Origin of the sequence: Methylobacter sp. (genome assembly GCF_036845245.1) — a bacterium.
Classification (GTDB): Bacteria; Pseudomonadota; Gammaproteobacteria; order Methylococcales; family Methylomonadaceae; genus Methylobacter_A.
This window is the reverse complement of sequence record NZ_DAIUEH010000028.1, coordinates 1-57,671: the sequence shown is the minus strand read 5'-3', so window position 1 is coordinate 57,671 and position 57,671 is coordinate 1. Positions and strand designations below refer to the sequence as shown.

Annotated in this window: 55 protein-coding genes and 1 pseudogene (1 of these 56 running past the window's edge); 36 read left to right on the top strand and 20 right to left on the bottom strand. The window is 47.8% G+C overall.

Going from position 1 to position 57,671, the window contains the following annotated elements; genetic code table 11:
- The 15 genes from V7051_RS13650 to V7051_RS13580 all read left to right on the top strand — a co-directional run.
- Nucleotides 1-2,938 carry the 3' portion of an AAA family ATPase gene (locus V7051_RS13650; protein ID WP_333875667.1) on the top strand. 791 nt of this gene lie to the left of the window's left edge, so the window shows 2,938 of its 3,729 coding nt (coding positions 792-3,729); the start codon falls outside the window, past its left edge; its stop codon occupies nt 2,936-2,938.
- A 45-nt stretch (nt 2,939-2,983) separates the two neighbouring features.
- A complete protein-coding gene (locus V7051_RS13645) occupies nt 2,984-3,325 on the top strand; it encodes a hypothetical protein (RefSeq protein ID WP_333875665.1) in 342 nt (113 codons plus the stop codon).
- Nucleotides 3,322-3,564 carry a type II toxin-antitoxin system HicA family toxin gene (locus V7051_RS13640; RefSeq protein ID WP_331307853.1) on the top strand — a complete coding sequence of 81 codons (243 nt, stop codon included), beginning with the start codon at nt 3,322-3,324 and terminating at the stop codon, nt 3,562-3,564. Before V7051_RS13645 ends, V7051_RS13640 begins: the two co-directional genes overlap by 4 nt.
- 364 nt (nt 3,565-3,928) lie before the next feature.
- Nucleotides 3,929-5,149, top strand: a complete 1,221-nt coding sequence (locus tag V7051_RS13635; RefSeq protein WP_333875663.1) for an SIR2 family protein — start codon at nt 3,929-3,931, stop codon at nt 5,147-5,149.
- A gap of 1 nt (nt 5,150) precedes the next feature.
- Nucleotides 5,151-7,088, top strand: coding sequence for an ATP-binding protein (locus tag V7051_RS13630; protein WP_333875662.1), 1,938 nt, complete (start codon nt 5,151-5,153; stop codon nt 7,086-7,088).
- Entirely contained in the window at nt 7,069-7,287 is a 219-nt protein-coding gene (locus tag V7051_RS13625; protein WP_333875660.1) for a KTSC domain-containing protein, read from the top strand. Before V7051_RS13630 ends, V7051_RS13625 begins: the two co-directional genes overlap by 20 nt.
- 129 nt (nt 7,288-7,416) lie before the next feature.
- Entirely contained in the window at nt 7,417-7,911 is a 495-nt protein-coding gene (locus V7051_RS13620) for a HugZ family pyridoxamine 5'-phosphate oxidase (RefSeq protein ID WP_333875659.1), read from the top strand.
- Between the two features lie 161 nt (nt 7,912-8,072).
- Nucleotides 8,073-8,318 carry a type II toxin-antitoxin system ParD family antitoxin gene (locus V7051_RS13615; RefSeq protein ID WP_027148991.1) on the top strand — a complete coding sequence of 82 codons (246 nt, stop codon included), beginning with the start codon at nt 8,073-8,075 and terminating at the stop codon, nt 8,316-8,318.
- Nucleotides 8,318-8,614, top strand: a complete 297-nt coding sequence (locus V7051_RS13610) for a type II toxin-antitoxin system RelE/ParE family toxin (protein ID WP_333875656.1) — start codon at nt 8,318-8,320, stop codon at nt 8,612-8,614. The genes V7051_RS13615 and V7051_RS13610 overlap by 1 nt, the downstream gene beginning before the upstream one ends.
- Nucleotides 8,615-8,788: 174 nt before the next feature.
- On the top strand, nt 8,789-9,598 hold the full coding sequence (locus V7051_RS13605) for an NAD(+)--dinitrogen-reductase ADP-D-ribosyltransferase (protein ID WP_333875655.1): 810 nt from the start codon (nt 8,789-8,791) through the stop codon (nt 9,596-9,598).
- 9 nt (nt 9,599-9,607) lie between these two features.
- Complete coding sequence (gene draG, locus V7051_RS13600) at nt 9,608-10,492, top strand: ADP-ribosyl-[dinitrogen reductase] hydrolase (RefSeq protein WP_333875654.1); 885 nt, start codon at nt 9,608-9,610, stop codon at nt 10,490-10,492.
- 144 nt (nt 10,493-10,636) lie between these two features.
- A complete protein-coding gene (locus V7051_RS13595; protein ID WP_333875653.1) occupies nt 10,637-11,968 on the top strand; it encodes a magnesium and cobalt transport protein CorA in 1,332 nt (443 codons plus the stop codon).
- A 165-nt stretch (nt 11,969-12,133) separates the two neighbouring features.
- Complete coding sequence (locus V7051_RS13590; protein WP_333875651.1) at nt 12,134-12,856, top strand: TSUP family transporter; 723 nt, start codon at nt 12,134-12,136, stop codon at nt 12,854-12,856.
- 15 nt (nt 12,857-12,871) lie between these two features.
- Nucleotides 12,872-13,462, top strand: a complete 591-nt coding sequence (locus V7051_RS13585) for a DUF502 domain-containing protein (RefSeq protein ID WP_333875649.1) — start codon at nt 12,872-12,874, stop codon at nt 13,460-13,462.
- A gap of 221 nt (nt 13,463-13,683) precedes the next feature.
- A complete protein-coding gene (locus V7051_RS13580) occupies nt 13,684-14,481 on the top strand; it encodes a hypothetical protein (RefSeq protein ID WP_333875647.1) in 798 nt (265 codons plus the stop codon).
- 105 nt (nt 14,482-14,586) lie between these two features.
- Here V7051_RS13580 and V7051_RS13575 read toward each other — a convergent pair whose 3' ends face one another.
- The 3 genes from V7051_RS13575 to V7051_RS13565 all read right to left on the bottom strand — a co-directional run bounded on the left by V7051_RS13575 (nt 14,587) and on the right by V7051_RS13565 (nt 17,906).
- Nucleotides 14,587-15,714 carry a sodium ion-translocating decarboxylase subunit beta gene (locus V7051_RS13575; RefSeq protein ID WP_333875645.1) on the bottom strand — a complete coding sequence of 376 codons (1,128 nt, stop codon included), beginning with the start codon at nt 15,712-15,714 and terminating at the stop codon, nt 14,587-14,589.
- A gap of 97 nt (nt 15,715-15,811) precedes the next feature.
- A complete protein-coding gene (gene oadA / locus V7051_RS13570) occupies nt 15,812-17,617 on the bottom strand; it encodes a sodium-extruding oxaloacetate decarboxylase subunit alpha (RefSeq protein ID WP_333875643.1) in 1,806 nt (601 codons plus the stop codon).
- Nucleotides 17,618-17,672: 55 nt separating this feature from the next.
- Complete coding sequence (locus V7051_RS13565; protein ID WP_333875641.1) at nt 17,673-17,906, bottom strand: OadG family protein; 234 nt, start codon at nt 17,904-17,906, stop codon at nt 17,673-17,675.
- A gap of 166 nt (nt 17,907-18,072) precedes the next feature.
- Between V7051_RS13565 and msrB the strand changes: the two genes are divergently transcribed.
- The 5 genes from msrB (at nt 18,073) to V7051_RS13540 (ending at nt 24,973) form a co-directional block, all read left to right on the top strand.
- Nucleotides 18,073-18,471 carry a peptide-methionine (R)-S-oxide reductase MsrB gene (gene msrB / locus V7051_RS13560; RefSeq protein WP_333875640.1) on the top strand — a complete coding sequence of 133 codons (399 nt, stop codon included), beginning with the start codon at nt 18,073-18,075 and terminating at the stop codon, nt 18,469-18,471.
- Complete coding sequence (locus V7051_RS13555) at nt 18,468-19,823, top strand: M18 family aminopeptidase (RefSeq protein ID WP_333875639.1); 1,356 nt, start codon at nt 18,468-18,470, stop codon at nt 19,821-19,823. Before msrB ends, V7051_RS13555 begins: the two co-directional genes overlap by 4 nt.
- A 96-nt stretch (nt 19,824-19,919) precedes the next feature.
- Entirely contained in the window at nt 19,920-20,456 is a 537-nt protein-coding gene (locus V7051_RS13550) for a YfiR family protein (protein ID WP_333875637.1), read from the top strand.
- Nucleotides 20,449-22,857, top strand: coding sequence for an EAL domain-containing protein (locus tag V7051_RS13545; RefSeq protein ID WP_333875635.1), 2,409 nt, complete (start codon nt 20,449-20,451; stop codon nt 22,855-22,857). Before V7051_RS13550 ends, V7051_RS13545 begins: the two co-directional genes overlap by 8 nt.
- Nucleotides 22,847-24,973, top strand: a complete 2,127-nt coding sequence (locus V7051_RS13540; RefSeq protein WP_333875633.1) for a TonB-dependent receptor plug domain-containing protein — start codon at nt 22,847-22,849, stop codon at nt 24,971-24,973. Before V7051_RS13545 ends, V7051_RS13540 begins: the two co-directional genes overlap by 11 nt.
- 23 nt (nt 24,974-24,996) lie before the next feature.
- Here the strand turns inward: V7051_RS13540 and V7051_RS13535 are convergent, their stop codons facing one another.
- Nucleotides 24,997-25,779: a PEP-CTERM/exosortase system-associated acyltransferase gene (locus V7051_RS13535; protein ID WP_333875631.1), complete on the bottom strand. Its 783-nt coding sequence runs from the start codon at nt 25,777-25,779 to the stop codon at nt 24,997-24,999.
- 465 nt (nt 25,780-26,244) lie between these two features.
- Here V7051_RS13535 and V7051_RS13530 point away from each other — a divergent pair, with 465 nt between their 5' ends.
- A complete protein-coding gene (locus V7051_RS13530; RefSeq protein WP_333875629.1) occupies nt 26,245-26,877 on the top strand; it encodes an alpha-ketoglutarate-dependent dioxygenase AlkB family protein in 633 nt (210 codons plus the stop codon).
- Between the two features lie 387 nt (nt 26,878-27,264).
- Nucleotides 27,265-29,421, top strand: a complete 2,157-nt coding sequence (locus V7051_RS13525; RefSeq protein ID WP_333875628.1) for a TonB-dependent receptor plug domain-containing protein — start codon at nt 27,265-27,267, stop codon at nt 29,419-29,421.
- A gap of 214 nt (nt 29,422-29,635) precedes the next feature.
- Here the strand turns inward: V7051_RS13525 and purD are convergent, their stop codons facing one another.
- The 10 genes from purD to aroQ form a co-directional block, all read right to left on the bottom strand.
- Entirely contained in the window at nt 29,636-30,913 is a 1,278-nt protein-coding gene (purD, locus tag V7051_RS13520) for a phosphoribosylamine--glycine ligase (protein WP_333875627.1), read from the bottom strand.
- Between the two features lie 186 nt (nt 30,914-31,099).
- Complete coding sequence (gene purH / locus V7051_RS13515; protein WP_333875625.1) at nt 31,100-32,659, bottom strand: bifunctional phosphoribosylaminoimidazolecarboxamide formyltransferase/IMP cyclohydrolase; 1,560 nt, start codon at nt 32,657-32,659, stop codon at nt 31,100-31,102.
- A 46-nt stretch (nt 32,660-32,705) separates the two neighbouring features.
- Entirely contained in the window at nt 32,706-32,990 is a 285-nt protein-coding gene (locus tag V7051_RS13510) for a helix-turn-helix domain-containing protein (RefSeq protein WP_333875623.1), read from the bottom strand.
- A 1-nt stretch (nt 32,991) separates the two neighbouring features.
- A complete protein-coding gene (gene dusB, locus V7051_RS13505; protein ID WP_333875691.1) occupies nt 32,992-33,975 on the bottom strand; it encodes a tRNA dihydrouridine synthase DusB in 984 nt (327 codons plus the stop codon).
- 70 nt (nt 33,976-34,045) lie between these two features.
- Entirely contained in the window at nt 34,046-34,573 is a 528-nt protein-coding gene (locus V7051_RS13500; protein WP_333875622.1) for a hypothetical protein, read from the bottom strand.
- A gap of 218 nt (nt 34,574-34,791) precedes the next feature.
- The gene (locus tag V7051_RS13495) at nt 34,792-35,988 is read right to left on the bottom strand and encodes a class I SAM-dependent rRNA methyltransferase (protein ID WP_333875620.1); all 1,197 of its coding nucleotides are present in this window, start codon (nt 35,986-35,988) and stop codon (nt 34,792-34,794) included.
- Nucleotides 35,989-36,238: 250 nt separating this feature from the next.
- Entirely contained in the window at nt 36,239-37,120 is an 882-nt protein-coding gene (gene prmA / locus V7051_RS13490; RefSeq protein ID WP_333875618.1) for a 50S ribosomal protein L11 methyltransferase, read from the bottom strand.
- Between the two features lie 99 nt (nt 37,121-37,219).
- On the bottom strand, nt 37,220-38,563 hold the full coding sequence (accC, locus tag V7051_RS13485; protein WP_333875617.1) for an acetyl-CoA carboxylase biotin carboxylase subunit: 1,344 nt from the start codon (nt 38,561-38,563) through the stop codon (nt 37,220-37,222).
- 19 nt (nt 38,564-38,582) lie between these two features.
- Nucleotides 38,583-39,023 (bottom strand): acetyl-CoA carboxylase biotin carboxyl carrier protein, encoded by a 441-nt coding sequence (gene accB, locus V7051_RS13480; RefSeq protein WP_333875615.1) that lies wholly within the window; start codon nt 39,021-39,023, stop codon nt 38,583-38,585.
- A gap of 3 nt (nt 39,024-39,026) precedes the next feature.
- A complete protein-coding gene (gene aroQ, locus V7051_RS13475) occupies nt 39,027-39,473 on the bottom strand; it encodes a type II 3-dehydroquinate dehydratase (RefSeq protein WP_333875613.1) in 447 nt (148 codons plus the stop codon).
- A gap of 301 nt (nt 39,474-39,774) precedes the next feature.
- On the opposite strand from aroQ, the gene V7051_RS13470 reads away from it, so the two are divergent.
- The gene (locus V7051_RS13470; RefSeq protein WP_333875611.1) at nt 39,775-40,122 is read left to right on the top strand and encodes a hypothetical protein; all 348 of its coding nucleotides are present in this window, start codon (nt 39,775-39,777) and stop codon (nt 40,120-40,122) included.
- A 17-nt stretch (nt 40,123-40,139) separates the two neighbouring features.
- Here V7051_RS13470 and V7051_RS13465 read toward each other — a convergent pair whose 3' ends face one another.
- Genes V7051_RS13465 through cutA form a run of 3 tightly spaced genes read right to left on the bottom strand, consistent with a single transcriptional unit; the run spans nt 40,140 to nt 43,158 of the window.
- Nucleotides 40,140-40,655, bottom strand: a complete 516-nt coding sequence (locus V7051_RS13465) for a TlpA family protein disulfide reductase (protein ID WP_333875609.1) — start codon at nt 40,653-40,655, stop codon at nt 40,140-40,142.
- Entirely contained in the window at nt 40,652-42,850 is a 2,199-nt protein-coding gene (locus tag V7051_RS13460) for a protein-disulfide reductase DsbD (protein WP_333875606.1), read from the bottom strand. The genes V7051_RS13465 and V7051_RS13460 overlap by 4 nt, the downstream gene beginning before the upstream one ends.
- A complete protein-coding gene (gene cutA / locus V7051_RS13455; protein WP_333875605.1) occupies nt 42,832-43,158 on the bottom strand; it encodes a divalent-cation tolerance protein CutA in 327 nt (108 codons plus the stop codon). Before cutA ends, V7051_RS13460 begins: the two co-directional genes overlap by 19 nt.
- Before the next feature lie 100 nt (nt 43,159-43,258).
- Here cutA and V7051_RS13450 point away from each other — a divergent pair, with 100 nt between their 5' ends.
- The gene (locus tag V7051_RS13450) at nt 43,259-43,696 is read left to right on the top strand and encodes an FxsA family protein (protein ID WP_333875603.1); all 438 of its coding nucleotides are present in this window, start codon (nt 43,259-43,261) and stop codon (nt 43,694-43,696) included.
- Between the two features lie 55 nt (nt 43,697-43,751).
- On the opposite strand, the gene V7051_RS13445 is transcribed toward V7051_RS13450, so the two are convergent.
- Entirely contained in the window at nt 43,752-44,024 is a 273-nt protein-coding gene (locus V7051_RS13445; RefSeq protein ID WP_333875601.1) for a YgaP family membrane protein, read from the bottom strand.
- 138 nt (nt 44,025-44,162) lie between these two features.
- Here V7051_RS13445 and uvrD point away from each other — a divergent pair, with 138 nt between their 5' ends.
- The 7 genes from uvrD (at nt 44,163) to V7051_RS13410 (ending at nt 51,252) form a co-directional block, all read left to right on the top strand.
- Nucleotides 44,163-46,340 (top strand): DNA helicase II, encoded by a 2,178-nt coding sequence (uvrD, locus tag V7051_RS13440; protein WP_333875599.1) that lies wholly within the window; start codon nt 44,163-44,165, stop codon nt 46,338-46,340.
- Nucleotides 46,341-46,529: 189 nt separating this feature from the next.
- Nucleotides 46,530-47,609, top strand: a complete 1,080-nt coding sequence (gene fbaA, locus V7051_RS13435) for a class II fructose-bisphosphate aldolase (protein WP_333875597.1) — start codon at nt 46,530-46,532, stop codon at nt 47,607-47,609.
- A gap of 218 nt (nt 47,610-47,827) precedes the next feature.
- Nucleotides 47,828-48,535 carry a bifunctional 2-polyprenyl-6-hydroxyphenol methylase/3-demethylubiquinol 3-O-methyltransferase UbiG gene (gene ubiG / locus V7051_RS13430; RefSeq protein WP_333875595.1) on the top strand — a complete coding sequence of 236 codons (708 nt, stop codon included), beginning with the start codon at nt 47,828-47,830 and terminating at the stop codon, nt 48,533-48,535.
- A gap of 2 nt (nt 48,536-48,537) precedes the next feature.
- A complete protein-coding gene (locus V7051_RS13425) occupies nt 48,538-49,215 on the top strand; it encodes an HAD family hydrolase (RefSeq protein ID WP_333875593.1) in 678 nt (225 codons plus the stop codon).
- Nucleotides 49,206-49,934 carry an SDR family NAD(P)-dependent oxidoreductase gene (locus V7051_RS13420; protein ID WP_333875591.1) on the top strand — a complete coding sequence of 243 codons (729 nt, stop codon included), beginning with the start codon at nt 49,206-49,208 and terminating at the stop codon, nt 49,932-49,934. Before V7051_RS13425 ends, V7051_RS13420 begins: the two co-directional genes overlap by 10 nt.
- A gap of 10 nt (nt 49,935-49,944) precedes the next feature.
- Nucleotides 49,945-50,493 carry a putative Fe-S cluster assembly protein SufT gene (sufT, locus tag V7051_RS13415; protein WP_333875589.1) on the top strand — a complete coding sequence of 183 codons (549 nt, stop codon included), beginning with the start codon at nt 49,945-49,947 and terminating at the stop codon, nt 50,491-50,493.
- Nucleotides 50,494-50,610: 117 nt separating this feature from the next.
- Nucleotides 50,611-51,252, top strand: coding sequence for a flagellar brake protein (locus tag V7051_RS13410; protein WP_333875588.1), 642 nt, complete (start codon nt 50,611-50,613; stop codon nt 51,250-51,252).
- Nucleotides 51,253-51,476: 224 nt separating this feature from the next.
- Here the strand turns inward: V7051_RS13410 and V7051_RS13405 are convergent, their stop codons facing one another.
- Entirely contained in the window at nt 51,477-51,773 is a 297-nt protein-coding gene (locus V7051_RS13405; protein ID WP_333875586.1) for a hypothetical protein, read from the bottom strand.
- A gap of 133 nt (nt 51,774-51,906) precedes the next feature.
- On the opposite strand from V7051_RS13405, the gene V7051_RS13400 reads away from it, so the two are divergent.
- A complete protein-coding gene (locus V7051_RS13400) occupies nt 51,907-52,821 on the top strand; it encodes a class I SAM-dependent methyltransferase (RefSeq protein ID WP_333875585.1) in 915 nt (304 codons plus the stop codon).
- A gap of 204 nt (nt 52,822-53,025) precedes the next feature.
- Here the strand turns inward: V7051_RS13400 and V7051_RS13395 are convergent, their stop codons facing one another.
- Nucleotides 53,026-53,463, bottom strand: a complete 438-nt coding sequence (locus V7051_RS13395) for a DUF2442 domain-containing protein (protein ID WP_333875584.1) — start codon at nt 53,461-53,463, stop codon at nt 53,026-53,028.
- A 476-nt stretch (nt 53,464-53,939) separates the two neighbouring features.
- On the opposite strand from V7051_RS13395, the gene V7051_RS13390 reads away from it, so the two are divergent.
- The 4 genes and pseudogenes from V7051_RS13390 to V7051_RS13370 form a co-directional block, all read left to right on the top strand.
- On the top strand, nt 53,940-55,169 hold the full coding sequence (locus V7051_RS13390) for a zinc-dependent alcohol dehydrogenase (protein ID WP_333875583.1): 1,230 nt from the start codon (nt 53,940-53,942) through the stop codon (nt 55,167-55,169).
- A gap of 54 nt (nt 55,170-55,223) precedes the next feature.
- Entirely contained in the window at nt 55,224-55,457 is a 234-nt protein-coding gene (locus V7051_RS13385) for a hypothetical protein (protein WP_333875693.1), read from the top strand.
- Nucleotides 55,454-56,250 (top strand): annotated as a pseudogene (locus V7051_RS24675) (SDR family oxidoreductase). The gene V7051_RS13385 and the pseudogene V7051_RS24675 overlap by 4 nt, the downstream one beginning before the upstream one ends.
- 282 nt (nt 56,251-56,532) lie before the next feature.
- Nucleotides 56,533-57,671: Fic family protein (locus tag V7051_RS13370; RefSeq protein WP_333875581.1), on the top strand; the 1,139-nt coding region annotated here is incomplete at its 3' end.

Here is a 57,671-nt window from a genome sequence, read left to right as displayed (position 1 = left end):
CGACTGGTATGCCGAACTGAAAAAGCTGCAAGAAGCTGAACGGGTTGCCCGTGATGCGCTTACCGGTAGTCAACATGCGTGGGATGCAGCCGAAGCCGACCGGCAGCTGATACGAAAAGTCGAAGCCGCGCAGCCTTTAAGGCCGTTATTGGCGCAATATCAAACAACCGATGCCGAACACCGGGATGCCCAACAAAAACTCAAAGACAGCAGCGCTCAGCAAATAGCCGCTGAAACAAAACTGCACGGCGCAAAAGAACAGTTCGAAATTTTGGCAGTTGCGTTAGCCGAAGCCGAACAACAGCAGCAGCAGGCTGAACCGGTATTAATTAAAGCGCGGGCATTGGACACCCGCATTGACGTCATCCGGCAAACGGTCAACACCCTGGCCGTTGAAGAAAACCGCCTGCTTGCACAGCTTGGCGCTGCCGAAAAAGAACATCAGTCTTTATTAACCCGGCAGGCTGAACAAATTTCGGCGTTGCAACAGCTTGATATTTGGTTGGAACAAAACCAGGCGATCAAGCCGATCGCAGCCGAATGGAGCCGATGGGATGCCGAGCTGGAACGCTATCAAATCGCGAATCTCCGGAAAACAGACGACACGTTCAAAGCGGATCGGCTAAGACTGGCGGTTACCAAGGATCAGCAGAGGCTGGCGGAATTAAAAGTGGCGATCGATGATAGTCACAAAAAACTGGAACTGCATCAACAGACGTTTGATCAACTGAAAAAGCAGGAAAGTAAGCAGTCGATTGAAGACCTGCTCCGCGCAAAAGACGAGCTTGAAACCAAACGTTGGCATGTCGCCCTGGCATTGAGCCTGGCGAACAATGCTCAGGAATTGCAACAGACAATCAAGCAGGACACGGATAGTCTGGCGGCTACCGAACGAACGGTTAATGACAGCACGTTGCAACTGCAAACCTTAAACCAGCAGCAGATGACGAATGGCGTTGCTCTGGCCGAGGCTAAAAAAGCCTTGGAGCTGATACAGGCAACGATGCATAAAAACGCCGAACAGTTCCGCGCTTTGTTGGAGGAGGACCAGCCCTGTCCGGTTTGCGGTGCGCTTGAACATCCGTGGAAAGATCAGACCGGTATAGGCAATGAACATGCCGCGGCGCAGTCGGCAAGAGTTGCCGAGCTGGAAAATCAACATGAAACGCTGATTAAAACTATCGCCGAGCTGACCAAATCCATCAGCCAGGGGCAGGAGCAAAAAACAGCACTAACCGAGAAGCTTGCCGAAGCGCAGACAAAGCTGGTTCAATGCGGTAGTGATTGGGCCGCTTTAACTCTACAAGATAAGCCCGATTTTGCCGTTATTGATGTTCAGCTTTTGCCCGCACTTAAAAGTTACGACGAACACACAAGTTTGGCGATGGAACTGATCAAGCAGCAGGAAAAAGCGGCCTTGGAATTGCAAAAACAGCTTAAAGTGGCACAGGATTCATTCGATACTTTAAAGCTGAATAAAGAAAACTTATCAGCGGAACATGCCGGACTGGACAAGCAGTACGCTAAAAATAAAGCCGAGCTGGCACATGTCACTACCGGTATTTTGGAATTGGAAAAACAACTGCAAGCGATAGGCGAGTTATTGGCGACGCCGTTCAGTCAGTTGAATAGCTGGCAAGCTGATCTACACGATTCCACAGCGGAATTCAGGCAGGATTGCGCGGCAAAAGCGCAGCGATTCCAGCACACCGAACAGCAGCTTGAAACCGTTGCCAAAGCCTTGGAAAAAATCAATCATGATGAAAAACTCGCCGGGCAAGCGCTGAGTCAATGCTTGCAACAACACAGGGCTAAGCAAGCCGAGCTACAGAGCCAAACAGCGAACATGCAAAAACTGTCAGTTGAGCGCGACGCAGTGTTGCCTGGGCTTACTGCCGACAGTTATCAGCACAGCATTAACCAAAACGTGCTGACCGCAAGAACGGCGCACCAGCAGGCCGGGCATGCAGTCAATCAGGCGGAAACGGAGCTGGCAACCCACAAACAAAATCAGCAGCATTGGCAAACCGAAACCGGCCGGCGTTACGACAATCTGGAAAAAGCCCTGAGCACTCTGAACCAAGCGCTGGCAAAGCAGGACATCAATCTTGAGCAGTTAAGCCAGTTGCTGGAAAAAGACGATCTCTGGCTGACCAAACAAAAAAACCAAATGGCGGCGCTGGAGCGCACCCTGCAAGAGTCTTTGGCCTTATTAAAGGTTAAAGCCGACGATTGCCAAAAGCAACAAAGCCATCCTGTCGAAATACCCGAGGAAGACGCCAATAAACTGGCAATACAATTGCAGCAGCAAAGACAGGTCGTGCATACCCAAAAAGAAGAACAAGTCATACTGCTGCGGGAAGACGATAAAAAAATCGAAGCCGGTCGTGCTTTGAAAGCTGAACTGGATAGCCAGCAAGACCGCTGGACGCAGTGGGAAAGCCTGAATGAATTGATCGGTTCGAAAAACGGCGCCAAGTTTCGGACTTTTGCCCAGAGTTTGACCCTGGAAGCCCTGCTGGCGCACAGTAACCAGCATCTTGAAGATTTCGCCAAACGTTATAGCCTGCAGCGCGTACCGGGCAGCGACCTGGAGCTGCAAATCATAGACCGCGACATGGCCGACGACGTCCGTAGCGTCCACAGCCTGTCCGGCGGCGAAAGCTTTTTGGTATCGCTGGCGCTGGCCTTGGGCTTGGCGTCGTTATCATCCAATAAAACCCAGGTCGAATCGCTGTTTATTGACGAAGGCTTCGGCAGCCTGGACCCTGAAACGTTGGATATCGCTATCGCCAGTCTGGATACCTTGCAAGCTTTGGGCAGGAAAGTCGGCGTTATCTCGCATGTGCCGATTTTGGTGGAGAGGATTGGCGCTAAGGTGGTGGTTGAAAAGCAAGGCGGGGGAAGGAGTAGTGTTTTGATTGTTGGGGGGTATTGAAATACGCACTCGCAAATGGTGTGATGGGTTGAGTTAATTCATGCATTGGCGGAGAAGATAACAGACATCGCCGCGACTGAAGTCGCGGCTCCAATTATCCTAAGTGAAATTGCGATTTTTGTTGGTTTTTGCATGATTACCGATACTTTGTTAGTATCCGTAGCAGACAAAGGAGCAGATATGAACGAAATTTTTTTTATTGTAGAGGACGCCCCTGAAGGCGGTTATACGGCCAAGGCGCTCGGCGAATCGATTTATACAGACGCGGACAATCTTGAAGAACTCCATGCCAATGTCCAAGATGCGGTTCGCTGCCATTTCGATGAAGACAAAAAACCCAAGATGATCCGCCTGCATTTCGTTCGCGAAGAAGTCATCGCAGTTTGAAACTCCCCCGCGACATTGATGGAATCCAGCTTGCAAAAGCGCTTGCCGGACTCGGATACCATATCACCCGCCAAACCGGCAGCCACATTCGCCTGACAACTTTTGAGAACGGCGAACATCACATAACTATTCCCGCTCATAATCCTTTAAAAATCGGCACATTGGCTTCGATTTTTAGCGGCATCGAATCGCACTTCAAGCTTACGCGGGATGAATTGTTGAAGCGTCTCTTTTCTTGATTGTTTATACACAGTTCCTACGGGGTAAAATGTGTCCGATTGGCGGTATTCATTTTTTGCCCGTATGTTCGTTTGGGCATATTACCGTGGATTGGACAGGGATTGGCAATTGTGAGTTCGGATCTGATTTGGAATAGAGCGCTTTATTTGAAATTGATGGGTTTCGCTGCCGCCCTACTCATCCTACCCGCTTCTTTGTGCAGGATACGTAAAACGACCTAAAGCAATCTGCCAAACGCGAAGCAAATAATGTCATGGTCGACGTGAACGGTGATTTGAAATACATAACGGGGAAGTCGTATCAGCAGAACCAAAATTTAAACTATTTGAACAAAGCACCGATACATATGAGGAATAACCAATCATGATGAATAAAACGCACTGTCCATATCGCCAATCATCCTTACTTCACTTACTTCAGCAGGTTCTGGCACCAGATAAAATGAGAATAGCTTTTTTACTAGGTGCTGGATGTCCCTATTCGATTAGAATTGGAGATGACAAAAAGCCTCTAATCCCAGATATTCAAGGTCTTACGACATTAGTCTCCGATAAAATGGAAGCTTCAACAACTCACAAAGAAAGCTACAAAAAAATAGCCGATAGACTTAGCAACACTACATCAAAAACTACAATCGAAGATATATTAAGCCACCTCCGAAGCCTTCAAGATGTGGTCAAAAAAGGTGCTATTGACGGCCTTACAGACCAATTGCTATCTGGACTTGATGCCGAAATATGTAGAATTACTACCGAAGTAGTAAATGTAAAGTTACCTGACATTAATTCACCATATCTTCAATTAGCAAAGTGGATACAAGGCATTCCACGCACTCATCCGATAGAAATTTTTACGCCTAATTATGACCTACTTATAGAACAAGCTCTTGAAGTTCATAAGATTCCGTACTTTGACGGTTTTATTGGTGCAAAACAGGCATTTTTTGACTTAACCGCCATGGAAAATGAAGTACTTCCAGCAAGATGGGCTAGGTTATGGAAAGTTCACGGATCTGTGAATTGGTGGAGTACAACCAGTAAAGAAGGTGAGATTGAAGAAGTTGTTCGTCAAGAAAACGGCGATGGGCGCAGGCAAATGATTTATCCATCGCATCTTAAATACGCTCAAAGCAGGCGTATGCCCTATCTTGCGATGCAAGATAGATTAAGAGCTTTTTTGGCGCGTGGGCAGGCTGTTTTGTTGACTTGTGGTTATTCCTTTATTGATCAACATTTGAACGAGGTTATTTTACATGGGCTTAGAAGCAATCCCACTGCGGTTTGTTTTGCCTTGCTATATGGCTCAAAAGATGGATATCCAGAAGCAGTTAAGAAAGCAAAATTGCATCCTAATCTAAGCTTGCTTGCAAGTGATGGCGCCGTTCTTGGTGGGATTGAATCGAAATGGCATGATGATGAACAGACAGGACATCTTTTACATAAGCTCAGCGTCAACAAGCTAGAGGAAGACCCCATTGAATTTCAATTGGGCGATTTTATCCATTTTGGTCATTTTCTTGATTTTCAGTTAGGTAAACAATTCGATCAAACGATATCAACTTCTGATAATTCAACGGATAATTGATATGCGACGTGATCCTACATTTATTGGTACAGTGCAAGATGTGTATGGCGCAACGGTAACCGTCGAGTTGAGCAATGAAACGATTACGGGCCTAAGCTTTGTTCACGGTGAAGGGTACCGTATTGGTCAAGTCGGTAGTTTTGTTCGTATTCCTCTAGGATTTGTCGATTTGTATGGTGTCGTTTCTCAAGTTGGTGCAGGTGCCGCCCCCGAACGTGAGCAAGAGCAAAAAACTTATGGCAATCGCTGGTTAAAAGTACAGATAGTTGGAGAAGGCCAACGTGGTGGACATTTTCAGCGAGGCGTTTCCCAGCATCCAACCATAGATGATCGAGTTTATATCGTGACGGAAGCAGACCTGATTGCGATTTATGGGGCAGGCGACCCCCAAGATTTTGTGTCGGTTGGTCATTTGGCCAGCGCAGAATCAATTCCTGCCCTAGTCAATATCAATAAACTGGTAACACGGCATTCGGCTGTTGTCGGGACAACGGGGGCGGGGAAATCAACAACCGTGGCTGGATTGTTAAATGCCTTGTCTGCTCCTGATTACCCTTCTGCCAGGATAATTGTATTAGACATTCACGGCGAATATGCAACGGCTCTTTCAGACCGGGCATCCGTATTTCGGGTTGACGCAGAATCGAGAAAATATCAGAAATCACTTTATCTGCCGTTCTGGGCACTAAGTTTTGAAGAACTGACAAGACTTGCCTTTGGCAATTTGAACGATCAGCAAACTGCTGCTGTTGCCGATATAATCGTTCAGCTAAAGAAAGAATCGGTATCTCAACAACCCAGAGACGGAGTTGAAGCATCTCGGATTACTGTCGATACCCCTGTTCCTTTTTGTCTTCACAAACTGTGGTTTGAACTACATCAACGTGAGCATAAAACTGTAATGGCGAATCCTGGCGGCTCTCAAGAAGAATTGGAGCCAGCTTATGTTTTTGATGAGAACAAGCAGCCGTTGCTTGGTGATGCTATGAGCGTCACACCTCCAACCTATAAAACAGTCAAGACATCTGGTAGTGCTGCCGAACGAATAAACTGGAGCCAATCACCATCACCCCTAGGTTTACGCCAACAACTTGCTGGATTAGCATCAAAACTGAGAGATCCTCGAATGGCGTTCTTATTTTACCCCGGAGATTGGTTGCCAAATATTGATGGTCAAACTAAACAAGATTTAGATACTCTTTTGGAAGATTGGATTGGTGGTGACCAGCCCATATCAATTCTTGACTTGTCGGGCATACCTTCGTCAGTGTTAAACGATCTAATCGGCGCATTGCTACGTATTTTATACGACGCAATTTTTTGGGCTAGAAACTTACCGGAAGGCGGTAGACTGCGTCCTTTACTGATGGTATTAGAAGAGGCACATGTTTATTTGGCTAAAGGAAACTCAGATTCAGCTGCCGCCGCAGTCCGGCGCATAGCCAAAGAAGGTAGGAAATATGGGGTAGGCATGATGATAGTAAGTCAACGACCTTCAGAAATTGATCCAACCATACTCTCGCAATGCGGCACAATATTCGCTATGCGCCTTGCCAATGATACTGACAGAGGACATGTTACCGGAGCCACTTCTGATAATCTAAAAGGGCTTTTTGAAATGTTACCTATTTTAAGAACCGGAGAAGCCATCATTGTTGGTGAGGCGGTAAGCCTTCCGGTTCGGACGTTAATTACGCCACCTCCGTCTGGTCGACGACCGGATAGTTATGATCCAAACGTTGTAGTTCGGAAAAATGAAGAAGGATATGGGGATGCTGGGGCCTGGAATCTACCGCGTGACCCTAAAGACTATTCTGCTATGATTCGCCAATGGCGAAAACAAAGCCCCCACTACCAACACGACAAAACTGTGCAAAAAGAAAACACAGAAAACTTTACTGATGAACCTGGAGAAAAAAATGAACATGAATATGATTGAAACCCCTGACTCTTCGAATATTTCACGATTTGGCTACGAAGAATCTAGCCGAGTTCTTAGGGTTGAATTTAAAAATGGCTCGCTCTATGACTATTTTGATATACCTGTAACGACTTTTGATAATATGAAAAGTGCGGGATCAAAAGGGCAATATTTGGCACAGAATATAAAAGGCGTATATAGGTATGCGAGAGTTTAGCTAACCTAACGGGTTGCTTGGTAGCTTATCGTTAAGCCAACAGTGGCAAGCACAAAGCCTTGGGATGTCGACAAATCTAACATTGATATTAGCTTTGTCCAACCCTACAGTGCTTGCCGGAGATTACCAATGAGCGAAATAAGCAAACAAGACCTTGAAGACATTACCAATCGTTATCAAGAGCTGGTGGCGTCACAGCAAACACTGTTACTCTCGACGGCTTCAGCAAACGGCATTCCTGACATCAGTTACGCACCTTTTGTGCGGGACGATGCCGGAGTCTTTTATATCTATGTCAGCGAGTTAGCTTGCCATACGGTTAATCTGCTGAATAACCCGCAGGCATCGATATTGTTTATCCGTCCTGAATCCGAATCGCCTAACCTTTTTGCCCGAGAACGGGCGGTATTAAATTGCAGTGTTAAGGAAATAATCCAGGATGATGCAATTTACGCTGAGCGGATACAAGACTTGCAGGATAAGTTTGGCGAGGTTGTTAGTGTGCTGAGCTCGTTACCGGATTTTCATTTGATTGCATTACGGCCGGAAAACGGAAGATATGTTGTTGGTTTCAGCAGCGCTTTCAATATTAATGTGAACGACGGCACCTTGTGTCATATTTAGCCTGATAGCGGTAAAACAGATCGGAAAATAGCTGAGCTTTATGTCGTCAATCTACTCATGTTTCCATCGATAGCCAGGTGTCGCCTTTCCGGATTAAGCACTTGTAAAAATACCAATAACTATTAATAATTGGTACATAGATAAAAGTGAGGTTATAGCTTATGCAAAAAAATACCAGCGTTTCGATTGGACTTCATTTTGAAAAATTCATTGCCGACATCGTCGAAGAAGGGCGCTTCGGTTCTAAAAGTGAGGTTGTCAGGGCGGGGCTTAGGCTTTTGGAGGCTCAAGAAATAAAATTGGCTGCTTTACGTTCCGCGCTGATAGAAGGAGAAGAAAGCGGAATCGCTGAAAATTATTCGCTAACAGGTTTGATTGAAGAGCTTGATAAAGAAGACGGTGCGTAATGCCGTCTTTTCGATTAACAAAGCAAGCCAAGGATGATTTGAAATCTATTGCTCGTTATACGCAAGAAATCTGGGGGCGTGATCAGCGAAATAAGTATCTTGGCATATTGGATAATTGTTTTCACCTGTTAGCCGATGAGCCGGATTTAGGTGTGGCTTGTGATGAAATCCGAAAAAATTACCGTAAGTTTTGTATTGAACGACACATTATTTTTTATCGAAAAGTTGCAGATGATATTGATGTTGTTCGTATCTTGCATTGTAGGATGGATGTAGAGAAACAGTTATCCGATTGAATCCGAAGTTCATTAATTACGAACTTAAATTTTTGCGCGAGAGCGCCTATCTGAAAAGGCTTAGTCAGGGCTGCGGCCGAAAAGGTCATTTCCTAACGCATTCTGGCTAAACGGACAATTTGATGTGAAAATTGATGCAATTTTTTACCGCCTGACTATTTTCCTAATCAATCAATGCCTGATATTTCCCAACATGGCCACAGCACCAACTTAATCGGTTTGGCGACTGCTTGCATGGCCAGTCATATCTTTAACGAAAATCCCAAACCGTTGCATATTTCAGGTACTCGCGAATCGGCTTCGGGCTTGTTTGAACAATTGCACAGACAACCGACACGCGAAGACTGCGGCCGGGTATTTCAAGACTATATGTGTGTGGTTTTCGGCTTTGAAACCGAGCAGCGATTAAGCAACGATCATTCGGGAAGGCGGCGTTATCGTAATAGTTACCTCAGGTTAATCCAGGATTGGGGCTTGGATTCAAACAACGCCCAAGGCGCGGTTTTTAAAGGCTGGGTCGAAAGCCGCTTCGGGCTGTTTCCGACTTTTCACAAACAGCAGATAGCCAGTTTTATCAGCAAAGACTGGATCATGTATATCGAAGAAAAGATGAACAGCCGTTATCACAACAACTGCATTTATATGCAGCTCGACCTTCTTTACGAATATTGCCAGTGGGTTATCGAACATTTTCAATTTCCGGCTGCGACGCATAAAACCCTCTATCGCGGCGTCAATTCGCTGGATGATCATTGGATTGTCCGTGATGAAGATAAACTGCATAAAATCGTTCGCTTCAATAGTATTGTTTCTTTTACCGACCGCCGCAGTATTGCCAGCGAATTCGGTGCTTATATTCTGGAAGTTGAAGTACCGATGGTTAAGCTGATTTTTTTTAATGAACTGTTGCCGCACCATGCTTTGCACGGCGAAGCCGAGTATCTGGTGATTGGCGGCGATTACCGGGTTAAAGTGCAACGATAAGGACGCTAAATGTCTACAAAACAAATACTGAGTAGGGCGTTGGGCGCTTATTTAGGCTTTGCCTGCGGCGATGCGCTCGGGGCGACGGTAGAGTTTATGTCGCCGAAACTCATCCAAAAACGCTACGGCGTGCATCGGGACATTATCGGCGGCGGCTGGTTGAATTTGGAAGCGGGGCAAATTACCGACGATACGCAAATGTCGCTTGCTTTAGGACAGGCCATTGTTGACCATCAGGGTTGGAGCATTCAGGCGGTCGCCGATAATTTTGTCGCATGGCTGGAAAGCAATCCGCCGGATATAGGCAATACCTGCCGACGCGGCATCATGCGTTACCGGGATAACGGCGAACTGTTCGGCTTGCCTCGCGATGACGATGCCGGCAACGGCGCGTGTATGCGTAACCTGCCGGTGGTGCTGGCGACCTTAAACCGGCCGGACTATTTTAGCGATTGGAGTTTGCAACAAAGCCATATTACCCATAATCACCCGTTGTCCGATGCCGCGACCTTAACGCTGGGGCGGATCGCCAATCAGCTGATTAACGGCTTAGACATGGACGCCTGGAAACAGGAAGCCGGGCAGTTGATCGATCAATACGGCGAATTCGCCTATAGCCCTTATCCGGGCAAAGCCTCGGGCTATATTGTCGACACTGTGCAGACGATTTTGCATTATTTTTTCAGCACGGACAATTTTGAATCCTGTCTGGTTGCAACGGTTAATCAGGGTGCCGATGCCGACACTACCGGCGCGCTGGCCGGTATGCTGGCAGGGGCTAGATATGGCGTTGAGCAGATTCCTGAGCGTTGGTTAAAGCAGTTGGATCAGCAGGTTGTCGGTCAAATACGCCGACAAACGGCTGAACTTATCCGGCTTGCGGAATTACTGTAAAACCCATTGGCTTCGATTGGACTGGACTTAAACCGGGCGGCATAAAAATCGCGACAAATCGCAGTGCTTTGATAGAATTATATTAATTTCAATTGCCCTGATTCTTATCGTCAGCCCAACTACTGCGCTAAGCCATTACCTGACATGAAAAAAGAACCAGCCGCCAAGTACTACAATAGCCATCAAGCCGTACTTGATCTTTTGCAAAAGCATAAGCTGATTGCAGACTTGGTGCATAAGCAGGACATGCCTCATCATGGTTTGGTGGAAACGCTGGTTCGTAAAGAGAACACGGCGCAATTGCAGCAGATACTTAACCATTTACCCCCTTCTGAAATCGCTCATATTCTGGAAGAATTGCCGCCTGAAGATCAATTGCTGATCTGGGATCATCTGGATGATGATCATAAGCAACCTATTTTGTTGGAAGCCCCGATTTCTGTCCTGCAAATACTGGGAAAACAAGATTACAAGACTGAAAAATCCAGAGTCAAAGCGTTTAATTTACACGAAGGCCGCTTGCACGAGATTTCGATTAATACTCCCCACGATTTGCTTGAGGCTAAACCGATCTGGATAGACCTGGTTGCGCCGACGTTTGAGGATAGAATATGGGTCGGCGATATTTTCGGCATAGAGATTCCCGATCCGGATAAATTGAATGATCTGGAGTCGAGCGCCCGGTTCTATGTCGAAGAAAACGGCGAAATTCATCTGCATTCGGATTTCCTGCTTGATAAGGATGACGTGTCGCGTAACGTCGCCGTTGCTTTTATCCTGTACCGGGATATTTTGTTCTCGATTCGTAAAGAAGAGTTGCCGATCTTCCGGCTTCAGCGCTTGCGTGCGCTTAGCCAGCCCAATTATGTCTCCGACTCAAGGGATATGTTGCTTGATCTTTACGCTGCCAATGCCGAGTATTCGGCTGACGCATTGGAGGATATTTATCTTGCTTTGGAGAGTGTCGGAAATCAGGTGCTGAGTAAGCAAATTAGCGATGAAGATGCGGCCAAGATATTGATCGATATCGCCAATGAAGAGGATCTGAACGGGCGGATTCGCCGGAATGTGATGGATACGCGGCGCGCGGTTTCGTTTCTGATGCGCAGCAAGTTTTTGGCAAAAGACCAACTGGAATATTCCCAACAGATTTTGCGTGATATCGAATCACTGGACGGTCACACTGCCTTTCTTTTCGATAAAATCAATTTCTTGATGGATGCTTCCGTGGGCTTCATCAATATCAACCAGAATAAGGTCGTCAAGCGATTAACGGTCGTCAGCGTTGTATTTATGCCGCTGAACGTATTGGCCGGCATTGGCGGCATGTCCGAATTCTCAATGATGACGCAGGGCATAGCCTGGCCTATTTCTTATAGTATTTTTACTGTTGGCTTGGTTATTGTCGGTTGGCTTACTTTTGCAATGTTGCGGTTTCTTGAAAATCGCGAGCATAGTAAATCCGGCAAACGCTAACGCGCCAAGGCACAGCTTGCATGCCTTTCGTGCGGATAACAGGCCGTCATTCTTTACCGGTTTCTTATGTGAGTTTTACTCTAACGGAAGATGTAATCATAAATTCGCTTACATCCGCCCTCGGGTATAATGAGGCACCCAAATAACACTAACTAAGAGAACATAATGCCGGTCGATATTTTACTTACAGTAATTGCAACATCTGTCATCCAGTCTATTTTTGGGGTAGGGGTATTATTATTTGGCACCCCCCTGTTGCTTTTACTCGGTTATGATTTTGTCGATGCGCTGGGTGTGTTGCTGCCGGTTTCTATTGCTATAAGCACTTTACAATTTCTAAGGCATTATGAGGATGTGGACACCAAATTCTATAAAAATGTATTAATTTACAGTATTCCTTTGGTGGTGTTGTTTTTACTGGTTGTTACCACGGTCAAAATCAATATCAGCCTGGTGATCGGCCCGTTGCTGATTTTTGTCGCGTTAAAAAATTTTTCAACGGTTATCGATAGAACGTTACAGTCCGTCGTCAAGTATGAACGAATTTATCTGATGGCGATGGGGTTGGTTCATGGTGTCAGCAATTTGGGCGGTTCGATGTTGACCGTGATAATTTACAGCAAGCACTATCCCAAAAACAAAACCCGTGTGACAGCGGCTGCGAGCTATGCGACAGTCGCGGTGTGTCAATTGGCAACGTTATTGTTTATCGGCAGCGATTTTACGGTATCGTTCGCAGACAAAATAAGCTTTATTCAGATTGCTGTGGTGATGTTTTTATTGACTGAAGAAATGCTTTATAACGGCATCGATAATGAAAAATACAGCAAGATATTTGCGGCATTTTTGTTTGCATCAGGTATCTTGTTAATAATGAAGTCCTTATAAAATTTGGAGATAAAAATGAAAGAGTTGGTTAAAAAGCTGTTGAATTATTTCTTGATTGGAGTTCTTGCGGTTATTCCTATCGTCATCATTTTGCAAATTATGATTTTTGTAAAAGACCGGGTTTCCGATTTGTTCCAAATGGTTTACGGCTATGCAGATAATTATCTTTATACGATTCTGGTTTTTGCGATCAGCTTTTTTATTCTGGTATACATTGGTCGAAAATTAGTCCAGGAAGGCCGGTCCTGGGTTATTGGCATGTTTGATCATGTTATTGAACGGATTCCATTAATCAATACGCTTTACCGGGTACTTAAAAAAGTCATCAATATGTTCTCATCCCATGACAGGACCATCGCCAAGGAAGTGGTTTATGTCGAATACCCCAAAGATGACATGTGGATGACTGCTTATGTTACGAACCGGCACGAAGATAAATATGTGCTGTTTGTTCCTACATCGCCTAATCCGACATCCGGTTTTACAGTGATTGTGGATAAGTCGAAGGTCATTAAATCAGCTATGAATATCGAAGAGGCCAGCAGTTTTATCATCAGTGTCGGTGTTGATTACGGCAAGGTTTCAGAAGTGAGCAAATTACCCTAAATTCTAATATTAGTAATTGCAACGGCTACGATAACAACATACAGCCGCCGATAGACGCTATTAGTGTGATGTCGGCGGAAATAAAAGCCTATATAGAAAGTTGCTGAAAGCCGTTTATTTGATTTATTGACTTTAAGTTGCTTGTTTGTTATGAATGAGCCTGCCTTTAGCGGCAAAAAAATAATAATAAATATAAACAATTACGCAATAGGAGGATAGGTATGAGATCTGATAACGGTACCAAAACAGGCAAATTGGCAAAATTAACTCAGCTGGAAGCGGAGGTGATTAACCTTTCAGAGCAGCTAAAAACAAACAAGAAAACGATTGCTTTGCTGAAAAAGTCTTTAACCGAACGCGATTTAAAGATTCACGAATTAGAATCAAAATTGGCATATGCTCAACAATCGTTACTGAAAAAAACGGTATTTACGATTCACCAATGCAGGGATCAAATCAAAAACGGAATTGACGAAAAGATAATTACCCCTGCTTTAGCACAAATTCAGCAGCAGATTGAGGTCATTCAAGGCATTGTTCATGAAGCCAAGGATCTCATCAGTAAGAAAAAAATGCTGATTCACGAAAATATTCATACGACTTCAAATATGGTCCATCAATGCCCTGATCAAGCAATAAGATATTTTGAAAAATGGGTTGTTGAGCCGGCCAGGTTAGCGGTCAATGAAGGTGTTGAATTGGTCGATAGCAATGTCAGAAACGGTCAGTATCTGGTCGAGCAAAAAATCATATACCCATGCAAAGTTTGGTATGAAAAAATTGGGGCGCTACCGACGCAGAGTCAGGTTATTTTTCAAGTGTATTTGGCGGAACCCGCTATGCGGAAAATAGATGCTTTACCTGTTATTAGAAAGGAGCTTGGTGCCCATGCAGAGGCATTACTGAAGTGTTTGATTGACCGGTTGAAATCCGAAGCGGAACAGGGCGTTGGGAAAGCAATTAATGTAATAAAAAAATCATCCTTTTGGGATGGAAAGCGCAAGATGGAAGCCGCTTAAATCAGGATCAGGTATCTAAAAACGACGAGGCGACCGGAACCGGTCGCCAGTCTTCATCAACAACGGTTTAAAAGGCAACGGTACTGCTTTTGGACCTTATCATGGTTATTTAACCAAGCTCAATAACACGCCAGCCGCCACCGCAGAACCAATCACACCTGCAACATTAGGTCCCATGGCATGCATCAGCAGGAAGTTATGCGGGTTGCTCTCCAGTCCCAATTTGTTGGCTACCCGTGCGGCCATAGGTACCGCGGAAACACCGGCTGCGCCAATTAAAGGATTAATCGGTGTGCTGCTGAATTTATTCATGATTTTCGCCATGATCACACCGGCCGCGGTGCCGATGCTGAACGCAATCGCTCCCAAGGCCAGGATGCCCAGTGTCTTGATTTGCAAAAAAGCTTCGGCGCTGAGCTTTGAACCTACCGCCAAACCCAGGAAAATAGTGACGATGTTGATCAGTTCGTTTTGCGCGGTTTGACTCAAACGCTCAACCACACCGCAAGCGTTCATCAGGTTGCCCAGTGCAAACATGCCGATTAAAGGCGCGGCGGACGGTAACAATAAGGTGCAAATAAGCAGCAGCATTAACGGGAAGACTATTTTTTCGGTCTTGCCCACTACACGTAGTTGTTGCATTTCGATTTTGCGCTCATCTTCGGTGGTTAACGCGCGCATGATCGGCGGCTGTATTAGCGGTACCAGGGCCATATAGGAGTAAGCCGCGACAGCAATGGCCCCCAATAAGTCGGGCGACAGTTTTGACGCGACATAAATCGCGGTTGGGCCGTCGGCTCCGCCGATAATGCCAATCGCGGCGGCATCTTTTAAAGTAAACTCCAGACCCGGTATGACATTGAGCGCCAGTGCGCCCAGCAGCGAGGCAAAGATGCCGAACTGTGCCGCAGCGCCAAGCAATAAGGTTTTGGGGTTAGCCAACATCGGGCCGAAATCGGTCATCGCGCCCACGCCCATAAATATCAGCAATGGAAACAGGCCGGTTTTAATGCCGAAATACAGGTAGTATAAAATACCGCCTTCTTCGGCAATACCGGCAACCGGAATATTGCTGAGTATCGCGCCAAAGCCTATCGGCAATAACAGCAAGGGTTCAAAGCCTTTTTTAATGGCCAGGAACAGCAGCAAAAAGCCGACCAGCATCATAAAGGCTTGTCCGCCGGTAAAGTTGTATATGCCGGTGCTATGCCAGAGTGAAGTAAGATTTTCCATGAGATGTCTCTTTAATTAATCATGTAGAGCGACCGGATGGCCGCCCTTTATGCCCGTGGATACTACGACGGTTCTTCGTATTGTCTGTGGTTATCTGTTATAAAGAAACAAGTACATCGCCCCCGGCAACCGCACTGCCTTCTTTTATGTTAACAGTGCTGACGATTCCGGCCGTTTTGGAACGTACTTCAGTTTCCATTTTCATCGCTTCCATGATGACGACAACATCACCTTCGGCCACAATGCTGCCTACATCGACCAGAACTTTCAAAATATTGCCGGCCATTGGAGATTCAACCACTGCGCCGCTGCTGGCTATCAGTGCGGCATGGGTTGCGCTGGCCGCCGGCTGAATGGTCAGGGCTGCGTTGTTAGCTCCGACGATAACACTGAAATTTCTGCCGTCAACGTTGACGGTATAGGTTTCCGTCTGTGGTTGGGTCGTTGCGTTGTCGGCAGCGGCTGATTTTGCCTGGGGTGCGTTGTTGGCAGCAAAAGCTTCTGCATTCGGAGCTGCTTCAAAGGCCGCAGGATTACCGCGGTTAGCCAAAAACTTCCAGCCGACTTGCGCAAATAAGCCGTTGATCAAAGCGTCTTCTTCAATGTTGGCTGCGAGGGTTACGCCTTCGGCTTGCGCTTTTTCGCGTACTTCCGCAATCAGCTTGTCCATTTCCGGTGCAATCAGATCAGCCGGACGACAGGTAATCGCTTGTGCGCCGTTCAGTACTTTGTCTTGCAGAGCTTTGTTGACCGGTGCAGGCGTTGCGCCGTAGTCGCCTTTTAACACACCGGCGGTTTCCTTGGTGATGTTTTTGTAGCGTTCGCCATTCATCACGTTAATCACGGCTTGGGTGCCGACGATTTGCGAAGTCGGTGTGACCAGCGGAATAAAACCCAAGTCTTCGCGAACACGGGGGATTTCCAGCATGACTTCGTCGAATTTGTCGGCGGCGCCTTGCTCTTTGAGTTGGCTTTCCATATTGGTTAGCATACCGCCAGGTACTTGGGAAATCAGGATGCGACTATCGACGCCTTTCAGACTGCCTTCGTATTGCGCATATTTTTTGCGTATATCCCGGAAATAGGTGGCGACGTGTTCCAGTTCGAGCAAATCCAGGCCGGTATCGCGGCCGGTGCCTTCCAGGCTGGAGACGATGGTTTCGGTGGGGCTGTGGCCGTAAGTCATGCTCATTGAAGAAATGGCGGTATCGACATTATCCACGCCCGCTTCGGCGGCCTTGATCAGCGTGCCGACACTCAAACCGGTGGTTGCATGGCAATGCAGGTGGATCGGAATTTGGGTGCTTTTTTTCAGGCGACTAACCAGTTCGAACGCATCGTAGGGCTTGAGCAAGCCTGCCATGTCCTTGATACAGATGGAATGCGCGCCCATGTCTTCAATCTGCTTGCCCAGATCCACCCATAAATCCATGGTATGTACAGGGCTAGTGGTGTAGGAGATGGTGCCTTGCGCATGAGCGTCGGTGCGGAGCACGGCCTTGACGGCATGGTCAATGTTGCGCATGTCGTTCATCGCATCGAAAATACGGAATACGTCGATACCGTTGACGACGCAGCGCTCGACGAATTTATCCACCACATCATCGGCATAATGCCGGTAGCCGAGGATGTTTTGCCCGCGAAACAGCATTTGCTGAGGCGTATTGGGCATAGCCGCTTTCAGCTGGCGTAGTCTTTCCCACGGATCTTCGCCCAAGTAACGGATACAGGCATCAAAAGTCGCGCCGCCCCAGGACTCAATCGACCAATAACCGATTTGGTCGAGTTTCTCGCAAATCGGCAGCATGTCTTCAATGCGCAACCGGGTTGCCAAAATGGATTGATGAGCATCACGCAGAACGACTTCGGTGATACCTAAGGGCTGCTTTATATCGGTGGACATGCTTGTTGATTCTCCTGAAACCTTTGTAAGTTTTTAATCATTGACCTAAGGGCCGTTAGTTATGCTTTTTACGATATTGGTGTATCGCCGCAGTTATCGCCGCAACAACGTTTTTGTCGATATCATTGGTAATGCCGGGGACTGTCCTTGACACCGGTATTTCCGGGAAATAGCGCTGCACCAGTGCCGACATGAGGTTGATAGCGACTACCAACATGGTCAAAAACAGGAATACTATGCCCATCCCGGTAAACATTAATTCGATCCCGCTAGTCATTTGTTCTGTCATGGTTGATCACTTATTAAATTTCTTAACGATTGCATTGTAGCATAGGCAAAATTCATAACTAATCGTTGTTTTTTCCATATCGATTATGATCGGCAGTCTTTTGGCTATGCGGTCTTGAACGCGTACAATACGAGTCATTATAAATGGTTGTTATAGGGGTAAAAACATGACAAATAAAGAACACGACGAAAATATGCAGTGGCAAGACAAATTGACGCCGGAGCAATTTAGCATTTGCCGCCTGAAAGCTACCGAGCCACCTTTTACCGGCAAATATGCCGATTGCAAAAAAGACGGTATTTACCATTGCATTTGCTGCGGCAATCCGTTGTTCGATTCTTCGACCAAATATGATTCTGGCTCCGGCTGGCCGAGTTTTTGGGATGTGCTGTCAGAGAACAGTGTTGCTGAACATGTTGACGTCAGTCACGGCATGCGCAGGGTTGAAGTGACTTGTAAGTCCTGCGACGCGCATTTAGGCCATGTATTTGAGGACGGCCCGCAACCGACAGGACTGCGTTACTGCATTAATTCCGCAGCACTAGACTTGAAAGAAAGACTATGAGTAAAGAGCAGGTTCAAGACTTACTGGATTTTATCGATGCCAGTCCCAGCCCCTGGCATGTCGTACAAACCATTGAGGCTCAGCTTGCGACGCAAACTTCGGCTTGGCAACGGCTTGACGAAACGGCTAAATGGACATTGCAGCCGGGCGGTCGTTATTACGTGGTGCGCGATGATTCGTCTATTGTTTTATTTATACAAGGGCAAAAACCGCTGGCCGAAACCGGGTTTAAAATTATCGGTGCGCATACCGATTCCCCCGGCCTAAGAATAAAACCGAATGCCGCCAGCAGTACGGACGGCTTGTTGAGATTGGGCGTCGAAATATACGGAGGACCGATACTGGCAACCTTTACCGACAGGGATCTAAGCCTTGCAGGAAGAATCGCTTATAAAAACGATCAGGATCAAATAGCCCGCATGCTGGTCAAATTTGATCAGCCGCTGCTGCGCTTGCCCAATCTGGCAATACATATGAACCGGGCGGTTAACGAAGACGGCTTAAAGCTGCAAAAGCAGGTTGAATTGCCGTTGATTTTATCGACATTGACCGAAGAACAGCTGCCGCTTGTCTTTTTTTCAGAGTTGTTGCAACAGCAGACCGGCATCGCTTCTTCGCGCATTTTATCCTGGGATTTGGCCGTGTATGATACCCAGAAAGGCGTATTCTGGGGGGCGGAAAACGAGTTTTATGCAGACAGCCAGCTGGATAATTTGGCCTCATGTCATGCCGCATTACAGGCTCTGCTTGATAACGACTGCATGGATGCAGAGGGTGGCGCAACGCATGGAGCCATTGCCGGGGGCGGTTTACAGCTGGACAGTACCAGGGTATGTGCGTTTTTCGATCATGAAGAAATCGGCAGTGAGAGCAATAAAGGTGCGGACGGCAGCTTTTTGCCCGATGTGCTGCAACGCATCGCTTTGGCCACAGCAACCGACAGCGAAGATTATGCCAGAGCACTGGCGAAAAGTTTCATGATCAGCGCGGATATGGCGCATGCTTATCAGCCTAACTTTCCCAATGCCTACGATCCCGACCATAAAGTGACCGTCAATAAAGGCCCGGTGATTAAATCCAACGCCAATCATCGATACAGCTCGGAAAGCGTCTCAGCCGCGATGTTTGCCGATTGGTGCGAACAAGCCGGAGTGCCGTACCAAAAATATTCGCATCGCTGCGATTTGCCCTGCGGCAGCACGATCGGGCCGATTACGTCCGCCAAACTGGGCATACGCTCAATTGATGTCGGCAACCCGATGTGGGCGATGCACAGCATCAGGGAAAGTGCCGGGGTGTTAGATCATGGTTACATGATAAGCGTGATGAAACGGTTTTTTGCTGTACGTTAATTTACTAGGCTTAAATAAATTGAATGGGTAAAATGACATAAATCCGTGGAAAAATGCTGCTTCTACCTATTCAATAATCACTCTGCACGCCAATAAATGAAGCATATCAACTTACCAGGCATTTTTTTTGGCGTTGCCTTACTGTTTTCACATCATGCCATCGCTACCGATGTCGAATATAAAGTCAAAGCCGGTTACCTGTACAACTTCACCAAATTTATTACCTGGCCGGAGGATAAGAACGAAACCTTTAATCTCTGTATTATGGGTGAAGATCCTTTTGGCGATTTAATCGATTCCATCGAACAACGGTCAGCATTTGGACGGCCTATTAAATTATTCAGATTTAATAGCCTCGATAAAGGTCAGTACTGCCATATTCTTTTTATCAGCGCCTCTATCAAGGATAACCTTTTGATCAAAGGTCTGCTGGCTAATTACGGTGTTGATAACACCTTAACCGTCGGTGAAAGTGCAGAGTTTACAACCCAGGGTGGAATGATTGGCTTTATTAACCGGGAAGGCAAAATCAAGCTGCAAATTAATCTGAGAATATTGCAACAGAGCGATTTAAAAATCAGCGCAAAATTATTGGAAGTCGCTGAACTTGTTGAGGGAGAAAGCAATGATTAAGTTCATACGCAACCTGTCAATAAACCGCAAATTGCTGCTTATCTTATTATTTTCCTGTGTTTCATCGTTATTATTTGCCGGAGTGCTGTTGATAGTGCTTGAAATTTCGGAGTTTCAGAAAAACACCAAAGACGATTTATCAACCTTGGCCCAAATTGTAGGTAATCGCAGTACTGCCGCCTTAATGTTTGAGGACAGGGATTTAGCCCATGAAAATTTGTCCGTATTCGATAATTTGCCTGACGTCCGCTTAGCATGCCTTTATGATGCGAAAGGCGCTGTTTTTGCCCAGTTGCTAAAACAAAATCATAAAACACGGGTTTGTCCTTTATCGATTAAGTCTGAACTGAACCGATTCGAACAAGATCATTTACATATCATCCAACCGATTGTTGTGGACGGCGCAGAACTGGGCACAGTCTATATTTATGCCGATTTGACGATGGCCTATTGGCGCAGAATACAATTTTCCGGGCTTATACTCCTAATGTTGGCCGGCGTTTCAATACTGAGTTTCTTTCTATCGACACCGTTGTTGACGCTTATTTCCTCGCCGATAAGAAAGCTTGTCGACAAGGTTAAAAATATTAGCGAAACAAAAGATTATTCGTTAAGAGCGGTTAAAGTGAATGACGATGAGCTGGGCGTTCTGGTTGATGCATTCAATGCTTTGATTGGCACTGTTGAAGTTCAAAACCAGGCTTTGACTCAGGCAAAAGATCGTTATTTGGCGCTTTATGATGCTAATCCGACGATGGTGTTTAACCTGGATATAGAAGGCCGTATTTTGTCGGTTAACCATACCGGAGCCAAACAACTGAATTTGTCGGTTGAGGAGTTGCAAGGTTGTTCGATTGTTGATTTTGTCCATATCGATGATTTGCCCTACATACGGGGTTTATTTGAGCGTTGTCTGAGCCACCCTTTGCAGGTGTACAAGCAGGAAATCAGGCAGGTTTGCACTAATGGAAAGATTATTTGGGTTAGAGCGACAGCAAGACTGGTCGAAAATGAAAGTCAGCAAAATAGTTTATTGCTTGTCGGTGAAGACATCACCGAAGCCCGTTTGCTGAATGAGAAAATTGCTTATCAGGCCAGTCATGATGCATTGACTGGTTTGGCGAACCGTAGCGAACTCGACAGGCATATTAAGCAAGCTGTCGCCCTGGTTTGCGAAGATGGTTCTGAGCATGCGCTGTGCTATCTGGACCTGGATCAGTTTAAAGTCGTCAATGATACCTGCGGGCATCTTGCCGGCGATGAACTGCTCAGGCAATTGGGAGAATTATTAAGAAAACATACACGGCGGCATGATTTTGTGGCGCGTCTCGGCGGCGATGAGTTTGGTGTGTTGATGAGCAATTGCTCATTGAATGAGGCATTCCGGGCTTGTGAAAATTTACGCGATTTGATCAGGGATTTTCGTTTTGCCTGGGAAAACAGGAGTTTTTCCATCGGTGTGAGTATCGGTATTTCAGCGATCAACGGTTCCAGCGGCAGCACCGTTGACCTGCTTAAAGAGGCAGACGCGGCCTGTTATGCGGCAAAAGATAATGGCCGGAACCGTGTGCATGTCTTTCGTCCGGATGATGAAGAATTGGCAATGCGGCATGGAGAAATGCAATGGGTGGAGAAAATTCAGCAGGGGCTGGAACAAAATCGGTTTTGCCTGTATGGGCAGCCGATAGTATCAATTGCTGATCTTGACGAGGGCATGCATTTTGAAACGTTGGTTCGTTATCGGGAAGAGAATGGGCAGATTATTCCTCCCGGTGCTTTTTTACCGGCGGCGGAGCGCTATAACCTGGCCTCCGCGCTGGACCGCTGGGTGATCAGTCATTTATTTGAATGGATAGCGACCAAGCCGGGCTTTGTCGATCAGCTAACGTTGTGTTCCGTTAATTTATCCGGCCTGTCGCTGTCCGATGAAACCATGCTGACGTTTATTTCCGAACAATTTTCAAAATGGGCGATTCCGGTGCATAAAATATGTTTTGAGGTCACCGAAACAGCCGCTATCGCCAATTTATCCAACGCAACCAAATTTATTAATCGATTAAAGGAACGGGGCTGTTCGTTTTCACTGGATGATTTTGGCAGCGGATTGTCTTCATTTGCCTATTTAAAAAACCTGCCGGTTGATTATCTTAAAATCGACGGTTTGTTTGTTAAGGATATACTTGACGATAAAGTTGATCTAGCAATGGTGAAATCAATTAATGAAGTCGGCCATGTTATGGACAAGAAAACCATTGCCGAATTTGTCGAAAACGAACAAATCTTTAAGTTGCTAAGTACTTTGGGCGTAGATTACGCACAAGGTTACGGAATTGGCAAACCTGTGCCCCTGGATGAACTTAAGCTAATAAAACCTTTTCCGGAGTCTGGAAATGAGAATTAAATTTGCGATAGCGGCTAATTGTTTAGCGATTATGTGCTACCCCAGTTTAAGTGTGGCTGCTGTTGAAAATGAAATGGATGATTTTTTTGCAATGTCACCGGCTCAATTGGCAGCGACCTCGGTCACTATTGCTACCGGTACGCCCAAGACTGTTTCTCAGTCTGCGGCGGTGACCAGTGTGATTACCGCTGAACAAATTAAATCCATGGGGGCGACGGAACTGCACGAGGTGCTGGAAACAGTGCCGGGTATGCACGGCAGTCTGCAAAGAAGTACCTATGATTATAATTACAGCGTGCGCGGTATACAGAATGCCACCAACTCACAACTTCTGATATTGCTTAACGGTACGCGCATTACTACGCCATTCCGCGGTACGCTGATGTCCGGCATGGAATTACCTGTTGAGGCTATCCAACGCGTGGAAGTTATCAGGGGCCCTGGTTCGGCACTTTATGGGGCCGATGCATTTGCCGGCGTTATCAATATCATCACCAAAAAAGCGGCCGATATAAACGGCTCGAAAGTCGGCGTTCGTGCGGGTGAATGGGACACACAAAGTGCTTGGGGGCAACACGGCGCCAAATGGGCAGGCTGGGATGTGGGCACGAGTCTGCAGTATCAGCATACCGGCGGCGATGACGGACGGGTGCTGAATGCCGACGCCCAAACTATAAAAGATAACGCTTTCGGGACTCATGCCTCGCACGCTCCGGGAGCAATGCCGACGGGTTATGAAACGCTCAATGGGCATCTCGCGCTACAACGTAAACATTGGGATATCGGTTTCTGGGGTTTTAATGAAATTAATGGCGGCACTCGCGCCGGGGTCAACACGACATTGGATCCAAACGGTACGACTAATGGTGAACAATATCTGGGGGATGTGCGTTTTTCAACGGAAGACTGGTTTAAAGATTGGGAATTGATGGCTCATCTTAGCTACCTGCAGGCCGATTTTAATGCGAAATTCCAGGTTTTCCCCGATAACGCCAGCTTGCCTGTCACTGTAATTGGAAATATTGATAATACGCTTGACCCTTTAGTCCCGAGAGTGTTGTTTCCTAATGGTGTTAATAATAGTTTAGGGCGAGTGGAAAAAATTCCGTCAATAGAATTAAGTTCGCTCTACCAAGGTTGGAATAATCACCGCTTGCTCTTGAGCTCGGGTTTCCGCTATGAAGAAATTACGACCAGTGAGAGTCGGAATTTCGGTTACGGTATGCCGCTAGCGCCTGTAGTTAATGGCGCATTAATTGATCTGACGGGTACTCAGTATGTTTATTTACCTGACACCCACCGATCCATCGGATCTGCTGTGGTACAGGATGAATGGCAATTCGCTGATAATTGGCAACTGACCGCCGGCGTCCGTTACGATCATTATTCCGATTTTGGCGGTACTATCAATCCACGGGCTGCGCTGGTTTGGGATATTAATCAGCAACTAACCAGTAAGGTGCTTTATGGAAAAGCCTTCAGGGCGCCCAATTTTTCAGAGCAAGGCAACCAGAATAATCCGGTCATCGTAGGCAATAAGGAGTTAAAGCCGGAAACGATTAACACCGTCGAATGGGCTTTTGATTATCGTCCTTTTTCTACACTGAGAACCGCCGCCAATCTGTATTATTATGAAATCGAAAACCTTATCGCTATACCTCAAGGAACGGTTACCTTCCAGAATAGCGGCAACCAGAACGGCTACGGCACTGAGCTGGAATGGAATTGGCAGGCTACTGAACAATGGAATGTAATCGGTAATTACGCCTGGCAAAATGCCCGTAACAGCACCGGAAATAGCCGGATAACGGGCGTACCCGAGCATCATGTTTATATGGCGGTCGGCTGGCAGTTTTTACCGCAATGGCAATTACAGCCCCAGATTAACTGGGTCGGTGGCAGAACAACGGCACCAGGCGATACCCGGCCATTGAAAGACTATGAAACTATTGACGCAACGCTAAGAGGTAAAAGATTATTTGGACATCTTAATTTGGCTGCATCAATGCGTAATATGCTTGATACTAATAATTTTGAACCCGCCAGTCCGGCATTGCCGCAGAATATCCCGCTGCCGGGAAGAAGTTTTTATTTTGAAGCATCGACTGATTTTTGATGAAATCGGCAAACTTGAGCAACTTAAAGATGATTTACAAGGTTTTTCACCCTATGTAGATTGCTTGCTGTGCCTGGAAATTGTCCATTATTAGTTAACATGTTCCAATAAGCTAAATCTTTTTTGGCGACGCTATCCAGCAGATCATCTACTTTAATCACACAGGGCTGGCGCATTCCGTAAAGGTTCAGTAGCGGACCGATCTCGACAAAATGTATGCCCAATGTTGAAAAGACCCGCATCAACGCAGGTTCCATAATTGCATACCAGTAGTGAATGTTATTTTCGGCGCTCATTTTAACGGCACATGCAAACAAAGCGAGTGTCAGGTGGGAAGAGCTTCGTTTGTCTTCTTGTGCGATGCGCAGACCTGAATCGGTATCAATAGTCGTTAATAAATGCGGTTCGTTTTTTCTTCGCCTAAACTCTTTCGATACACAAAATCTCGACAACTCGGCCAGATGGTGTCGGGAAATAGATTGTAACAGCTCGGAATCAGCAATTTGGCTGTAGCGTTCGATTGGAAATAAATAGTCTCGATTACCGGCATCCGGCAGAATAAGCCGGGTAGTTGCAATATAATTCCCCTGCTCACGATGGCGAATAAGATAATGGCATGAATGCCGGTCATCTTCATCAAATTCGAGTCCTTCAGGATGAACTACAGGACTTTTGAATCCGGTTTTACTTCCGTTTTCAAGACAATAAACCTGATAGCGTAACTTATATACCTCATGTTTAAGTTCTTCAGAAATCGCGGGTATCATCTCAAAGTACTTATTAAAAATATCAATAATATTGGCCAAGTGTCGTCTCTTAATTTAATCCGAGGTTTAGGTAATATAACTGTTTTATTTAAAGTTTTTCCCGAATGGAGCCGGAATGTATGCGAGTGTTTTGTACTCCATGAACGCTGAAGTTCATTAGCAATCAGAGTAAGCCGCTCTTAATGCGAAAAAAGACCATTCGAAAACGACTGTTTGTTTTGTCCCATGAATATTTGCAAACAGTATAGTTTTTAACGTTAAAAAAAGCGATGGGAGCAGGCTATGAATTCTCCCTGCACCCGTTTTATTTGGGGAGAATAAGACACGCCGCATTAAATTACTTGACGTTGTATTATCCGTGCATTGCTTACATATAAGGGCTTTAGACACCTCGATACTCTAGTGCTTAGAGGCGGTTGTATATCGTTGTCTGTTTCTATATTCTTTCTCCTTCAGGTAAAAGGGCTTGGAAATCAGGACAATTTTTTATTCAGCAAAAATAATATGGTGGATCTCGGCGTCATTCAACGCGTGCATAGCGCACTTGGTAACGATGAAATAAATATTGTCCCCTTTGAGGGGGAGCTGTATTTATACAATCATTTTTACAATTTAACGGAGTCTGATCTACTGTTTGCACAGCTGCAAACCGAGTTGGACTGGCAGGAAGAAGCCATTTTTATCTATGGCAGGTGGGTTAAAGTGCCCCGTTTAATGTGCTGGTACGGTGATGGCGATGCCTGCTACCGTTATTCAGGCGTTAATCATCAGCCGATGCCGTGGACTCCGGTATTACAGGTAATCAGGGAGAAGGTGGAACGGCAATGCCGATGCACCTTTAATAGCGTATTAGCCAATTTGTACCGTGATGGTAACGACTCTATGGGATGCCATGCCGATGATGAAAAAGAGCTGGGCCTGAATCCGGTGATTGCATCATTGAGTCTGGGTGACCAGCGGTTATTTAAATTGCATCATAAAAGAAGCAAAGAAAAACTGGATATTGTTTTAGGACACGGCGATTTGTTAGTGATGGCGGGAACCTTGCAACACCACTGGATGCATTCCGTGCCAAAAACGAAAAAATTGAAAACGTCACGGATCAATTTGACGTTCCGAGAGATTAAAGCGGGTTGAGTAATGCACCTTGTCGGCATTTGTGCAGATATATTTCCGCTAGTGTGCCAAAGTGGAAGTATGTGACAATTACTCAAACGAAGAAGGGAAATCCACCATGAATACCGCGCCATCGGCTTAGACCTGCAAAGAATGTTTTCATTACGGTATAAGATGCGAACGGAAAAATCGTATTGCGCGGACAGCTCAAACAGGCCCAGGTACTGGCCTTTTTTGCCAGCCTGCCGTCCGGTTAATCAGTCCGCAGTTCATCAAACCCTGCTTTAAAGACAATAAAAATGACGGCAACGATGAGGGGCGCGATGGTTTCGGGCGGAGATTACCGTATCAGCAAACCCGTGCTGCTGAATAAACTTAAAATTATAAAACCCTGTTCGGGACGTTGAAATGAGAGTCAAGACTACATTCGCTGTTAACTGTTTGGCGCTGATGGTTTCTTGCACTGATGTTGCCAGGGCGGCGGCAGAAAAAGTGGATGACTTCTTTGCTATGTCGCCGGCTGAATTAGCTGCCACACCGGTTACTATTGCGAGCGGCACGTTAACTCTGGTCTCTCAATCGGCGGCCGTGACCAGCGTCATTACCGCTGAGCAAATTAAATCCATGGGAGTGACCGAACTGCATGAAGTGCTGGAAACGGTACCGGGCGTTCATGCCAGTATACAAGGACTGACCGGCGATTATCATTACACCGTACGCGGCATCCAAAATGAGAGGAACTCAGAAGTACTGATATTGTTAAACGGTACCCGTGTTACTTCGGCTTTTGGCGGCACGTTAATGATAGGTCTGGAGTTGCCTATTGAGGCGATTCAACAAGTAGAAGTGATACGCGGGCCGGGCTCGGCATTGTATGGCGCCGATGCTTTCGCCGGTGTTATCAATATCATCACCAAAAAAGCCAAAGACATAAACGGCACTACCGTCGGCGGCCGGGCGGGTGACCATGACGCCCAAAGCGGATGGGGGCAGCATGGCGCGCACTGGGCGGGCTGGGATGTTGCAACCAGTTTGCAATACCAGCATAACGGTGGCGATGACGGGCGTGTGGTTAAAACCGATAGTCAAACCGCTTTGGATAATACATTTGGGACTCATGCGTCTCATGCGCCGGGTGCATTGAATACCCAGTTTGAAAACTTTAACGGTCATCTCAATCTGCAACGGAAACATTGGGATATCGGTTTCTGGGCGTTTAATGCAGAGAATAATACGCGCGCAGGTACTGCCGGCGCCCTGGACCCGAAAGGGGGCGCCAATGGTGAGCAATATGTAGGCGATATACGTTTTTCAACGGAAGACTGGTTTGGAGACTGGGAGTTTGCTGCGCATGCCAGTGACCTGCATTCCGATTTTCGAGCACAATTCCAGCCGTTCCCCGATAATTCTGTGCTGCCTGTCGGTTCAGATGGCAATATTAATTTCTTAACGCCCAATCCACTGGTCTTATTGCCTAATGGCGTTATTAGTCATTCAGAGCAAGTTGAGGATATTCCCGCAATTGAATTGAGTTCGATCTATCGGGGGCTGCGAAATCATCAGTTGCTGATGAGCGCAGGTTTTCGCTATGAACAGCTCAGCGTAAAACAGCTGACTAATTTTGGTCCCGGTGTTGTTGATGTTACAAAACTGCTTCCTCCACCTAACTTAAATGTCATAGACGGTTCATTAACAAACGTTACCGGGACTCCTTTTATATTTTTACCGAATACTCACCGGTCCATTTGGTCTTCCGTTGTGCAGGACGAATGGCAGTTGGCCGATGATTGGCAACTGACCGCCGGTGTGCGCTATGACCATTATTCCGATTTCGGCAGCACCATCAATCCGCGTGCGGCCCTGGTGTGGGATATCAATCAGCAGCTGACCAGTAAGTTGTTATATGGAAAAGCCTTTAGGGCTCCTAATTTTTCAGAGCAGGGAAGCCAGAATAATCCGATACAATTGGGCAATAAAGCCTTGGAGCCTGAGACGATCAATACCTATGAGTGGGCGTTTGACTATCGCCCGATTCCTGCGCTTAGAACCGCCGCCAATCTGTATTATTACCGGATCAAAGATTTGATTACACTCGTACAGGATGTGGGCACGCCTTCTTCCACATTCCAGAATAACGGTAACCAAGATGGTTACGGTAGCGAGCTGGAGTGGAACTGGCAAATACAGGAGCAATGGAATTTATCGGGCAACTATGCCTGGCAATATGCCAGAAACAACGAAACCAAAAGGCGGGTAGCCGGTGTGCCCGAACATCAGGTCTATATTGCCGCTGCCTGGCAATTTATACCGAAATGGCAGTTACAGTCTCAAGTCAACTGGATAGGCAGCAGGATAAATCCTATAACGGACAACGGAAAATTGGGCGATTACCAAACAGTCGATTTCACGGTAAGAGGTAAAAAGCTCTATGGACATTTCAATGTCGCGGCTTCTTTACGCAATGCACTCGACACAAATTATTGGGAGCCTGCGGCAGTAAAAACGGGACAAAATTTCCCGATGCCGGGTAGGAGCTTTTATCTTGAGACATCAATTAGTTTTTGATGTGGCAAGCCCCTGAAATCCAATCTTATTCCTTTCGGTGGCGAGCCTTATTTGCACAGCAATTTTTACCGTTTGCAGGAGTGTAATCTGCTATTAAAGGCCGCTCTGGCTTGGCAGGCGAAAGCCCCGACAGAGGTCAGCATGGCCTTGTTTAATGTGCTGTACGGCAATAGCGATAGCTGGCAGCATACTGCGTTTAGCACATCTTGCGGTTTTAATCTTTTATAGCCTTAAAACCGATATCAGTACGGTAATAGATACCATCCCAATGAATGCTGTCGGCTAAGGCGTAAGCTTTGCTTTGGGCTTCCTTAATATCATGTCCTAACGCGCAAGCGCATAATACGCGTCCGCCGGCTGTGACCATGTCGTTGCCGATTTGTTTAGTAGCCGCATGAAACACCTTGCGGTCTTCAAGCTCCTCGTTAGGCAAGCCGGAAATCACCGCGCCACTTTGATAGGTATCGGGGTAACCGCCAGCCGCCAACACTACGCCTAATGCGGCGCGTTCGTCCCAGTCACTGACGGTTGTGTCGAGATTTCCAGCCAGTGCCGCCTCGCAAAGTTCTACCAAGTCGCTTTTCAAGCGCATCAGGATCGGCTGGGTTTCAGGGTCGCCAAAGCGGCAGTTGTATTCGAGTACTTTAATTGAACCGTCGGCGGCAATCATCAATCCGGCGTAAAGAAAACCGGTATACGGCAATCCGTCTTCAGCCATACCTTTTAAGGTCGGTTCGATCACATCGCGCATGACTCGTTGATGAATCTCAGCGGTGACGACAGGGGCCGGGGAGTAAGCGCCCATGCCGCCGGTATTGGGGCCTTGATCGCCATTATCGCGGGCTTTATGGTCCTGGGAAGTTGCCATAGGCAAGGCGTGTTTGCCGTCGGCTATCACAATAAAGCTGGCTTCTTCACCGCTCAGGAATTCTTCGACTACAACACGATTGCCTGCCTCGCCGAAAACATTCCCCGATAACATGTCTTCAACGGCGGCGATCGCTTCTTGTTCGGATTGGGCAACGATCACGCCTTTACCGGCAGCCAATCCGTCTGCTTTGACTACGATCGGCGCGCCTTGTTGCTTTATATAAGCTATGGCTTGCTGCTTGTCGGTAAAGGATTGGTATTTTGCAGTCGGAATGTTGTGGCGGATCATGAAGTCTTTACAGAAAGTCTTCGATCCTTCGAGTTGCGCAGCTTTTGCCGTAGGGCCAAAGCATTTCAAACCCGCTTCCTGAAAACAGTCAACGATGCCTAAAACCAGAGGCACTTCGGGACCGATGATGGTCAGGCCGATGCCCTCTTGTTGGGCAAATGCCAGTAGGGCGGAAATATCGGTGACGGCAATGGCTACGTTCTCGATAGACGGTTCCTGTGCGGTGCCGACATTGCCGGGCGCGACAAACACTTTTTCGACTTTGGCTGATTGCTTGGCTTTCCAGGCGAGGGCGTGTTCACGGCCGCCGCTGCCGACGATGAGGATTTTCATAGTGATTCTCGTGTATTTTGTGGCGACCGGCTGGTCGTCCATAACTTAACGCATATTCAATTAATAAAACGCAAGTAGATTAATTCACCACGAAGACACGAAGAGCACAAAGTTTTACCATTGTTTTTCTTCGTGTCTTCGTGTCTTCGTGTCTTCGTGTCTTCGTGGTGAGTGCCTTTTAAAATATTAATGCCTGAAATGACGCATGCCGGTAAATACCATCGCGATATTATGTTCATCCGCTGCGGCAATGACTTCATTGTCGCGCATTGAGCCACCGGGCTGAATGACTGCGGTAATACCCGCTTCGGCAGCCGAATCGATACCGTCCCGGAACGGGAAAAACGCATCCGAAGCCATCGCGGAGCCCGGAACATCCAAACCCGCATCGGCGGCTTTGATGCCGGCGATTTTGGCTGAATAAACCCGGCTCATTTGTCCCGCGCCCACGCCGATAGTCTGGCCGTTCTTGCAGTAAACAATCGCATTGGATTTAACGAATTTGGCGACTTTCCAGGCAAATAACAAATCGGCTATTTCCTGTTCGGTCGGGGCGCGTTTGCTGACTATTTTTAGATCGGATGCGCTGATTTCGCCGGTGTCTTTGTCTTGAACCAGCAAGCCTCCGGCAACGCGTTTGAAATCGAGGGAGGCCTGATTATTACTACTCCATGTACCGCATTCCAATACGCGAACATTTTGTTTTTCAGCCAAAACGGTCTGTGCAGCGGCGCTGATAGACGGCGCGATAATGACTTCGACAAATTGGCGTTTGGCGATTTCAGCCGCAGTTTGTTCGTCCAGTTCCCGGTTAAAGGCGATAATGCCGCCGAATGCCGAGGTCGGGTCGGTAGCATACGCTTTATCGTAGGCGGCAAGCAGGCTGTCTGCCTGGGCTACGCCGCAGGGATTGGCATGTTTGACGATTACGCAGGTAGGTTGGTCGTTAAAGGTTTTGACGCATTCCAGCGCGGCATCGGCATCGGCAATATTGTTGTAGGACAACTCTTTGCCTTGCAGTTGTTTTGCTGCCGCAATCGTGCCGCTGGCCGGTGTTTTTTCACGATAAAACGCGGCGTTTTGATGCGGATTTTCACCGTAACGCATGGTTTGGTTGCGGTAAAACTGCAAATTTAATGTCTCGGGAAACTGTACGCCGCTAATGTTGCCAAGGTAAGTTGCAATCGCGGTGTCGTAACGCGCCGTGTGTTCAAAGCTTTTCAGTGCCAAGTTGAAGCGGGTTTGGTGGGAAAGTTCGCTGTCATGACTATTCAGTTCGGCAACTATCGATGCGTAATCGCTCGGATCGACAATGATAGCTACGTCGGCATGATTCTTGGCTGCGGCGCGGATCATAGTCGGGCCGCCGATGTCGATATTCTCAATGGCCGTGTCTAAATCGCAGTCAGGATTGGCGACGGTTTGTTCGAACGGGTACAGGTTGACTACCACCATATCGATGGCATTAATGCCGTTTGCCGCCATTACTGCATCGTCGATGCCGCGACGCGCCAAAATGCCGCCGTGAACTTTTGGATGCAAGGTTTTGACCCGGCCGCCCATCATTTCCGGAAAACCGGTGTAATCGGAAACTTCAGTCGCAGGAATGTTATGCTCAGCCAGTGTTTTTGCGGTACCGCCGGTACTTAAAATTTCGATGCCTAATTGATGAAGCTCAAGGCAAAAATCCACGATACCGGATTTATCGGATACGCTGACCAGGGCGCGAGTGACTTTTTTGTTCATGCAGATCTCAGAATGAAAGGGAGGTAAAACCAGCCTTGTTTGGGTATTAGGACAGGCCGTAGAATTCCAGTTTTTTGCGCAAGGTACTGCGGCTCAAACCCAGCGCCTTGGCTGCTTTGGTTTGGTTATAGCCTGAATATTCCAGTGTTGCCTGCAATAAAGGTTTTTCGACTTCACCGATGACCATCGCATGCAGGTCCACCGCATCATGGCCGTTCAGGTGCAAAAAATATTGCTCTACTGTTTGTTTAACATGCGCGGATAACGGAATAGCTGCGATTTTTTTGCTGTCTATATTGATGATTTCGGCATTTTTTTGGGATGCGTTCATATTATGCAGCACGGTCAGTAGTTAAAAGATTAAATGCCGAATTAATCAGCGCTATTTGTTGGGATGGACATTGTGCCTGATTGATGACACTTTGGGCATCCTGAGCTACGGACTCAAGATGCTTAAAATACCAAGCTATATGTTTTCGCGCTATTCTAACACCGCTCGCATTGCCGTAGAAGCTATATAGTTTGTCCAAATGACTCATAAGCGTGCTGTGTATGTTTGTAATTGTTGGTTTTTCAAGGTGTTTGCCGTGGTTGATAAAGTGACTTATTTGACTAAATAGCCATGGGTTTCCTTGGGCGGCCCGGCCAATCATAATGGCGTCCGCACCGGTTGAATCAAGCACAAACCGGGCTTGTTCGGGTGAATCAATATCGCCGTTGGCGATAACCGGAATGTTGACTGTTTGCTTCACTTTTTTAAGCGTTTCGTGTTCGGCCCGACCATTAAACTTGCAGGCACGGGTCCGGCCGTGAATCGTCAGCGCGGCAATACCCGCATTTTCGGCTATTTGGGCGATTTCAATAGCATTGCGGCTGTGTAAGTCCCAGCCGGTACGGATTTTTAACGTGACCGGAATATCGACCGCATTAACAACAGCATCAAGTATTCGTTTTACCAGCGCTTCATCCCTGAGTAGCGCGGAGCCTGCGGCAACTGAACAGACTTTTTTTGCAGGACAACCCATATTAATATCGATGATCTGAGCGCCCCGTTGGACATTGAGTTTTGCCGCATCAGCCATAAGCTGGGGATCGGTACCTAAAATTTGTACCGAACGTATGCCGTTTTCACCGCGATGATCGACTTTTAACAGCGTTTTTTTATGCTGGCGTAAAGCCGGATTGGACGCCACCATTTCAGATACCGTCAAACCTGCACCGAATTGCTTGCACAATTCCCTGAACGGACGATCGCTGACGCCGGCCATCGGCGCCAAAATCAGGTTGTTTTCAAGTTGATAAGGACCGATTTGCATGAGGAAGACAAAAAATGCAAGGCCAGAGACATGAGGCAAGATTTTTCGCCTCGTGCCTTTAGCCTAAAAATTATTTATCGCTGTCCTCATTCCAGATCGGGTTGTCGCGATCTTCCGGTTCCAGTTTAACAATATCTTCAGCATAGATATGCCAGAAAGATTTATCGATCTTGGCGTTGTCATAGCTTTCTTTTTTATCATGGCCGAACGGGCACCACCAGTTTTCAACAATTTTCACCATATAAGCATGCCATTCAAATAGCGCGACGCTATAAGGGCAATACCATGTGCAGTTCAGTATCCAGAACAGTTTCGACTGGGATGTACTGGCTTTGAATGAGCCGTGCATCGTAATTTGATTTTTTAAGGTATAGCGATGGCTGGCACGGTCAGGCAGGAAATCGGAGTAAGTCTTGAGGTTTTTGGCGCCGATCAATAACAAGTGCCAGTAAGTCATATAGGCACTGGCAAACACAAAGGGAAGGGTAACGATGGGCAGGTAGACCAGAACCATACCAATGGCTCTTTGCACTACCGGGACTTTTTGATGGTTTTTGCCGATGTCAACGCGACCGGAACAGGACTCACAAGCTTTCATTATTTTTATATCCTCATTTTTTTATAGTTAGTAAGGGGGTTATGGTCGGTTTGGTATCATCCTCGTTAAGTAATTGATAAATGCTCAGACATCCGGCGCAGCAAAATTTTTGCACGCCGTCAGCGGTGGTCAGCGAAAATCCAGTGATTTCTACCGGTTGACCGCAAAGGACGCAGGGTTCCTTAACTTTTGCATCGACCATGAAAATGCCTCGTATTTTACAAGCTTGAAGAGACAGCACAAAAAAAAGTTTTTAAATATTCGGTCTCGGGCGCTGCCGGATCGATCGGGTGATCAGGTCCTTGTCCGCCGCCGGCAAAAAACACCAGATGACGATCTATGTGCCGCCCTGACGAGCGTAAAATCTCGTGCAGATTTTCACGGCTCAGGTGATGAGAGCACGATGCCGAGACCAATACACCGTTTTTGGACAGTACCTGCAGAGCTAGATGATTCAAGCGGCGATAAGCTTCATAGCCTTGTTTGAAATCTTTTTTACGCTTAATCAAAGCGGGCGGATCCAGTACGATAATATCATAGAGCTGGTTTTCCAGGCGGGCCTGCTTTAAAAACTCAAACACATCATTGCGCACAAAGTGCATTTTATCCTGAACCCGGTTCAATGCCGCGTTTTCTTCTGCCAATAGCAGCGCGCTTTCCGAAGCATCGACGCAAGTAACTTCTGAGGCTCCGGCGATAGCGGCAGGAATGCCCCATGCCCCGGTATAGCAGAATAAGTCGAGCACTCGCTGGTTCTTGGCAATGCCCGCTAGTTGGGCGCGGCTGCTACGGTGATCGTAAAACCAGCCGGTTTTTTGTCCGCCCAAAATGTCGATTTTAAATTGAGCGCCATTTTCTTCAATGATCAGCTGCTCGGGGAGGCTGCCATAGGCGAGTTCGGATTCCAGGGTCAAGCCTTCCTGTTGGCGCTGGCTATTATCGTTTTTCAGGATAATGGCTTCCGGGTTCAGTAATTCATGCAGGGCGGCAAACAGCGATTCCTTACGTTGTTCTATCCCGGCGGTGGTAATTTGCACTGACAATACCGGGCCGAAACGGTCGATGACCAATCCGGGCAAGCCGTCGCTTTCACCGAAAACAAGCCGGTAATAAGGTTTGTCGAACAGTTTTTCGCGTAAAGCCAGTGCGGTAGTCAGGCGCTCTTTGAAGAAATTGGCGCCGCATTTCAAATTGGGTTTTCTGGATAGAAGCCTCGCGCATATCAGGGCTTGAGGATTGATGTAGGCGGTGCCAAGCACTTTGCCGTCGTCGCTTTTTACCTGTACCAGGTCGCCTGCGTTGAACTGTTCAAGCGGTGAGCGCTTGGTGTCGACTTCGTTGCTGAAAACCCATAAATGGCCTTTACGCAGACGTTTGTCTTCATTCTTTTTCAAATAGATTTCAGGATGAGCCATATTAATTAAGTGAGTTCAAAAATATAAGTGCCGATGTTCAGACTGGTATGTCTTAGGGCGATGTCTTGTAAAGTATATAGCATGCATGTCCGGATCTATTATTCACCACGAAGACATGAATGGCGCAAAGTTTATATTTTTCTTTGTGTCTTCGTGGTAAGTAAAAAAGTGCGTAATTCCGGGATGTTCTTTCGTGGCAATCAGCTTAGTTTCTACTGATTAAGATACGATTCCATAATCCTATGGCTGTTTAGTGCTTGATGCCTTCCAGTCTAATCCAGTCTTCCTGCTGTACCGGCGCGCTGAACGTTATGTATTGCCGATAAGCGTTCATCACCGATTCGGACTGTTCATGCAATATGCCGGATAAAACCAGTTGACTGCCGGGAGCGACCAGGTTGGAAATTTGCTCCGCCATGTCGATTAAGGGTTTTGCCAATATATTGGCCAGCACGATGTCCGCTTGAAATGGGGCAAACTGTTCGGGCAGATAGCAGGCAATTTTATCCTGCACCTTGTTTTTTAGCGCATTGCTTTGCGTTGCGGTTATTGCCTGCGGATCAATATCCACCGCGTGCGCTTCTTTAGCGCCCAATAAGATCGCCGCGACAGCCAGTATGCCGGAACCGCAGCCGTAATCAATGACGGTTTTTCCGGCCAAGTCGTGGCTGGCCAGCCATTCCAGGCATAAGGCGGTAGTCGGGTGCGTGCCGGTGCCGAATGCAAGGCCCGGATCGAGAGTCAGGCAAACTGTGCCGGGTTCATATTGCTCCTGGTCGGTCGGGCAAACCCAGAGCTTATCGGCAAATTTCATCGGCTTATAATATTCCATCCAGGCGCGTTCCCATTCCTGGTCTTCCACAACTTCACACTGCCAATTACGTAATTGTTCCTCCTTAAACTGGGCGTAAATCAGGGTTTTGATTAGCGCGGGATCGGCGGCATCCAGTTCATACAACGCAATGACTTCAGTGTGGCTCCATATTTTGGTTTCGCCGATAGCCGGTTCGTAAACCGGCTCGTCTTCGGCGTCCATATAGGTAACCGACACCGCGCCGAGATTGTTGAAAAAGTCGGCAAGCCGGGGGGCAAGGTCTTCATTGGTGATAACGGAAATTTGGTGCCAGGCCATGATGTGGATGTTTTAGGTAGGGATAGGGAGTTTATTCACCACGGAGGACACGAAGAATAAACATAAAACTTCGTGTCTCCGTGGTGAGTTTTTAAGCGGTCAATAAATCCCCAGCTTTTTTTCCAGATAATGAATATTTTGCCCGCCCGCGGCAAAGGCACCGTCATTCATAATGTCGTGCTGTAGCGGGATATTGGTTTTAATGCCGTCGATAATGATCTCGCTTAGCGCCGTGTTCATCCGGGCAATGGCGCTCTTGCGGTCTTCGCCGTGGGCAATCAGTTTACCGATCATCGAGTCGTAATAAGGCGGTACTTTGTAGCCGTTATAAATATGGGTCTCACACCGAATGCCGGGGCCTCCGGGCATATGAAACTGGTCTATCGTGCCGGGGCAGGGCATAAAGGTTCTGGGGTCTTCAGCATTTAACCGGCATTCGATCGCATGGCCCTGGATTTTAACCTGATCCTGGGTAATGGACAGCCGTTCACCGGCCGCAATACGCAATTGTTCCTTGACGATGTCAAAACCGGTCACCATTTCGGTAACGGGATGTTCGACTTGCACACGGGTATTCATTTCAATGAAATAGAACTCGCCTTTTTCATACAAAAATTCAAAAGTGCCCGCTCCCAAATAGCCGATATCGATACAGGCTTTGGCGCATCGTTCGCCTATGGTCTTGCGTTGTTCTTCGGTGATACCAGGCGCGGGGGCTTCTTCAACCACTTTTTGATGACGGCGCTGCATGGAGCAGTCGCGCTCGCCTAAATGGATGGCGTTGCCATGCGAATCGGCCATGACTTGAAACTCAATATGTCTTGGGTCTTCCAGGAATTTTTCCATGTATACCGTGGGGTTTCCAAAAGCGCTGCCCGCCTCGGCTTTGGTCATCGAAATAGCATTTAATAACGCTGCTTCGGTATGCACCGTGCGCATACCGCGACCGCCGCCGCCGCCGGCAGCCTTGATAATAACCGGATAGCCGATTTCCTGGGCCAGCCTCAGGTTCTTTTTATTGTCATCGGACAGTGGGTCGTTATTGCCGGGAACACAAGGAATCCCGGCTGCGAGCATCGCGTTCTTGGCGGAAATCTTGTCGCCCATCATGCGAATGGTTTCGGCATTCGGGCCGATAAAAACAAAGCCGCTTTGTTTTACCTTTTCAGAAAAATCGGCGTTTTCGGATAAAAAACCGTAGCCGGGATGAATGGCTTCCGCATCGGTTACTTCCGCGGCGCTGATAATGGCTGGAATATTCAGGTAACTATCCGCGGATGCCGCAGGGCCGATGCAAACGGATTCGTCGGCTAAGCGGACATGTTTTAGATCCCTATCCGCCTCGGAATGCACGGCAACAACCTTGACGCCCAATTCTCGGCAGGCGCGTAAAATGCGCAGAGCTATTTCGCCACGATTGGCGATAACGATTTTATCGAACATGAGGTTCCCGTTCCTTGTGCTATTCAATGATGAATAATGGTTGGCCATATTCGACAGGTTCAGCGTTCTCAACCAGGATTTTAGTGACGGTACCGCTTTGATCCGACTCAATCTGATTAAGAATTTTCATTGCCTCAATAATGCACAATGTATCGCCGACTTGGACGGATTGACCTATTTCGGCAAAAACCTTGGTGCCGGGCGAAGCGGAGCGATAAAAAGTACCGACCATCGGTGATTTGACCACATGCCCGGTAATTTTTTCTTCAGCCGGTGCCGCGGACGGAATGGCGGCAGCGGCCGGTGCTGCGGCAACCGGTGCGGGTGCATAGGCGATAGCGGCAGGGGCGGCAGAATAACGGCTAATACGAATGGATTCTTCGCCTTCTTTGATTTCCAGTTCAGCAATGTCGGATTCTTCGATAATCTCGATGAGTTTTTTTATTTTTCTAATATCCATAGTTTAGTGTCTCTCGGCTAATATCTGATGAGCGGCCAGTAAGGCCAATTCGTACCCTGTTGCGCCTAATCCGCAGATAACGCCTTTGGCAATATCCGAGAAATAGGAATGTTTTCTAAAAGGTTCACGTGCATGGACGTTTGATAGATGAACCTCTATAAATGGGATTTTGGTTGCCAGCAGTGCGTCACGAATAGCGACGCTGGTATGCGTAAAGGCTGCCGGGTTAATAATGATGAAATCGACCTGGGCTTGGTAAGCCTCATGTATCAGTTCCACGATCTGGTGTTCTGCGTTGTTTTGATGAAAGTTAAGCTGATGATTCAGCTCAGCAGCTTTTTGTTCAAGATTTTGCTTAATATCGGCGAGAGTTTGATTTCCGTAAAGACCGGGTTCGCGAATGCCTAACAGGTTTAAATTCGGCCCATTTAGAACGGTAAGAGTCGCCATCAATCTTTGATTAAGTTAAGGTTAAAAAGCAATATTAACTGCTAATTCTGCCCAATTTATGGAGTTTTGTCCAGATATTATGCTTTTAGCCAAAGATAACGGCAGGATTCAAGCTGTTTGGAGTCATTACGCACAAATCGGCTGATTTTGAAAGTTATTTATGCATTGGCTTGATAGTTCAAACCCAAAGTATCGGGCACTTCAATTATCTGCTGTGTTTACGCGTTGACATGATTTTTTTGCCAGTATATAAAATAATGCACCGTGGCATATCGTTGCGGCCTAACTCACGAGAAATAACATGAAAGTTCAAAATCTTGCCGGCACATTGATGGTCTTGGCATCGTTGTCCATGGGAGTCGTTTCTATTAACAATGCGGCAGCAGGCGAATCAGGATATTCGTTTAAAGTGCACAATAATACCAGAACCAAGATCACCAAGCTTCTGGTATCCGAGGACAAGAAGAACTGGGGGTATTTCGATATTGGGCAAGGCATCGCGGCAGGCGGCGATATGACATTGACGTGGGATGAAAGTACCAACAACGAAGGCTGCGATCAGTATGTTAAAGCAGCCTATTCTGATGGCTCGGAATCGGAGGAAGCCAAGTTTAATTTTTGCGAAGCCAATTTAGAGCTGGAATTTTAACGAAACTTGTCATTAAGTCAGTTCAGCAACGGTGCAATAATGTCCGTTATTTGCTGTTTGGAAAGCTCTCCCGGATGTCGGTGTATGATTTGCCCTTGCCGATCAACAATAACAGTGTACGGAACGGCGCCAACATTATTGCCCAGTTGCTGAGCCAGAGCGATGCCATTGTCGCCGCCCAATAAAATCGGGTAATTGATTTTTGTTGCAGCGGCGTACTCGGCGACCGGTTCTCCGTCTTCTAAAGCGATGCCGATAAACTGCACGCCTTTGGCGGCATATTGTTCCTGCAACGCGATAAAATCAGGAATTTCCTTGCGGCAAGGCGGGCACCAGGTTGCCCAGAAATTGATCACTAATATCTTGCCTTGCCATTCGGAAATGTTGCGTTCCCGGCCGGATAAGTCGGGCAGGTTGAATTCGGGCAAAGCGCTTGGGCCGGTGCTTTCAGAAGGTGAAAAAAAATAACGGGCGGTCATGCCCAAAGCCAAAGCAATAATCGCGGCAATAATAATCGGGACTGTTTTTTTCATGATTTGGTACGTTGCAGAGATTTAATAAAAGTTTCGGCATCTTGATAGCCGATGACCCGGTTGCTGGTTTTTTCCTGATGGTCCACGTCGAAAAACAAAATGGCCGGTGGTCCGATCAGGCTGAATTTTGTCAGTAGCGCTTTGTCGTCATCGGAATTATTAGTGACATCGATTTGCAGCATTACATAACCATTGAGCGCCTGTTTAACACGCGGGTCGGCGAAGGTATAGGCTTCCATTTCCTTGCAAGATATGCACCAGTCGGCGTAAAAATCCAGCATGACCGGTTGATGGTTGGCGGCCGCTTGTTTAATCCGGGTTTCCAGTGCGGCTAGCGAGGCGACTCTTTCAAAAACAATTCCCGGTTCTGCGGCTTGCGCAGTACTCAGGCCGAGTCCTTGCAGCGGTTTTAACGGATTACTGTTGCCCAGGCTAAAGCCGATCAACAATAACAGGCCGTAAGCCAGCATCATCAGACCTAATCCTTTCCATAGCTTGCGCCAGCCGGAGCTATTTTCAGGCAGCGGATCGACCGCGCTGAGATAAATAGCCGGGAATATCAGCAGCATCGCCCACAGCATCATGATCACATTGCCCGGCAAAATACGGCTGAGCATCCATACTGCGACCGCCAGCATGATGACGCCGAATACCGCTTTGGTGGAGTTAAGCCAATTTCCGGCCTTGGGTAATAGTTTTCCGGCGGATGCGCCCAGCAGCAATAGAGGTACGCCCATGCCTAGGCCCAAGGCAAATAACGCGCTGCCGCCTAATATCGCATCGCCGGTCTGGCCGATATAAATCAGCGCACCCGCCAGCGGTGCGGCGACGCAGGGGCCGACGATCAGGGAAGATAAAGCGCCCATGATTGCAGCGCCCAACAGCGAACCGTCACGGTGTATTTCGCTGGAGTTATGCAATTTGACCTGTAATGATTTAGGCAGTTCCAGATGATAAAAGCCGAACATCGACAGGGACAGCGCTACAAAAACGGCGCTGAACAGGCCGATAATCCAGGGTTGCTGAAAAGCGGTTTGCAGATTGCTGCCAAACAGTGCGGCCAGTATGCCGAACACCGTGTAGGTCAAGGCCGAGGCAAGCACATAGCTAAGCGACAATAAAAAGGCTCGGCTAGTGGTAATCCGATTGCCGTGACCGACGATAATGCCCGACAAAATCGGAATCATCGGGAAAATACAGGGTGTCAGCGATAACAATAAGCCGAATCCGAAAAAGCTGAGCAAGGTTATCGGCAAGCTGTCCTTGTGCAAGGATTGCACGATTTGGTCCTGTTCTGAAAGTTCCTGCGTGATCGGCTGCTGTGCTATTGGCAGGGCCAGATCGGTTTTTTTGCTCATTGGCGGATAGCAAACGCCGCGGTCGGCACAGCCTTGATATTTGGCCTGGAGGGTGATGGTTTGTGCCGCTTGACTGGAACGGATAAGCGGCAAGTCAAAGGCGAGTTCGTTATGGAAAATCTCAACTTGGCCAAAGGCTTCATCCTGTTTAGGCGTACCTCTGGGAATATTATAAGCCCCAAGCTTTACACCGTCGGCGTTGACCAGTTCAAATTGAATTTTTTCCCGGTAAAGGTAGTAACCGTCTGCAATAGTCCAGCTAATATGCAAGGTGTGATCATCTTTGGTCGATGCAAAAAACTGGAAAGCCTGGTCCGGCTGTAGCAGTTCGTCTTCAAATAGCGCAGTTTTTAAGCCTTGAGCTCCTTTTATCAGCTGCTTGATCGGATCGGCTTGGGTGACGGGCGACGGTAGTTTAAGATCGAAAACAGTTTTTTGGGGCGGATAGCAAATGCCCCGATCGGCACACCCCTGATACTGTACCAATAATTGCAGGGAAGATGCGCCAGTTTCAGCAGTTAAGGCAACCGGGATATTCAGGGTGTTGCGGTAAATAACTACATCGCCAAAATTTTCGTCATGCTTGTTTTGACCGGCCGGAAGATCGGGTTCGCCTAGGCGGATTTGCCCGGTTTTAGACTCAAAATGCATTTTATTGCGATAAAGATAATAGCCTTCAGCTATATCCCAGGAAATTTCAATCCGATTGGGGGCGATCGCTTTTGCAGAAACCTTGAACGCCTGATTGGGCGGCAGGATTTCGTCAGCACCCAGCGCAAAGGCCGATTGGCTGAGAAGCGAAAGGAAGCAGAAAAAAATTATTTTAAAGAGTGGCATGAATCTATCCAATGCAGGTATTCAGGTAAGCCGCGTTCAACGGGCACGGCAATTATTTCAGGTAGTTCGTAAGGATGATGGTTTCGCACAGTTCTTTCAATGGCCTGATATTGGTCTTTATGAGCCTTGATTAGCAATAGATGTTCCTGGGCGGATTCAATTTGTTCCTTCCATGTATAGATAGAAGTGATGCCCGGTAAGATATTTACACAGGCGGCCTCGTTATTTGTGACCAGCAGTCGGGCTATTTTTTCCGCCGTGTCTTTGTCAGGGCAGGTACAGAAGATTATGTGATGATTAGCAGGCATGTTACAGGTCATAAAAATTGTAGCGTCAGATATTATCCTAGAAATTAACCGGAATTGCCCTTATATTGTAATAACGATGATTACAACAAGAGTACTTTAGATGAAAATTTTTCCAACACTATTTCTGGGCGTTCTGATTATCCCTTTTTTAGAAATTTATTTGCTGATACAAGTGGGTGGGATTATCGGGGCGTTTCCGACTATTTTACTGGTCGTGTTTACCGCAGTGCTGGGTGCGTGGCTATTGAAGCAGCAAGGCTTGGCAACTTTTCAGCGCTTTCAGGAAAGTTTGGCGCAAGGTGTGATTCCCGCTTATGAAATGGTTGAAGGTCCCATTATTTTGGTTGGCGGGGCATTATTGCTAACGCCGGGCTTTATTACCGATATCATTGGCTTTGCCTGTTTAATTCCGCAGTTCCGCAGAAGAATCGCTCAATATGTGATTGAACATTATCTTGTTCAGGCCGGAGAACATTTTCAGCAAGCAAAAGCGGCTGAAAATAACGTGTTGGAAGGCGAGTTTCGTAAAGAAGAGTAAAACAAGTATAATAGGCACAAGGCGAAACTGGAGTTTAGCCTTGTGCCTTGGTAGCTTAACTTTCTGTAGAGTCGCTTTCTGTGGAGTCGGCTTCAGTAGAATCATTTACAGCTTCGCAGGTGTTTTTGTTGAGTCCTGAATAGACAGGGCACCAACCTGAATAACCTGTGGCAACAAGAACCAGGCCCACCAATAATAAAAGAACCTCACCGCCAGGGATGAAAAGTGAAATAACCAAAAGTGCCGCTCCCCCGTATAAGCGGTATTTTTTTTCCTTTTCGCCAACATTGTGTTCAAATTTCAGCATACGTTTAAAATCAAAAGTCATCTTAAAATCCTCTGTGTCTAATTATTATTATCTTTAAGCAAAGCAACGGTTCAGTGTGTCATTATTGAACCCTATGCAATATACACAGCTACGAAAAATGTGCAAGCGAAAAAATACCAGCAGTAGGTACTGTAAGCAATGGATGTTACTCCGATAATCGATCCCCTGAATGATGCCCAGCGTCAAGCGGTTACCGCGCCTTCCCAGGCGATGCTGGTTTTGGCTGGTGCCGGTAGCGGCAAGACCCGCGTATTAGTGCATCGCATCGCCTGGCAGATTCAGGTGCTGGGTGTGTCTGCGCACAGTATACTGGCGGTCACTTTTACCAATAAAGCAGCCAAGGAAATGCGCGGCAGGATTGAAGATTTACTCCATATGTCCGCGCAATCGATGTGGATAGGGACTTTCCACGGCGTCGCGCATCGACTGTTAAGACGGCATGCCAAACAGGCCAAATTGCCGGAAACCTTTCAGGTCATGGATTCCGGCGACCAGCTGCGGTTGATCAAGCGCTTGTTGGCTACGCTTAATCTCGATGCCGACAAGTGGCCGCCGCGCCAAGTGCAGTGGTATATCAATGCACAAAAAGACGAGGGCGTCAGGGCGCGGCATATGATGGAGACCGGTGATCTCTTCCAGCGGCAAATGCTGATCATCTACAAAGCTTATGAAGAGCTGTGCGATCGTTCCGGGCTGGTGGACTTTGCCGAGTTGCTGCTGCGGGCGCATGAGTTGCTGCGCGATAACGCCGATGTGTTGGAGCATTATCAGCAGCGTTTCAGGCAGGTTCATGTCGATGAGTTTCAGGACACCAACACCATACAATATGCCTGGTTGCGGCTGTTGACCGAAGGCAAGGACAATATCTTTGTCGTGGGTGATGACGATCAGTCCATTTACGGCTGGCGCGGCGCCAAAATCGAGAATATCTACAGCTTTCAAAAGCATTATCCCAATCATCAAGTTATCAAGCTGGAACAGAATTACCGTTCGACCGGTAATATCCTGAAAGCGGCCAATAAAGTTATCAGCGTCAACGACGGTCGCATGGGCAAAGAGTTGTGGACCGATGCCGGTGACGGCGATTTGATTTCCTTGTATGCGGCATTTAATGAACAGGATGAAGCTCATTTTGTGGTCGAGCGCATCAGGGCTTGGGTGAGCGAAGGAGGACTGCGCAAGGATATTGCCATTCTTTATCGATCCAACGCCCAATCCCGGCAATTTGAAGAAAGATTGATGACCACCGGCACGCCTTACCGGGTTTACGGTGGCTTACGCTTTTTTGAGCGGGTGGAAATTAAAAACGCGTTAGCCTATTTACGGCTGATGTCCAATCGCCATGACGACGCTTCGTTTGAACGGGTGATCAACACTCCGACACGCGGCATTGGCAACAAAACTATCGACGACATTCGCACCATAGCGCGGGATCAAGATCTTTCCTTATGGGCGGCTGCTATCGTGTTGATTAATCAGCGAAGCCTGTCGGCAAGGGCGACTAATGCGTTGATAGGGTTTTTAGAGTTGATCAAGCAGTTCGAAGGCCAGGCGGAAGGCCTTGAGCTTTATGGAAAGGTCAAACTGGTCGTCGAAAAAAGCGGCCTGATTGAGCTGTATCAAAAGGATAAAGCCGACAAAGGCGAAGAAAAAGTAGAAAATTTGGAAGAGCTGGTCAATGCGGCCCGGCTTTTTGACCCCAGCACAATCGGGGATATCGAAGATGAAGAAAGTTTGAGCGAGCTGGATATGTTCCTGGCGCATGCAACACTGGAATCCGGTGAACTGCAAGGCGATGACTTCGACGATTGCGTACAACTGATGACACTGCATTCAGCCAAAGGTCTGGAGTTTAAGCAGGTATTTCTGGTTGGCATGGAAGAAGGTTTGTTTCCGTCGCAACAGTCCGTCGATGATGTCGGGCGGTTGGAAGAAGAACGCAGGCTTTGCTATGTCGGCATTACCCGTGCGATGAAACAGCTGTACCTGACCTATGCCGAATCCCGGCGTTTATACGGACGGGAAAGCTATCCCAGACCGTCGCGTTTTTTGCGTGAGATTCCGCCGGAGCATATACAAGAAGTGAGGATGCGCGCGACCGTGACACGTCCGGTGACCTCGATAAAGCCGAAGGCGGCATCTTTGCAAACGGAAGGGAAATACAAATTGGGGCAGCGTGTCAGTCATGCCAAATTCGGCGAAGGCGTGGTGCTGCAGATGGAAGGCGACGGTGCTCAGGAAAGAGTGCAGATCAACTTCAAGCAAGTCGGTCTCAAGTGGTTGATCTTGGCCTATGCCCAATTGGAGGTATTGTAGGACGGGTTTTAGCCCCGAATAATTGGCAATTGTCATAGGGATCACCGTATTGGCAAGTAGCCTATTATATGAACACACTTTATAATGCAGGTCTGACAAGCATTGGGCCGTGGATAATTTTGTATCCGCAACTTTAATGGCTTTCGGCTTGAACATCCTCAACGTAACAGATTGAAACAGGAATCCTTAATGTCACAGAAAATTTCAGATGTAGTAAAACCCGGTGTTGTAACTGGCGATGACGTACAAAAAATCTTTGCGATTTGCAAAGAAAACAGTTTTGCATTGCCTGCGGTAAATGTCATTAACACTGATTCGATTAATGCAGCGTTAGAAGCGGCCGCAAAAGTAAAATCGGCTATCGTTATCCAGTTTTCTAACGGCGGCGCAGCATTTGTTGCCGGTAAAGGCCTTAAAGCTGAGGGTCAGCAAGCCGCTATTTTGGGCGCTATCTCCGGCGCTCAACACGTACATGCGATGGCTGAGGCTTATGGCGTACCGGTCATTTTACATACCGACCACGCAGCAAAAAAACTTCTGCCTTGGATTGACGGTCTGTTAGATGCAGGGGAAAAACATTTTGCAGCAACAGGTAAACCCTTATTCAGCTCGCACATGCTCGATTTGTCTGAAGAAAGCTTGAAAGAAAACATTGAAATTTGCAGCCAGTATCTGGCGCGTATGTCCAAAATGGGCATGACGCTGGAAATCGAATTGGGTTGCACCGGCGGTGAAGAAGACGGCGTTGACAATAGCGATATGGATCATTCCATGTTGTACACCCAGCCTGAAGATGTGGCTTACGCTTATGAAGAATTAAGCAAAATCAGCCCACGTTTCACGATTGCGGCTTCTTTCGGCAACGTTCATGGTGTTTACAAACCAGGTAACGTTAAATTGACGCCGAGCATTTTGGCTAACTCGCAAAAACACGTTTCTGAAAAATTCGGCGTTCCAACTAACACGCTGAATTTTGTATTCCACGGCGGTTCAGGTTCAACTCCTGAAGAAATAAAGGAATCGATCAGCTACGGCGTGATCAAGATGAATATCGATACCGACACCCAATGGGCGACTTGGGAAGGTATCATGAACTACTACAAACAAAACGAAGGTTATTTGCAAGGCCAAATCGGCAACCCAGACGGTGACGACAAGCCAAACAAAAAATACTACGATCCACGCGTTTGGCAACGTGCCGGTGAAGTCGGCATGGTGACTCGTTTGGAACAAGCTTTTCAGGAATTGAATGCAGTTAACTCCCTGTAACTTGATGAGCTGAAAAAAGGCCGGTGCCTGTGCATCGGCCTTTTTTTTGTCCGGCGGACGGCAGTCACATCAAAAATAAAGGGATGAATGAACTGTCGTTTGATGGATGTGTCTTGCTCAAATCAGGTATCATAAAAACTGTTCGCCATAGAACAACATATGACGAATAACCTAGTAATATAGTAAACTATATCAACCTTGAAATTATGGTTAGCACGATGACAGCAACAGATAATGTACACCCGCACGAAATCCATAAATTTGGCTCGATGGCGGAACGCTGGTGGGATACTCAGGGCGAATTCAAAACCCTGCACGATATTAATCCGCTACGTATCCAGTTTATCCAGCGTTATGCGGATATTGCCGGTAAACGCATCGTTGATGTCGGTTGCGGCGGAGGCATTTTAACCGAAGGCTTGGCTAAACACGGCGCTGATGCGTTTGGGATCGATCTTAGCGACGACTTGATTGATATCGCCGATTTGCACGGGCTTGAATCGGGCATTAACGCGCATTATCAAAAAATCAGCGCCGAAGCCTTGGCCGAACAACAGCCGGAAAGTTTCGATCATGTGACTTGCATGGAAATGCTTGAACATGTGCCTGATCCCGGTTCGATCATTTCCGCTTGCGCCAGAATGGTCAAGCCCGGCGGCATGGTGTTTTTCTCGACGCTGAACCGTAAGCCCAAAGCCTATTTATTGGCTATCTTTGCTGCGGAATACGTTCTGCAAATGCTGCCCAAAGGCACGCATGATTTTAAAACCTTTATCAAACCGTCGGAATTGTGCCAATCGGCGCGTGCCGCTGGTCTTGAATTGCAGGGCATGGTAGGCATTGAATACAATCCGTTTACCAAGCATTTCAGCCTCGGCAAAGACATTGACGTCAATTACATCGCTGCCTTTAAGCGTTCAGAATAAACATGACTGCCGATTTCAAATTATCCTGCGTATTATTCGATCTTGACGGTACCTTGGTCGATACCGCGCCGGATTTGATTTCATGCCTGAACCGCGCATTAAATATCCACGGCTTTGATACTGTTAAGCCAGAAATCATCAAACCGTTTATTTCATACGGCGCCGCGGCAATGATCAACGCAAGCCAGCCTTTGCTTGACGACCGGTTAAAGGCCGATATTCTGGATACCATGCTAACTCACTACCAGAACAATATTGCCGAGCATACGGTTTTTTTCTCGGGTATGGTCGATACGCTGGCCGCAATTGAAGCGCAAGGGCTGAAATGGGGCGTGGTCACTAATAAACGCGAGCGCTTCACCAATCCGCTGATGGCTGCGTTAAAACTGACCGGGCGCGCCGCCTGCATCGTCAGCGGCGATACCACCGCCAACCCTAAGCCTCACCCGGAACCGATGCTGGCGGCCTGCAAGCAGGCGAATGTCGAGCCGCGGGAATGTGTTTATATCGGCGACGCCCGGCATGACATTACTGCCGGAAAAAATGCGCAAATGAGAACCCTGGCTGCGCTTTACGGCTATATTAACCCCGGCGATGCCCCGGAAACCTGGGGTGCTGACGCATTAATCGAATCGCCCGATCAAATATCAACCTGGATAGCATCACTGTCATGCCATTAACAAACCAAGTCATTTTAATTACCGGCGCCGGCGGCGGTCTGGGTAGCACCGCTGCTTTGGAGCTGGCTAAACATGGTGCGCATATCATTCTGCTGGATAAAAACATTGCCAAGCTGGAATCGGTTTACGATGCGATTTTGAGCATCAAGGCGCCGGAGCCGATTATTTATCCGTTTGATTTGGCGGGCGCCAATGAAAACGAGTATCAGGAATTGGCCGACAGGATTGATGAAAAATATGGCTCCCTGCAAGGCATCTTGCATTCAGCGGTAGAGTTCAGCGCCTTTTCCCCAATCGCCACGCACAAAACCAAAGACTGGGGGCATACCTTAAACGTCAACCTGAATGCGCCTTTTCTGCTGTGCAGAGTTTTATTGCCGGTACTGCAAAAGAGCGAACAGGCTTCCATCGTATTCACCTCCGATTCTTCGGCAAGAAAAGCACCCGCCTATGCCGGCGCTTACGGCGTTTCAAAAATAGCGTTGGAAGGATTGGCAAACATATTGGCCGAAGAGCATGAAGCTTTCGGCAAAATTCGGGTCAACACCTTGATACCGGGGCCGACAGACTCTCCGCTAAGAAAACGGGCCTATCCGGCTGAAGATAAGAGCAAGCTGCCGTCGATGAAATCGCTGGCGCCTATTTATCTGTATTTATTCGGCTCGGAAAGTGTCGGCATAACCGGCCAGACTATCGATGCGAGAACTTTCTATTTATAACTGAATTATTATGGCTGAAAGAGAAGACGTTGTTTTAACCCGGGATGTCAACATTGTGACTATTCCCGACGGTAATACCGGGACTTTAAGTAAAGGTCAGATTGTCACCATTTATCAGGCGCTCGGCGATAACTATACCGTGGTTACCGAGCACGGACATATGGTGCGGATCGCCGGAGTCGATGCCGATGCGTTGGGTAAGGAGCCTCAGCAGCTGCATGAGCTGTCGTCGGAAACCGATGCGGCGGCGGTTGAAAAAAACTGCTGGGAAGTGATGAAAACGATTTACGACCCAGAAATTCCGGTCAATATTGTTGACCTTGGTTTGGTCTATGAGTGTAAAGTCACACCTGCCGATAACGGCCTGAATGATGTCCATGTGGTCATGACGCTGACCGCCCCAGGCTGCGGAATGGGGCCTGTTATCCAGAGCGACGTGGAAAAATGTATTCGCGCACTGCCCGGTGTCGCCGGCGTTAATGTCGAAGTGGTGCTTGATCCGCCCTGGTCGCGGGAAATGATGTCGGAAGTGGCGCAGCTGCAATTGGGCTTGTATTGAAGCTGTTGTTTTTCTAGGTTCGATGACTCCATAGTCAATAGAACAGATTGTATCCTTTCTAGTTGAACTACTTATTTGTATAATTAGTAGATATATTGGAATTTGGATAAGAATAAAATGGCAGTTTTTAAGGATATTAATTTGCAAGTTGGGGCGCGCTTGCAAATGGCGTTACGTCATGGTCCCATTTATTATACGGAATTTATCGGGTATGTAGATGGGGAGTACCTGATTATAAAAATGCCTTTTGAGAATGGGCTTTCCATTCAAATTCAGGTAGGTGAACAGATTACTCTGCGGATATTATCAGGAGTGGATGTTTTTACATTTGCTTGCAGTGTAAAAACCATCTTCAGGGCTCCGCATCATTATATGCATCTAAGCTTTCCTACTGATATCCAATCCGTCGCATTACGTGGCGCCATCAGAGCCAAAGTGAATTTGCCTGTGCAAGTCAATGGCGTAGTTAAAGCCGGTATTATCGCCGATATCAGCGTCACAGGCGCTGCAATAATTGCCGATAGTGCGCTGGGTGAGCTTAATCAAGAAGCTTTAATTTCTTTCGACTTTCCGGTAAAACCAAACAATCAGAGCGCGCATATAGATACCAGCGCGACGATTCGCAGCATTCAACAGTTGCCCAACAAAAAGAAAGACGGATCACCCAGGTTCTCGCATGGGGTTTTGTTTCATGAGCTTGGACTTACCAGTCAGGTAATGTTGTTGAATCTAGTCTATGAATCGATGAACAGATTGTAGTTAGTTATTTTTGGGTAGGGTTTTCAGGCGAATCAACAGGGAAAATTCAGCATCAGCCGGGGCGTCATTAAATAATTTAAAGGCGTTAAAAACCGGCTGGTTAATTTTTGTTGCTTGGCTAAAACACAGGAAAACTCTCCGGTAATATCCCTGTTCTGATTAATCGGATGCGATGCGGCTATTGCTCAGTTATACCTGTATCGATCCAGATCTTCCTTCTTAAATCACCGCCGAGTCACACCGGCGATTACATCAATCCGTAAGTCGGAAATATCCTGACTGACAATCAAATTACCCAAATAGTCGGTACATCCTTGTCCCAGCGACTGGCGCGCCGACGGTAAAACCGCTCCCGCTTCAAAACCGACAGCCAGAATCGGACTAATTGGGTAATAATGTTTAAGTAGGAAGGAAGTATTGCCAAAACCGGAAATGGTTTCATTCGGATTACGCGATTTAATCCTCGCCTCGCCGCCAAGGCATACGCGGAAGTTCAATCGGCTGGATGAATTGATATACAATTATGCCAATCGAAATAGTACGCACCGCGTACCTTTAATTGTGCTTGGGGTGTGGAAGATGTTACGCGATACGTACTCTACATGACTATGGATTGCCACCGCAGGATCAATCAAATCAAAGGTGGATAGTAAAATGGCAAAAAATCACCGTAAGCCGCTTGAAAATAACGACTACTTGGCAGCAACACAAACCGAAGAAATAACTTCACGTGAGTACGGCCAGCCCTGGCCTGATTACGAACTGCTTGATGCGGGCGACGGCAAGAAGCTGGAGCGATGGGGAAAGATCATTACCATCCGCCCGGAAATCCAAGCCGATTTCAAACCGGGATGGTCTTATGCGCAATGGCAAGACATCGCGCATTGGGAATTTGAAGAACAATCCTCAATCCAAGGCCGCTGGCTTAACATCAAACCGCATGCGCCCGAGCAATGGCTTATTTCCTACGGAAACTTGAACTTCGGCTTGAAGCTGACCAAGTTCAAACATGTGGGTCTGTTTCCCGAACAACAGGCAAACTGGCGCTTTATTCAAGAACGGGTTAGAGCCGGTCAAAAGATATTGAACTTATTCGCATATACCGGCGCGGCATCGTTGGTCGCCCGCGCCACCGGTGCGGAAGTGGTGCATGTGGATTCGGTCAGGCAAATGATCACCTGGGCCAACGAAAACCGGGAACGCAGTCATCTTTCCGACATCAAATGGGTGCTTGAGGACGCGTTAAAATTCGCCCAACGCGAATTAAAGCGGGGTAATCAATACGACGGCATCATCATGGACCCGCCCGCCTGGGGATTAGGCGTCAAAGGCGAAAAATGGAAACTGGAAAACCAACTGTCAAGCTTGATAGAAACAGCGTATGGGCTGATGCATCCGGGCGCGTTTTTAATTCTTAACACTTACTCACCGAAAGTAGAACTGGCGGATTTGGCAGCGTCCGCCGGGCAGTATTTTTCTGCAAATCAACTGGAAATAAAACAACTGTGGATGCCGACAAAAACCGCTAAGGAGTTATATTGCGGGAATTTACTGCGAGCGATCAAGTAGTAAGGCTGTTGATCATAAAAAACGCAGTCGAGCATACTAAAATTCCATTCGCCCTGAGCCTGTCGAAGGGTGGATGGATTTTAGTATGCTCCCAAAGGGAGCGTGAAAACCGCTGATGCTTCAAGCTTTGGTAGATAAGCTGTTTATGCTCAATATTCCAATATAGCAACACCCCGCCGCATCATTTATCATCACTATAATCTTCTATTTATTCTCAACTTCCCAACCCTTACAGGCCAAGGCAATATGATAGGGAACGGGGCGGGCGCCGGTTCCGTATGAGCTCATGGTGCGTGTCGTCATACCTAACGCTTGCGCTGCATCGGCTAATGACAGTCCGTTACGCAGACGCCAAGCGAGGAATGTGCGGGTGTTTTCGTCGGTGGCGGCTTGAAGCATCGCTTCCAGCCATAAAGTATCGGCTCCGATTTGAATGCCAAAATCCGCCCACTCGATCGTCCAACCTATGTTGTTTGTAAGCCGAACTTTGGCAAAAGCGGCCGGATCGCGCAAAGGAGCAAGGGCCGGTTTGGCGAAAATAGCTTGACCCTTATCCACAGTCATTACGCAGCCGTTAATAAAGGTCATTTTTAGCTGATAATTTGGTAAAGGTTCAATCGTTGCTAGGCGGGGGCGTTTCATTGATGCCACAGTTCCTTCCTTAATTAATTCATTACGGTTTTCCGTAACTCACGAATACCTTTTTGCGCAATCTACGCGTAAAGGTAACGGTGTAGTTCAGGGTCTCCAGTTTATCAATACATCAAAATTGTCTCCGATCAGAAACACATGCTTCGGAGGAAAATCGTCTTTTATTAAGATTAGATTAGGTTTGTTGCGAAAACGATGGTGCTATGGTATGGAAAAATTTGAATATGTCAATCTCTAGTTGTAGGCGGGGGATTACAATAACATTCTTTCCCTTTGAGCCTGACGCCGTTAACCAATCGCTTAGAGCGCAATGCCGTGCTGATGTGGGCCGATTGATTCATTCATAGCCAAAATGTTGGACAACGAACAGACACTTCTATCTGCTTTGATAATCTTAAACCCCCTATCACTCAATTTTGATGCCCTTCGCCTTGAGCAGGCCAGGGCGGCAAAAAAGGAGATTAAATATGAAAGCAGTAGTGTTTCACGCCATCGGCGACATACGTTTAGATGAAGTTCCTGAGCCGAACATAAAAGACCGCACAGATGCTGTCGTGCGCCTGACCTCTTCGGCGATCTGCGGTACAGACCTGCATATGATTCGCGGCACAATCTCAGGAATGGTGCCCGGTACGATCCTCGGCCACGAAGGCGTCGGCATTGTCGAAGAGGTTGGTAAGGATGTGCGCAACCTGAGGCCGGGCGACCGGGTTGTGATCCCCTCGACGATCAGTTGCGGGTATTGTTCTTACTGCCGTGCGGGTTACCAAGCTCAGTGCGACAATACTAACCCGAATGGCCCGAGTGCAGGCACGTCATTCTTCGGCGGACCGAAAGAGTCCGGGCCAATTCAGGGCTTGCAAGCCGAATATGCCCGTATTCCGTTCGCACATGCCGGACTCGTCAAGTTGCCTGAAGAGATCACGGACGATCAGGCCATCCTGTGCAGCGACATCTTCCCGACCGGGTACTTTGGCGCCGAAATCGCCGGGATTAAGGGCGGTGATACGTTGGCAATCTTCGGTTGCGGTCCCGTCGGACAGTTCGCGATTACGAGTGCGAAGTTGTTGGGGGCCGGACGTATCTTTGCAATTGACCGCGAAGCGTCGCGTCTGAAGATGGCTCAGGCGCAGGGCGCGGAGATTATCAACTTCGAGGAGGAAGATCCGGTCGAGGTAATAAGGGCCATGACCGGAGGCATAGGGGTTGATCGCGCAATAGATGCTGTCGGAGTTGATGCTGTGACGATGCACTCGGGTCCGGCGGCGAAGCAGAGTAAAGAACAGTTTAAGCAGGAGCTTTTGCAAGTCGCGCCGGAACAGAATCCCAAAGGCGACAACTGGGTGCCGGGCGATGCGCCGTCGCAGGCTTTGAGGTGGGCGGTCGAGGGTTTGGCGAAAGCCGGCACTCTGTCGATCATCGGTGTGTATCCGCCAACGGCGCAGACTTTTCCTATCGGCAAAGCGATGAATAAGAACCTGACGCTGCGGATGGGTAATGCCAATCACCGGCACTACATCCCGCACCTTCTTGATCTCGTGAAAAACAATACGGTCGATCCTGAAAAAGTGCTTACGCAACGCGAACCTCTGATGAACGTGCTCGATGCTTACAAGGCGTTCGACACACGGCAGCCGGGCTGGATCAAGGTCGAACTCAAGCCGGGCGCGCAAACCGCTCAGCAGATAGCGGCTTGAATCGGGCAGAAAAATAGCCGGGAGATTAAGGTATGAAACCAGACAGTACACCAAATGATATCGAACCGGAATACGCCAACATGCGCTCGCGGCGCCGGTTCGTCGGCAGTGTCGCTAGCGGCATTGTCGCGGCATCCGCAATGCCGGTTTTCGGGCAGCAACGGAGTGCTGCATCAAATTCGCGGCAGGCGCCTGACCAAGCGATCAAGCGAAACCCGGTTACACAGTACCCGAAGCCGCCATTCCCGCGGCAGCAGCAGGAATGGCCCGGTCTTGCGGGTAAAATGATTCCGCGTCCGGATCATGGCGAGACAAGTTATGAGGGCAGCGGGCGGCTTACCGGTCGCAAGGCGCTGATCACCGGCGGCGACTCGGGCATTGGTCGCGGGGCCGCCATTGCTTATGCCCGCGAGGGAGCCGACGTTGCGATTAATTATTTACCCGCCGAAGAACCGGACGCCATCGAGGTGGTGCAATTGATACGTGAGGCCGGGCGCAAGGCGGTCGCGCTTCCGGGCGACATTCGTGACGAGAATTTTTGCAGGCAGCTGGTCGCCGACGCGGTGCGCGAACTCGGAGGCCTCGATATTCTGGTCAATAATGCGGCCAGACAGCATTCTGTCGATTCGATCATCGACCTTACGACGAGCAATTCGATGCGACTTTCAAGACGAATATTTACGCGATGTTTTGGATCACTAAAGCCGCGATGCCGCATTTCAGCGCCGGTGCGAGCATCATCAATACCGCATCCGTTCAGGCTTACAATGCTTCCGAGAATTTGCTCGACTACGCGCAGACCAAAGCGGCGATCGTGGCATTCACTAAATCCCTCGCCAAGCAGTTGGGTGCGAAAGGCATTCGCGTCAATGCAGTCGCGCCCGGACCGGTCTGGACGCCGCTTCAGGTCAGCGGCGGGCAGCCGCCAAGTTCGTTAGAGACCTTCGGTGAAAAAACGCCGATGGGCCGCCCCGGTCAACCGGCGGAGCTTGCCGCCGTCTACGTGACGCTGGCTTCGCAGGAATCGAGTTATGCTACGGGGCAGGTATATGGCGTATCGGGCGGTAGCGGGGATCCGTAAATCATCAGAAAGTACGGATGTTGAATATGATGGGTATTACGTCGCGCTTCTGCGGTTTAATAATGATCGGATTGCTGCGGCAATTGCAAAGGTCGAGATCTATGCGGGTATGGCGGGCTGTTCAATTGAAACCGGCACAGATTCTGTTCAGTAACCAGTTAAATATCAATCAAGACAATAGCTTAACTGTTTTTTATAATCGGCAGAAAAACCGGCAAAATTCGCAGAAAATAGTATACTTCATCTTATAAAAACAATATCTTGCGAGATTATAAGATCGGCATGCCACTATCTATCGAAACACCTTATCGAATTGAGCCCTGCCTGCTTGAAAACATCCCGATTACAATTACAGACCTGATCGCGAATCTAACAACGTCGTCGGAAAGACTCGCAGGCCGCTTACATCCGCACACAGCCGCCAGTCTGGCTGAGCTGGTTCGGATTATGAATTGTTATTACTCGAACCTTATCGAAGGACATCATACCAAACCGAGGGATATTGAACGGGCCTTGGCGGATGACCTGGAAAAAGATCAAGTGCGCCGTAATTTTCAAATCGAAGCGCGTGCCCATGTCAGCGTGCAACAGACGATTGACCGGCTCTATGCGGCAGGGAATATGCCGGAGCCGGCATCGACCGAGTTCTTATGCCGGTTGCACCGTGAATTTTACCGTGATGCGCCGGAAGCTATGCTTTGGGTAGACAATGGGGATCATGGTTTTAGAATGGAACCGGGGGCGTTTCGTTCCTTGCCCGAGCACAATGTTTCAGTCGGAAGGCATCTTCCGCCCGGCAGCGACCGTGTTGCCGAGTTTATGCGCTATTTCGAGCAACGCTATTGCTTGGCTAATATGGGCAAGGGCGAGCGGATTATCGCCATGGCCGCATCGCACCATCGACTGGCCTTTATTCATCCGTTTCCTGACGGTAACGGCCGCGTCAGCCGCTTAATGAGTCATGCAATGGGATTGGCAGCCGGCATTGGCGCATCAGGGCTTTGGTCGGTATCGCGCGGACTCGCTCGAGGCCTGGAAAGCCGACAAGATTACAAAAACAAAATGGATTATGCCGATATGCCGAGACAAGGCGATTTGGACGGCCGTGGGAATTTATCCCAAAAGGCATTGATTGAATTCATTCGCTGGTTTTTAGAGATATGCCTTGATCAGGTCGGTTTTATGGCGGGCCTATTCGAATTCGACCGACTGGCCGAGCGCCTCAAAGCCTACGTGGAAAGCCGGGCGTTAAAACCGGAGGCCTTTTATATTTTGGAAAGAGTGCTGATTCAGGGCGAGATGCCAAGAGGCGATGCCGAACGCGTTACCGGTTTGAAAGAGCGCAGTGCCCGCATGGTTCTTTCAAGGAAGGAGTACAGGAAGCGTAACGTTAGTGGAGCGGCGTACGACGACCCCCGCGT

What these genes read in the sequence shown, in the direction of transcription:
- V7051_RS13635 (WP_333875663.1), top strand. Translation starts at nt 3,929, where the DNA reads ATGATGAATAAAACGCACTGTCCATATCGCCAATCATCCTTACTTCAC.
- V7051_RS13610 (WP_333875656.1), top strand. Translation starts at nt 8,318, where the DNA reads ATGCCGTCTTTTCGATTAACAAAGCAAGCCAAGGATGATTTGAAATCT.
- draG (WP_333875654.1), top strand. Translation starts at nt 9,608, where the DNA reads ATGTCTACAAAACAAATACTGAGTAGGGCGTTGGGCGCTTATTTAGGC.
- V7051_RS13550 (WP_333875637.1), top strand. Translation starts at nt 19,920, where the DNA reads ATGAAGCATATCAACTTACCAGGCATTTTTTTTGGCGTTGCCTTACTG.
- V7051_RS13420 (WP_333875591.1), top strand. Translation starts at nt 49,206, where the DNA reads ATGCCATTAACAAACCAAGTCATTTTAATTACCGGCGCCGGCGGCGGT.
- V7051_RS13555 (WP_333875639.1), top strand. Translation starts at nt 18,468, where the DNA reads ATGAGTAAAGAGCAGGTTCAAGACTTACTGGATTTTATCGATGCCAGT.
- accC (WP_333875617.1), bottom strand. Translation starts at nt 38,563, where the DNA reads ATGTTCGATAAAATCGTTATCGCCAATCGTGGCGAAATAGCTCTGCGC.
- V7051_RS13595 (WP_333875653.1), top strand. Translation starts at nt 10,637, where the DNA reads ATGAAAAAAGAACCAGCCGCCAAGTACTACAATAGCCATCAAGCCGTA.
- V7051_RS13530 (WP_333875629.1), top strand. Translation starts at nt 26,245, where the DNA reads ATGGTGGATCTCGGCGTCATTCAACGCGTGCATAGCGCACTTGGTAAC.
- oadA (WP_333875643.1), bottom strand. Translation starts at nt 17,617, where the DNA reads ATGTCCACCGATATAAAGCAGCCCTTAGGTATCACCGAAGTCGTTCTG.
- V7051_RS13575 (WP_333875645.1), bottom strand. Translation starts at nt 15,714, where the DNA reads ATGGAAAATCTTACTTCACTCTGGCATAGCACCGGCATATACAACTTT.
- V7051_RS13565 (WP_333875641.1), bottom strand. Translation starts at nt 17,906, where the DNA reads ATGACAGAACAAATGACTAGCGGGATCGAATTAATGTTTACCGGGATG.
- sufT (WP_333875589.1), top strand. Translation starts at nt 49,945, where the DNA reads ATGGCTGAAAGAGAAGACGTTGTTTTAACCCGGGATGTCAACATTGTG.
- V7051_RS13625 (WP_333875660.1), top strand. Translation starts at nt 7,069, where the DNA reads ATGAACATGAATATGATTGAAACCCCTGACTCTTCGAATATTTCACGA.
- cutA (WP_333875605.1), bottom strand. Translation starts at nt 43,158, where the DNA reads ATGCCTGCTAATCATCACATAATCTTCTGTACCTGCCCTGACAAAGAC.
- V7051_RS13425 (WP_333875593.1), top strand. Translation starts at nt 48,538, where the DNA reads ATGACTGCCGATTTCAAATTATCCTGCGTATTATTCGATCTTGACGGT.
- aroQ (WP_333875613.1), bottom strand. Translation starts at nt 39,473, where the DNA reads ATGGCGACTCTTACCGTTCTAAATGGGCCGAATTTAAACCTGTTAGGC.
- V7051_RS13580 (WP_333875647.1), top strand. Translation starts at nt 13,684, where the DNA reads ATGAGATCTGATAACGGTACCAAAACAGGCAAATTGGCAAAATTAACT.
- V7051_RS13390 (WP_333875583.1), top strand. Translation starts at nt 53,940, where the DNA reads ATGAAAGCAGTAGTGTTTCACGCCATCGGCGACATACGTTTAGATGAA.
- V7051_RS13615 (WP_027148991.1), top strand. Translation starts at nt 8,073, where the DNA reads ATGCAAAAAAATACCAGCGTTTCGATTGGACTTCATTTTGAAAAATTC.
- V7051_RS13395 (WP_333875584.1), bottom strand. Translation starts at nt 53,463, where the DNA reads ATGAAACGCCCCCGCCTAGCAACGATTGAACCTTTACCAAATTATCAG.
- V7051_RS13465 (WP_333875609.1), bottom strand. Translation starts at nt 40,655, where the DNA reads ATGAAAAAAACAGTCCCGATTATTATTGCCGCGATTATTGCTTTGGCT.
- V7051_RS13605 (WP_333875655.1), top strand. Translation starts at nt 8,789, where the DNA reads ATGCCTGATATTTCCCAACATGGCCACAGCACCAACTTAATCGGTTTG.
- V7051_RS13540 (WP_333875633.1), top strand. Translation starts at nt 22,847, where the DNA reads ATGAGAATTAAATTTGCGATAGCGGCTAATTGTTTAGCGATTATGTGC.
- V7051_RS13630 (WP_333875662.1), top strand. Translation starts at nt 5,151, where the DNA reads ATGCGACGTGATCCTACATTTATTGGTACAGTGCAAGATGTGTATGGC.
- V7051_RS13470 (WP_333875611.1), top strand. Translation starts at nt 39,775, where the DNA reads ATGAAAGTTCAAAATCTTGCCGGCACATTGATGGTCTTGGCATCGTTG.
- V7051_RS13545 (WP_333875635.1), top strand. Translation starts at nt 20,449, where the DNA reads ATGATTAAGTTCATACGCAACCTGTCAATAAACCGCAAATTGCTGCTT.
- dusB (WP_333875691.1), bottom strand. Translation starts at nt 33,975, where the DNA reads ATGCAAATCGGTCCTTATCAACTTGAAAACAACCTGATTTTGGCGCCG.
- V7051_RS13410 (WP_333875588.1), top strand. Translation starts at nt 50,611, where the DNA reads ATGGCAGTTTTTAAGGATATTAATTTGCAAGTTGGGGCGCGCTTGCAA.
- V7051_RS13450 (WP_333875603.1), top strand. Translation starts at nt 43,259, where the DNA reads ATGAAAATTTTTCCAACACTATTTCTGGGCGTTCTGATTATCCCTTTT.
- V7051_RS13590 (WP_333875651.1), top strand. Translation starts at nt 12,134, where the DNA reads ATGCCGGTCGATATTTTACTTACAGTAATTGCAACATCTGTCATCCAG.
- V7051_RS13400 (WP_333875585.1), top strand. Translation starts at nt 51,907, where the DNA reads ATGGCAAAAAATCACCGTAAGCCGCTTGAAAATAACGACTACTTGGCA.
- V7051_RS13510 (WP_333875623.1), bottom strand. Translation starts at nt 32,990, where the DNA reads ATGAACGCATCCCAAAAAAATGCCGAAATCATCAATATAGACAGCAAA.
- V7051_RS13495 (WP_333875620.1), bottom strand. Translation starts at nt 35,988, where the DNA reads ATGGCTCATCCTGAAATCTATTTGAAAAAGAATGAAGACAAACGTCTG.
- msrB (WP_333875640.1), top strand. Translation starts at nt 18,073, where the DNA reads ATGACAAATAAAGAACACGACGAAAATATGCAGTGGCAAGACAAATTG.
- V7051_RS13460 (WP_333875606.1), bottom strand. Translation starts at nt 42,850, where the DNA reads ATGCCACTCTTTAAAATAATTTTTTTCTGCTTCCTTTCGCTTCTCAGC.
- V7051_RS13525 (WP_333875628.1), top strand. Translation starts at nt 27,265, where the DNA reads ATGAGAGTCAAGACTACATTCGCTGTTAACTGTTTGGCGCTGATGGTT.
- V7051_RS13445 (WP_333875601.1), bottom strand. Translation starts at nt 44,024, where the DNA reads ATGACTTTTGATTTTAAACGTATGCTGAAATTTGAACACAATGTTGGC.
- V7051_RS13620 (WP_333875659.1), top strand. Translation starts at nt 7,417, where the DNA reads ATGAGCGAAATAAGCAAACAAGACCTTGAAGACATTACCAATCGTTAT.
- purH (WP_333875625.1), bottom strand. Translation starts at nt 32,659, where the DNA reads ATGAACAAAAAAGTCACTCGCGCCCTGGTCAGCGTATCCGATAAATCC.
- accB (WP_333875615.1), bottom strand. Translation starts at nt 39,023, where the DNA reads ATGGATATTAGAAAAATAAAAAAACTCATCGAGATTATCGAAGAATCC.
- uvrD (WP_333875599.1), top strand. Translation starts at nt 44,163, where the DNA reads ATGGATGTTACTCCGATAATCGATCCCCTGAATGATGCCCAGCGTCAA.
- fbaA (WP_333875597.1), top strand. Translation starts at nt 46,530, where the DNA reads ATGTCACAGAAAATTTCAGATGTAGTAAAACCCGGTGTTGTAACTGGC.
- prmA (WP_333875618.1), bottom strand. Translation starts at nt 37,120, where the DNA reads ATGGCCTGGCACCAAATTTCCGTTATCACCAATGAAGACCTTGCCCCC.
- purD (WP_333875627.1), bottom strand. Translation starts at nt 30,913, where the DNA reads ATGAAAATCCTCATCGTCGGCAGCGGCGGCCGTGAACACGCCCTCGCC.
- V7051_RS13585 (WP_333875649.1), top strand. Translation starts at nt 12,872, where the DNA reads ATGAAAGAGTTGGTTAAAAAGCTGTTGAATTATTTCTTGATTGGAGTT.
- V7051_RS13385 (WP_333875693.1), top strand. Translation starts at nt 55,224, where the DNA reads ATGATATCGAACCGGAATACGCCAACATGCGCTCGCGGCGCCGGTTCG.
- V7051_RS13500 (WP_333875622.1), bottom strand. Translation starts at nt 34,573, where the DNA reads ATGAAAGCTTGTGAGTCCTGTTCCGGTCGCGTTGACATCGGCAAAAAC.
- ubiG (WP_333875595.1), top strand. Translation starts at nt 47,828, where the DNA reads ATGACAGCAACAGATAATGTACACCCGCACGAAATCCATAAATTTGGC.